Annotated in this window: 56 protein-coding genes and 1 other annotated feature (1 of these 57 running past the window's edge); of the genes, 48 read left to right on the forward strand and 8 right to left on the reverse strand. The window is 39.5% G+C overall.

Annotated elements, in window-relative coordinates; translation table 11 throughout:
• The first annotated feature begins 447 nt into the window (after positions 1 to 447).
• From FC85_RS05680 to FC85_RS05775, 20 genes are all read left to right on the forward strand, one after another.
• Positions 448 to 1,482 (forward strand): branched-chain amino acid aminotransferase, encoded by a 1,035-nt coding sequence (locus FC85_RS05680; protein ID WP_057864647.1) that lies wholly within the window; start codon positions 448 to 450, stop codon positions 1,480 to 1,482.
• Positions 1,483 to 1,500: 18 nt separating this feature from the next.
• Complete coding sequence (hisJ, locus tag FC85_RS05685; protein WP_083484998.1) at positions 1,501 to 2,346, forward strand: histidinol-phosphatase HisJ; 846 nt, start codon at positions 1,501 to 1,503, stop codon at positions 2,344 to 2,346.
• Between the two features lie 64 nt (positions 2,347 to 2,410).
• Positions 2,411 to 2,673 (forward strand) — a binding site (T-box leader).
• Between the two features lie 62 nt (positions 2,674 to 2,735).
• Entirely contained in the window at positions 2,736 to 3,875 is a 1,140-nt protein-coding gene (locus FC85_RS05690) for an ATP phosphoribosyltransferase regulatory subunit (protein WP_057864583.1), read from the forward strand.
• Positions 3,876 to 3,879: 4 nt separating this feature from the next.
• Positions 3,880 to 4,542, forward strand: coding sequence for an ATP phosphoribosyltransferase (gene hisG, locus FC85_RS05695; RefSeq protein ID WP_057864584.1), 663 nt, complete (start codon positions 3,880 to 3,882; stop codon positions 4,540 to 4,542).
• The gene (gene hisB, locus FC85_RS05700; protein ID WP_057864585.1) at positions 4,539 to 5,123 is read left to right on the forward strand and encodes an imidazoleglycerol-phosphate dehydratase HisB; all 585 of its coding nucleotides are present in this window, start codon (positions 4,539 to 4,541) and stop codon (positions 5,121 to 5,123) included. Before hisG ends, hisB begins: the two co-directional genes overlap by 4 nt.
• A complete protein-coding gene (gene hisH, locus FC85_RS05705; RefSeq protein WP_057864586.1) occupies positions 5,123 to 5,749 on the forward strand; it encodes an imidazole glycerol phosphate synthase subunit HisH in 627 nt (208 codons plus the stop codon). Before hisB ends, hisH begins: the two co-directional genes overlap by 1 nt.
• Complete coding sequence (gene hisA, locus FC85_RS05710; protein ID WP_057864587.1) at positions 5,727 to 6,455, forward strand: 1-(5-phosphoribosyl)-5-[(5-phosphoribosylamino)methylideneamino]imidazole-4-carboxamide isomerase; 729 nt, start codon at positions 5,727 to 5,729, stop codon at positions 6,453 to 6,455. Before hisH ends, hisA begins: the two co-directional genes overlap by 23 nt.
• Positions 6,445 to 7,203 (forward strand): imidazole glycerol phosphate synthase subunit HisF, encoded by a 759-nt coding sequence (gene hisF / locus FC85_RS05715; RefSeq protein ID WP_057864588.1) that lies wholly within the window; start codon positions 6,445 to 6,447, stop codon positions 7,201 to 7,203. The genes hisA and hisF overlap by 11 nt, the downstream gene beginning before the upstream one ends.
• Positions 7,200 to 7,511 carry a phosphoribosyl-AMP cyclohydrolase gene (gene hisI, locus FC85_RS05720; protein WP_057864589.1) on the forward strand — a complete coding sequence of 104 codons (312 nt, stop codon included), beginning with the start codon at positions 7,200 to 7,202 and terminating at the stop codon, positions 7,509 to 7,511. Before hisF ends, hisI begins: the two co-directional genes overlap by 4 nt.
• 139 nt (positions 7,512 to 7,650) lie before the next feature.
• A complete protein-coding gene (hisE, locus tag FC85_RS05725; protein WP_057864590.1) occupies positions 7,651 to 7,983 on the forward strand; it encodes a phosphoribosyl-ATP diphosphatase in 333 nt (110 codons plus the stop codon).
• 165 nt (positions 7,984 to 8,148) lie between these two features.
• Positions 8,149 to 9,234, forward strand: coding sequence for a histidinol-phosphate transaminase (gene hisC, locus FC85_RS05730; protein WP_057864591.1), 1,086 nt, complete (start codon positions 8,149 to 8,151; stop codon positions 9,232 to 9,234).
• 133 nt (positions 9,235 to 9,367) lie between these two features.
• The gene (mnmA, locus tag FC85_RS05735) at positions 9,368 to 10,492 is read left to right on the forward strand and encodes a tRNA 2-thiouridine(34) synthase MnmA (RefSeq protein ID WP_057864592.1); all 1,125 of its coding nucleotides are present in this window, start codon (positions 9,368 to 9,370) and stop codon (positions 10,490 to 10,492) included.
• Positions 10,493 to 10,906: 414 nt separating this feature from the next.
• Complete coding sequence (locus FC85_RS05740) at positions 10,907 to 11,560, forward strand: histidine phosphatase family protein (RefSeq protein ID WP_057864593.1); 654 nt, start codon at positions 10,907 to 10,909, stop codon at positions 11,558 to 11,560.
• A 9-nt stretch (positions 11,561 to 11,569) separates the two neighbouring features.
• Positions 11,570 to 12,313, forward strand: coding sequence for a tetratricopeptide repeat protein (locus tag FC85_RS05745; RefSeq protein ID WP_057864594.1), 744 nt, complete (start codon positions 11,570 to 11,572; stop codon positions 12,311 to 12,313).
• Between the two features lie 104 nt (positions 12,314 to 12,417).
• The gene (recD2, locus tag FC85_RS05750) at positions 12,418 to 14,883 is read left to right on the forward strand and encodes an SF1B family DNA helicase RecD2 (protein WP_057864595.1); all 2,466 of its coding nucleotides are present in this window, start codon (positions 12,418 to 12,420) and stop codon (positions 14,881 to 14,883) included.
• Between the two features lie 74 nt (positions 14,884 to 14,957).
• Positions 14,958 to 15,917, forward strand: a complete 960-nt coding sequence (locus FC85_RS05755; RefSeq protein WP_057864596.1) for a ribose-phosphate diphosphokinase — start codon at positions 14,958 to 14,960, stop codon at positions 15,915 to 15,917.
• Between the two features lie 31 nt (positions 15,918 to 15,948).
• The gene (locus FC85_RS05760) at positions 15,949 to 16,938 is read left to right on the forward strand and encodes an aldo/keto reductase (protein ID WP_057864597.1); all 990 of its coding nucleotides are present in this window, start codon (positions 15,949 to 15,951) and stop codon (positions 16,936 to 16,938) included.
• Positions 16,939 to 17,079: 141 nt separating this feature from the next.
• Positions 17,080 to 18,090 carry a ribose utilization transcriptional repressor RbsR gene (rbsR, locus tag FC85_RS05765; protein ID WP_057864598.1) on the forward strand — a complete coding sequence of 337 codons (1,011 nt, stop codon included), beginning with the start codon at positions 17,080 to 17,082 and terminating at the stop codon, positions 18,088 to 18,090.
• A gap of 100 nt (positions 18,091 to 18,190) precedes the next feature.
• On the forward strand, positions 18,191 to 19,108 hold the full coding sequence (gene rbsK / locus FC85_RS05770; protein WP_057864599.1) for a ribokinase: 918 nt from the start codon (positions 18,191 to 18,193) through the stop codon (positions 19,106 to 19,108).
• A 191-nt stretch (positions 19,109 to 19,299) separates the two neighbouring features.
• A complete protein-coding gene (locus tag FC85_RS05775) occupies positions 19,300 to 19,518 on the forward strand; it encodes a hypothetical protein (protein WP_057864600.1) in 219 nt (72 codons plus the stop codon).
• 360 nt (positions 19,519 to 19,878) lie between these two features.
• Here FC85_RS05775 and FC85_RS16185 read toward each other — a convergent pair whose 3' ends face one another.
• The 5 genes from FC85_RS16185 to FC85_RS05795 form a co-directional block, all read right to left on the reverse strand.
• Complete coding sequence (locus tag FC85_RS16185) at positions 19,879 to 20,118, reverse strand: ADP-ribosylglycohydrolase family protein (RefSeq protein WP_263862680.1); 240 nt, start codon at positions 20,116 to 20,118, stop codon at positions 19,879 to 19,881.
• 22 nt (positions 20,119 to 20,140) lie between these two features.
• A complete protein-coding gene (locus FC85_RS05780) occupies positions 20,141 to 20,839 on the reverse strand; it encodes an ADP-ribosylglycohydrolase family protein (RefSeq protein WP_235807829.1) in 699 nt (232 codons plus the stop codon).
• 62 nt (positions 20,840 to 20,901) lie between these two features.
• Positions 20,902 to 21,852 carry a diacylglycerol/lipid kinase family protein gene (locus FC85_RS05785; RefSeq protein WP_057864601.1) on the reverse strand — a complete coding sequence of 317 codons (951 nt, stop codon included), beginning with the start codon at positions 21,850 to 21,852 and terminating at the stop codon, positions 20,902 to 20,904.
• A 171-nt stretch (positions 21,853 to 22,023) separates the two neighbouring features.
• The gene (gene rnjA, locus FC85_RS05790; protein WP_057864602.1) at positions 22,024 to 23,712 is read right to left on the reverse strand and encodes a ribonuclease J1; all 1,689 of its coding nucleotides are present in this window, start codon (positions 23,710 to 23,712) and stop codon (positions 22,024 to 22,026) included.
• The gene (locus FC85_RS05795; RefSeq protein ID WP_057864603.1) at positions 23,709 to 23,930 is read right to left on the reverse strand and encodes a DNA-directed RNA polymerase subunit epsilon; all 222 of its coding nucleotides are present in this window, start codon (positions 23,928 to 23,930) and stop codon (positions 23,709 to 23,711) included. Before FC85_RS05795 ends, rnjA begins: the two co-directional genes overlap by 4 nt.
• A gap of 188 nt (positions 23,931 to 24,118) precedes the next feature.
• On the opposite strand from FC85_RS05795, the gene FC85_RS05800 reads away from it, so the two are divergent.
• Together FC85_RS05800 and FC85_RS05805 are read left to right on the forward strand one after the other, a co-directional pair.
• Positions 24,119 to 24,607 carry a hypothetical protein gene (locus FC85_RS05800; RefSeq protein ID WP_057864604.1) on the forward strand — a complete coding sequence of 163 codons (489 nt, stop codon included), beginning with the start codon at positions 24,119 to 24,121 and terminating at the stop codon, positions 24,605 to 24,607.
• Between the two features lie 786 nt (positions 24,608 to 25,393).
• Positions 25,394 to 25,636 carry a hypothetical protein gene (locus FC85_RS05805; RefSeq protein ID WP_057864605.1) on the forward strand — a complete coding sequence of 81 codons (243 nt, stop codon included), beginning with the start codon at positions 25,394 to 25,396 and terminating at the stop codon, positions 25,634 to 25,636.
• Positions 25,637 to 26,219: 583 nt separating this feature from the next.
• Here the strand turns inward: FC85_RS05805 and def are convergent.
• Positions 26,220 to 26,786 (reverse strand): peptide deformylase, encoded by a 567-nt coding sequence (gene def / locus FC85_RS05810; RefSeq protein WP_057864606.1) that lies wholly within the window; start codon positions 26,784 to 26,786, stop codon positions 26,220 to 26,222.
• Positions 26,787 to 27,643: 857 nt separating this feature from the next.
• Here def and pdhA point away from each other — a divergent pair.
• From pdhA to holA, 16 genes are all read left to right on the forward strand, one after another.
• Positions 27,644 to 28,765, forward strand: a complete 1,122-nt coding sequence (gene pdhA, locus FC85_RS05815) for a pyruvate dehydrogenase (acetyl-transferring) E1 component subunit alpha (protein ID WP_057864607.1) — start codon at positions 27,644 to 27,646, stop codon at positions 28,763 to 28,765.
• Positions 28,766 to 28,767: 2 nt separating this feature from the next.
• The gene (locus tag FC85_RS05820) at positions 28,768 to 29,745 is read left to right on the forward strand and encodes an alpha-ketoacid dehydrogenase subunit beta (protein WP_057864608.1); all 978 of its coding nucleotides are present in this window, start codon (positions 28,768 to 28,770) and stop codon (positions 29,743 to 29,745) included.
• 34 nt (positions 29,746 to 29,779) lie between these two features.
• Positions 29,780 to 31,105, forward strand: coding sequence for a 2-oxo acid dehydrogenase subunit E2 (locus FC85_RS05825; RefSeq protein ID WP_057864609.1), 1,326 nt, complete (start codon positions 29,780 to 29,782; stop codon positions 31,103 to 31,105).
• Positions 31,106 to 31,112: 7 nt separating this feature from the next.
• The gene (gene lpdA / locus FC85_RS05830; protein ID WP_057864610.1) at positions 31,113 to 32,537 is read left to right on the forward strand and encodes a dihydrolipoyl dehydrogenase; all 1,425 of its coding nucleotides are present in this window, start codon (positions 31,113 to 31,115) and stop codon (positions 32,535 to 32,537) included.
• A 687-nt stretch (positions 32,538 to 33,224) separates the two neighbouring features.
• On the forward strand, positions 33,225 to 33,524 hold the full coding sequence (locus FC85_RS05835) for a UPF0223 family protein (RefSeq protein ID WP_057864611.1): 300 nt from the start codon (positions 33,225 to 33,227) through the stop codon (positions 33,522 to 33,524).
• Positions 33,514 to 34,293, forward strand: coding sequence for an inositol monophosphatase family protein (locus tag FC85_RS05840; protein ID WP_057864612.1), 780 nt, complete (start codon positions 33,514 to 33,516; stop codon positions 34,291 to 34,293). Before FC85_RS05835 ends, FC85_RS05840 begins: the two co-directional genes overlap by 11 nt.
• Before the next feature lie 105 nt (positions 34,294 to 34,398).
• Positions 34,399 to 36,246 (forward strand): translational GTPase TypA, encoded by a 1,848-nt coding sequence (gene typA, locus FC85_RS05845; protein WP_057864613.1) that lies wholly within the window; start codon positions 34,399 to 34,401, stop codon positions 36,244 to 36,246.
• Between the two features lie 331 nt (positions 36,247 to 36,577).
• A complete protein-coding gene (locus FC85_RS05850) occupies positions 36,578 to 37,747 on the forward strand; it encodes an FtsW/RodA/SpoVE family cell cycle protein (RefSeq protein ID WP_057864614.1) in 1,170 nt (389 codons plus the stop codon).
• A gap of 23 nt (positions 37,748 to 37,770) precedes the next feature.
• Entirely contained in the window at positions 37,771 to 38,064 is a 294-nt protein-coding gene (locus tag FC85_RS05855; protein ID WP_057864615.1) for a DUF2129 domain-containing protein, read from the forward strand.
• An 11-nt stretch (positions 38,065 to 38,075) separates the two neighbouring features.
• Positions 38,076 to 38,642 (forward strand): 16S rRNA (guanine(966)-N(2))-methyltransferase RsmD, encoded by a 567-nt coding sequence (rsmD, locus tag FC85_RS05860; protein WP_057864616.1) that lies wholly within the window; start codon positions 38,076 to 38,078, stop codon positions 38,640 to 38,642.
• Entirely contained in the window at positions 38,639 to 39,115 is a 477-nt protein-coding gene (gene coaD, locus FC85_RS05865; protein ID WP_057864617.1) for a pantetheine-phosphate adenylyltransferase, read from the forward strand. Before rsmD ends, coaD begins: the two co-directional genes overlap by 4 nt.
• 15 nt (positions 39,116 to 39,130) lie before the next feature.
• Entirely contained in the window at positions 39,131 to 40,177 is a 1,047-nt protein-coding gene (locus tag FC85_RS05870) for a SepM family pheromone-processing serine protease (protein WP_057864618.1), read from the forward strand.
• Positions 40,178 to 40,360: 183 nt separating this feature from the next.
• Positions 40,361 to 41,104 carry a helix-hairpin-helix domain-containing protein gene (locus FC85_RS05875; protein WP_057864619.1) on the forward strand — a complete coding sequence of 248 codons (744 nt, stop codon included), beginning with the start codon at positions 40,361 to 40,363 and terminating at the stop codon, positions 41,102 to 41,104.
• A gap of 49 nt (positions 41,105 to 41,153) precedes the next feature.
• Entirely contained in the window at positions 41,154 to 41,630 is a 477-nt protein-coding gene (locus FC85_RS05880) for a ComE operon protein 2 (RefSeq protein WP_057864620.1), read from the forward strand.
• A 119-nt stretch (positions 41,631 to 41,749) separates the two neighbouring features.
• Entirely contained in the window at positions 41,750 to 43,882 is a 2,133-nt protein-coding gene (locus FC85_RS05885) for a DNA internalization-related competence protein ComEC/Rec2 (protein ID WP_307726103.1), read from the forward strand.
• Positions 43,879 to 44,904 carry a DNA polymerase III subunit delta gene (gene holA, locus FC85_RS05890; protein WP_057864622.1) on the forward strand — a complete coding sequence of 342 codons (1,026 nt, stop codon included), beginning with the start codon at positions 43,879 to 43,881 and terminating at the stop codon, positions 44,902 to 44,904. The genes FC85_RS05885 and holA overlap by 4 nt, the downstream gene beginning before the upstream one ends.
• A gap of 210 nt (positions 44,905 to 45,114) precedes the next feature.
• Here holA and rpsT read toward each other — a convergent pair whose 3' ends face one another.
• Positions 45,115 to 45,369 carry a 30S ribosomal protein S20 gene (rpsT, locus tag FC85_RS05895; RefSeq protein WP_057864623.1) on the reverse strand — a complete coding sequence of 85 codons (255 nt, stop codon included), beginning with the start codon at positions 45,367 to 45,369 and terminating at the stop codon, positions 45,115 to 45,117.
• Between the two features lie 242 nt (positions 45,370 to 45,611).
• Between rpsT and rpsO the strand changes: the two genes are divergently transcribed.
• The 10 genes from rpsO (at position 45,612) to argH (ending at position 57,372) form a co-directional block, all read left to right on the forward strand.
• Positions 45,612 to 45,881, forward strand: a complete 270-nt coding sequence (gene rpsO / locus FC85_RS05900; RefSeq protein WP_057864624.1) for a 30S ribosomal protein S15 — start codon at positions 45,612 to 45,614, stop codon at positions 45,879 to 45,881.
• Positions 45,882 to 46,042: 161 nt separating this feature from the next.
• On the forward strand, positions 46,043 to 47,761 hold the full coding sequence (locus FC85_RS05905) for a ribonuclease J (protein ID WP_057864625.1): 1,719 nt from the start codon (positions 46,043 to 46,045) through the stop codon (positions 47,759 to 47,761).
• A 202-nt stretch (positions 47,762 to 47,963) separates the two neighbouring features.
• Positions 47,964 to 48,890: a hypothetical protein gene (locus FC85_RS05910; protein ID WP_057864626.1), complete on the forward strand. Its 927-nt coding sequence runs from the start codon at positions 47,964 to 47,966 to the stop codon at positions 48,888 to 48,890.
• A 181-nt stretch (positions 48,891 to 49,071) separates the two neighbouring features.
• Positions 49,072 to 50,259 (forward strand): elongation factor Tu, encoded by a 1,188-nt coding sequence (gene tuf, locus FC85_RS05915; RefSeq protein WP_057864627.1) that lies wholly within the window; start codon positions 49,072 to 49,074, stop codon positions 50,257 to 50,259.
• Positions 50,260 to 50,435: 176 nt separating this feature from the next.
• The gene (gene tig, locus FC85_RS05920) at positions 50,436 to 51,773 is read left to right on the forward strand and encodes a trigger factor (protein ID WP_057864628.1); all 1,338 of its coding nucleotides are present in this window, start codon (positions 50,436 to 50,438) and stop codon (positions 51,771 to 51,773) included.
• 233 nt (positions 51,774 to 52,006) lie between these two features.
• Positions 52,007 to 53,254 carry an ATP-dependent Clp protease ATP-binding subunit ClpX gene (gene clpX / locus FC85_RS05925; RefSeq protein ID WP_186825085.1) on the forward strand — a complete coding sequence of 416 codons (1,248 nt, stop codon included), beginning with the start codon at positions 52,007 to 52,009 and terminating at the stop codon, positions 53,252 to 53,254.
• A 305-nt stretch (positions 53,255 to 53,559) separates the two neighbouring features.
• On the forward strand, positions 53,560 to 54,141 hold the full coding sequence (yihA, locus tag FC85_RS05930; RefSeq protein ID WP_057864630.1) for a ribosome biogenesis GTP-binding protein YihA/YsxC: 582 nt from the start codon (positions 53,560 to 53,562) through the stop codon (positions 54,139 to 54,141).
• Between the two features lie 4 nt (positions 54,142 to 54,145).
• Entirely contained in the window at positions 54,146 to 54,436 is a 291-nt protein-coding gene (locus FC85_RS05935; RefSeq protein WP_057864631.1) for a nucleoside triphosphate pyrophosphohydrolase family protein, read from the forward strand.
• Positions 54,437 to 54,693: 257 nt separating this feature from the next.
• Entirely contained in the window at positions 54,694 to 55,989 is a 1,296-nt protein-coding gene (locus FC85_RS05940) for an argininosuccinate synthase (protein WP_057864632.1), read from the forward strand.
• The gene (argH, locus tag FC85_RS05945) at positions 55,990 to 57,372 is read left to right on the forward strand and encodes an argininosuccinate lyase (RefSeq protein ID WP_057864633.1); all 1,383 of its coding nucleotides are present in this window, start codon (positions 55,990 to 55,992) and stop codon (positions 57,370 to 57,372) included.
• 220 nt (positions 57,373 to 57,592) lie between these two features.
• Here the strand turns inward: argH and FC85_RS15890 are convergent, their stop codons facing one another.
• Positions 57,593 to 57,671, reverse strand: the 3' portion of a protein-coding gene (locus tag FC85_RS15890) for an SPJ_0845 family protein (RefSeq protein ID WP_169788441.1). 89 nt of this gene lie beyond the right edge of the window; the window shows 79 of its 168 coding nt (coding positions 90-168); its start codon lies off the right edge, out of view; its stop codon occupies positions 57,593 to 57,595.

Raw genomic sequence — 57,671 nt, forward strand, 5'->3', positions numbered from 1 at the left:
ATGTCTAGTCTGAAAGGTCTAGTTGATTAGTGTTGCACTTGAATTTTAAACTGGGCCAATAATAATATACAAAAAAATCTGTCATTAATAATAGATTAAATCTATTACCAACAACAGATATTGTACAGCCCTTTTTGTCCAGTCTCTCTTAGTATTTATACGATTGTTACCGAGCAAGAACGCGGGATAAAAAACAACGTGAATTGTCTTTTGTCCTGTTTTGGCCACGATTCGTTAAGAAAGGGAATCAGGTAATCAAATGGTATGTCAATCCCTTAGATACCTTAACAGCTGGCTGGCATGATCAGGCTGTTGATTGGTAGTTAGTGTTTCTGAGACGCTTTGTGATAGACATTGACATTCTGCCATTAAAATATTAAACTATTAAAAATTGGTTAGACCATTTAGTATAATTCGATTCATAATCGACTTTGGAGGAATTTAATGATGACAAAAGCTAAACCGGCAACAGAAATTGATTGGAATAACTTAGGATTTAACTATATGGATTTACCTTATCGATTTATTGCTCATTACGAAAATGGTAAATGGAATAAGGGTGATTTGACTCAAGACAGCACCTTACATATTAACGAAGGATCAACTGCGTTACATTATGGTCAGGCGGATTTTGAAGGCTTAAAAGCGTACCGAACTAAAGATGATCACATTCAATTATTTCGGCCAGATATGAACGCCAAACGAATGCATAATAGTTGTGAACGATTACTAATGCCAGCATTTCCGGAGGATCAATTTATCAATGCAGTAAAAGAAGTTGTGAAAGCAAATGCTGACTATGTACCGCCTTATGGGACTGGCGGGACCCTTTACTTGCGACCATTGATGATTGGTGTTGGTGGTAACATCGGCGTGCATCCAGCATCTGAATATATCTTTACGATTTTTGCAATGCCAGTTGGTGCTTACTATAAGGGTGGGTTAAAGCCAACTAACTTCACGACGTCATATTATGATCGGGCTGCGCCTCATGGAACTGGCCAAAGTAAAGTTGGTGGGAATTATGGTGGTAGTTTACTGCCAGGGGATGAAGCCCATAAGGCTGGTTTTTCTGATGTTATTTATCTTGATCCGGCGACCCATACGAAAATCGAAGAAGCCGGCTCGGCTAACTTCTTTGGAATTACGAAAGATGATACGTTTGTTACTCCCAAATCACCTTCAATTTTGCCAAGTATTACGAAATTTTCAGCACTTTGGATTGCTGAGCATCGATTGGGATTGAAAGCAGAGCAAGGTGACGTTTTCATTAATGATCTGGACCGGTTCAAGGAAGCTGGCGCGATGGGAACAGCTGCCGTAATTTCACCAATTGGCGGGATTGAATATCAAGATCAGTTGCACGTCTTTTATAGTGAAACTGAGGTCGCACCGTTGACGCGTAAATTGTATGACGAGTTAACCGGTATTCAATTTGGCGATGTTGAAGCACCTGAAGGCTGGATCCAGCGGGTTGAGTAATCCTAAAGGAGAAGTTGCATGGTGAAACGAGAAGGACATTCACATACTGAATTTTGTCCACATGGTAGTGGTGACGATGTTGAATTGATGATTCAAAAAGCGATTCGACTAGGCTTTGATACGTACAGTATTACTGAACACGCGCCATTACCAGCTGGGTTTTCTGATGATTATCGCGGTAAAAAAACCGGGTTAACCGAAGCAGCCATTTCAATGAGTGATCTTGAACCTTATTTCAAAAAAGCTAATGAAATGAAGACCAAGTACGCGGATCAGATTCAAATTCAAATTGGGTTTGAGGTCGACTATCTTCCTGAATTTACCAACTGGACGAAGGCTTTTTTGGATGAATATGGGCCGCGGACAACTGATAATATTTTGTCGGTTCATTTTTTAAAGGGTCGGGATGGCCACTATTGGTGTGTCGATGACACATTAGCCGATTTTCAGACCGGCCTACTTAGCCAATTCCAAGATTCTCAGAGTCTCTATCGTCTTTATTTTGAACAAGTTAACCGGTCAATTCGGGATGATTTGGGCAAATTTGCGCCCCAACGAATTGGTCATATGACGCTGATTAAGAAATTTCAAGATCATTTTCGGCTAGACTCCGCCTTTTCACCTGAAAACTTAGGCATAGTGAGTGACATTTTACTTGCCATCAAGAGTCAGGGAAGGCAGTTGGATTTAAATGCCGCTGGATTGTATAAGAAGGATTGCAATGAACAATACCCGAGCCTGCAAATTATTGAAATGGCCAGGGTGCTTAAAATTCCGATGATTTATGGTAGTGATGCCCATAGTGTGGCTGATATTGGCCGTGGTTATCATGCATTGGCTGATTTCGTGACTGATTCTTTTTGAAATTACTGTTGACTTCTGAGAATTGCAGTGTATGATAATAAGTTAAATTAAAGATTACTAATAAAATAAAGTTTTGATTAGAAAAAGTAACTGAATTTGAATGAAAAGAGAACTCTGGTGGTGAGAATGAGTGATTCGATTCGGTGAACACACATCTATGAACTAATTGGTTGAACCAAGTAGGCCAATTCGCATGTTTAGCGTTATCAGGGTTGCCCCAAGTCTTACTGAAGTGTTTTCAGATGAGTACTTGGTGGCAGCGTAAGGCTGTTTATCGTGAGGTAGCAGCAAATTGAGGTGGTACCGCGATCAAAACTCGTCCTCGAAGACTGAATTTCAGTTTTCGGGGTTTTATTTTGCTCAAAATTTGTAAATTGGGAAGTGACAATATGCAGAATAAAAATTTACCTAATGGAACCCGTGATGAATTTGGCCCGCAAGCCCAGATTAAAGAAACGATTCAAAACAAGTTATTGTCAGGCTTTAAAAATCGTGGATTTCAAAAATTAACAACGCCGGTCATTGAATATTCGGATGTTTTTAAGCCACTGAATCCTGATGACTATCGACCTTACCAAATGTTGGATGAGCAGGGAGAAACGTTGGTTCTTCGACCGGATCTAACATTACCCGTGGCTCGGGTAATGAGCGCCACAGGTCTTAATTTACCGGTTAAATGGTATTACGGTGGGGATGTTTTTCGTTTGAAGAAGCGCTTATCAGGTAGTTATAACCAACTATCGCAAGCTGGAATTGAAATTGTAGGTTACGAGGGGGTGCGAGCTGAATGGGAATGTTTGTCGGTGGCGTTATCCGAATGCCAAAGACTTGGTATTCCCAATGTGACCTTGCAGCTTAGTGAAGCAGGGTTTGTGGATGCGGTTATCAGTCAATTGGCGATTCCACAGCCAACTAGGGAGAGCCTGAAACAGGCTTTATATGCAAAAGATCTTAGCGACTATAATCGTCTTTGCCAACCATTAGTTGAAACTGAATTTAGCGAGTTTTTACGGGAATGGCCATGGTTGTTTGGCAGCTTTGACCAGGTTATGGAAGTGGTTAAAACGTTACCGGATAATGAAAGTTTAAAACGGATGATTCATGATTTAACGACTACTCAACAATTTGTTAACAACCAATTTCCGAATTATCGGGTGACGGTTGACTTAAGCATTCCTTCACCGCAAGTTTATTACACAGGAATGGTCTTTCGCGGTTTCACGGAGCAATCAGCTGACTATTTGTTTAGTGGGGGCCGTTATGATGACTTATTAACTAATTTTCAGCAAGTGAAGGTACCGGCAGTTGGACTCGCATTTGAAATTGATGCATTGGTCCAGCGAGTCCCGGTTCCCGAAAGCGGACCTCAGACTTTAATCTATTTTGACGATGAACAGTGGCCACAAGCGGAGCAGTTACTCCATAAACTTGGGAATGCAACGCTATGCTTAACTCATAATTTTGAAGCTGCTAAACGGTTGGCAGCTAGTACGAACAGTAAGTTGTTGGACTTAACGAAAAGAAGGTAATCTTATGAAACCAATTAAAATTGCGTTGACTAAGGGTCGAACTGAACAACAGGTTATACCGTTGCTTGAAGCCAGTGGGATTGATTGCAGCGGTCTTCGAAGTAAAGGACGGCGTCTTATTTTTGACGATGACCCACGCTACGAGATTATTCTGGTAAAGGGTCCTGATGTCTTAACTTATCTGAACAGCGGTTCGGTTCAAATTGGGATCGTCGGTAGTGATGTATTGGATGAACAGGGAAATCGTCAGTATGCGATGTTAAATCTAAGTGTTGGTAAATGCCGCTTTGTCCTCGCGTCAACTGAAGACTTTGATCCGCAACAACAACGCCGAAAGATCATTGCCACTAAATATCCCAATATTACCAAAAGATATTTTCAAAGCATTGGTGAGGACGTCGAAATCATTAAAATCGAAGGCTCTGTCGAATTAGCACCATTAATTGGGTTGGCTGATGCGATTGTCGATATTGTCGAAACCGGTAATACGTTGAAAGAAAACAATTTACACGTCTATGCAAAATTGCAGCCGGTGAATACGAAATTGGTTGTTAATCGGCTGGCACTTAGGCAATCGCAAGTCCCGATTAAATCGTTAATTACCAGTTTACAGACGGCAGATAGGCAAATTAAACAATTTGAAATGAATGGAGAGTGGACGAGATGAGAACAGCAACGATTAATCGCAACACCAGTGAAACAAAAATTCAATTAAGTTTAAATCTTGATGACCCTTCTAAAACGCAAATTGACACGGGAATTGGTTTCTTTGATCACATGCTGGCTGCTTTTGCCAAACATGGCCGCTTTGGTCTAATTGTGAAGGCTGATGGTGATTTAGCGGTTGATCCGCATCACACAACCGAAGATGTTGGCATTGCCCTGGGGCTCGCATTAAAACAAGCCTTAGGAAATAAAGCCGGTATTGAACGATTTGGATCAGCCTTGATTCCACTCGATGAAACACTAAGCCGAGTAGTTATTGATTTATCCGGTCGCGCCTATTTGGTTTTTAAAGCCGAGTTTTCTAATGATCACCTTGGCGGCTATGATACGGAAGTAACGGAAGATTTTTTTCAGGCGTTTGCATTTAACGCCGACCTGAATCTTCATGCGGAGGTTTTATATGGGCGCAATACTCATCATAAAATTGAAACGTTATTTAAAGCGTTGGGCCGAGCACTCCGAGCGGCTGTGACTATTAATCCGGAGATTAAGGGGATTCCATCGACCAAGGGGGTTATCTGATGATTATTGTGATTGATTATGATACCGGTAATACACGAAACGTCAAGAAAGCGTTGGATTTTCTTGGTGTTTCAAATCAACTTTCAGCAGATCCTGCCAAGATTCTAGCAGCGGATGGGTTGATTCTTCCCGGCGTAGGTGCCTTTTCAAAAGCGATGGATGCCTTAATCAGTCGCGGCTTGGTTCCGGTGATCCAGCAGGCCGCTAGACAGGGAGTCCCAATTCTTGGCATTTGTCTGGGCATGCAGTTGTTATTTGAGCGAAGTTTTGAGTTTGGTCAAAGACCTGGTCTATCAATTATGAATGGGCAGGTAGTTCCAATTCCTGATCAGTTGGGCGTCAAGGTGCCGCACATGGGATGGGATCAAAATCAAGTGACTCGCCCTGATCCAATAGCCGATCCTTTTGATCAGCAATTTACTTATTTTGTTCACTCCTACTATGTTGAAACTGGTCCAGAAAATATTTTGGCAACTGTCGATTATGGTGTTCGGCTTCCTAGTGTCGTCCGACGAAAGAATGTGATCGGAATTCAATTCCATCCCGAAAAAAGTGGTGACGTTGGTTTGGCTGGGTTAACGAAATTTAAGGAGTTGATTGATCATGCAGATTATTCCCGCAATTGATTTAAAAGAACAACAGAGCGTTCGACTTTATCAGGGTGATTTTAACCGAACAACAATTATTAATGCTTCACCGCTGGCCCAAGCGCTTGCAATTGAAAAAGCTGGATTGACCAGGCTTCATTTGGTTGATTTGGATGGCGCCAAGTCTGGGCGACCGATTAATCGAGATGTGATTGAACAAATTTGCCGTCAAACAAATTTACAAGTCGAGGTTGGCGGTGGCATTCGCTCTCTCTCACAAATTAATGCATATTTAACTTCAGGTGTGAATCGAGTGATTTTGGGATCTGCCGCGTTAAATAATCCTCAGCTGGTTCAACAAGCTATTCACCAGTTTGGTGCCGATCAAATTGTTGTTGGTATTGATGGCAAAGATGGCCTAGTGGCAGTTTCCGGTTGGTTAGAACAGAGTTCCGTTTCAATGGCTGAATTAATGGCATCAATGGTTGCATTTGGTGTCAAGACATTTATTGTGACCGATATTTCGCGTGATGGTACTTTAAATGGGCCAAATATCGATCTGCTTAAAGGACTTCAACAAAAATATTCTCAAAGTACGGTGATTGCTTCAGGTGGCATTCGTAGCATAACTGATTTGGATTGCTTAGCCAGGGCAGACATTAAAGCTGCCATTATTGGCAAGGCAATGGCAACTGGTGACCTGCCATTGGCGAGATTAGCGGAGGTGGCTGAAGATGTTGGCTAAACGAATTATTCCGTGTCTGGATGTTGATCATGGTCGCGTGAAAAAAGGCGTTAATTTCGTTAATCTTCAAGATGTTGGTGATCCTACTGCAATTGCGTCAGCTTATCAAAAACAGGGTGCCGATGAAATAGTTTTTTTGGATATTACTGCGACTAATGAACATCGAAAAGCCATTATTGAAACGATTGAAAAAGTAGCTGGCCAAGTTTTCATGCCATTAACCGTTGGTGGTGGGATTCATACAGTTTCAGATATGATGGCATTATTGAAAGCCGGCGCGGATAAAATTGCGGTAAATTCAGCAGCGGTTGATAACCCGGATTTGATTACGAAAGGCGCTGAAAAATTTGGCCGTCAATGTATCGTATTGGCGATTGATGCAAAATTTAACGCCGATACTAATCAGTATGATGTTTATGTTAACGGCGGCCGTAAAAAGACGACATTAAATGCCATTGAGTGGGCCAAGCAGGGCGTTGGTTTTGGAGCAGGTGAATTGCTGGTGACCAGTATGGATCGGGACGGAACGAAAAGCGGGTATGACCTTAATTTATATCAACAGCTGAGTCGAGCCGTCTCGGTTCCAATTATTGCGTCTGGAGGCTGTGGACAGGTTAGCGATTTCACTAATTTGTTCCAGCAAACAACTGTTGATGGTGCCCTGGCCGCCTCAGTTTTTCATTTTGGCGAACTCAAAATCTCAACGGTTAAAGACCAATTGCGAAAAGATGGGGTGATTATTCGATGAAGCCGGATTTTGCAAAATATCCCGATCGACTTGTCCCGACAATTGTCGTGGATAATCGAACGGATCAAGTCCTGATGATGGCCTATGTTAATGAAGAAAGTTTTCAGTTAAGCATGCAAACCAGGCAGACTTGGTTTTGGTCCCGAAGCCGTCATGAGTTGTGGCATAAAGGTGAAACGAGTGGTAACACGCAAGCAATCGTTTCAGTTCAAATCGATTGCGATGCCGATACGCTGTTGATGAAAGTTATTCCCGCTGGCCCTGCCTGTCATACAGGTCATATGAGCTGCTTTTATCGGACCTTGTGATTGTTAAACAACAGTGATTAAATGACTGCGGCAATGATTGGCGAGATAACGTTTTCGGTGGCTTCAGTTAGCGTAAAGTAACCTGATTCGGGCTGACCGGGAACTGATCCTGCCAAAAAAGAATTTAGGAGGCATAAATATGACAGAGGAAAAACAAGACTTGGATGAATTATATCAATTAATTATGGATCGTAAGCGCAATCCAATTAAGGGTTCTTATACGGACTATCTGTTTACTAAAGGATTAGATAAAATATTAAAGAAGGTTGGTGAGGAATCAACTGAAGTTGTTGTGGCGGCCAAAAATGAATCGGACCCGGCATTTATTTTAGAGGTTGCTGATCTAGCCTATCACGTACTGGTTTTACTAGCAGAACGGGGAATCACTGTTGATCAGATTAAGAAAGAATTAGCTGGTCGCGAAGGCAAAATGAGCAAAACAAAGGAACGCGATGACATTGAAAGATGGTAATTGTCTTAAAAAATATTGATTAATCAGTTAACTGGAAGGAGCACGTGCGGCATCAATGATCATCATTTAATTACTATGTTAAAGAATTGATTTAAACCGGTATCCATTCGATCCGAAGTGATGATAGACTAGTTAAATAAAAAGATATTATTTGGAGGCTTACCTATGGTCAAAGAAACTGTCAAACACTTAAATCCTTATGTTCCTGAGCCAACATTATCTGAGCTTAAGAAGCAACACGGGCTTGCCAAATTGGTTCGATTATCGGCTAACGAAAACGCGTTTGGTACCTCGCCCGAAGTAACAGACGCCTTGGATAAATGGCATTTTGCCAGTGCTAATTTGTATCCGGACAGTAACGCTGAACAACTTCGGTCCAACATTGCCACCCATTTTAACATTAGCCCTGATAGTCTCATTTTTGGAAATGGGTTGGATGAGATCATTGAGTTGTTATGCCGGGTAATTTTGGAGCCTGGTGATGAAGTGATTGATCCAGCTTTGACCTTTTCAGAGTATCGGTTGCATTCAGAAATTGAGGGTGCGACAATTAAACCTGCGCCGCTTGATAAGGCCGGCTTCATTAGTTTAGCAGCTGTTAGCCGTCTGGTAACGGATCGAACTAAGATCATCTGGTTGTGTAATCCCAACAATCCAACCGGAACACTGATTGAACCTGCCGTGATTGAAACCTTTTTAAACAATCTTCCTACTGAAATTACGGTGGTTGTTGATGAAGCTTATATTGATTTTTCTGAAAATGGTCATGCCTCAGTGATGGCATTAACAAAACAGTTTAATAATCTTGTTGTTTTACGAACCTTTTCAAAAGCTTACGGTTTAGCAAATTTCAGAGTGGGGTTTGCGGTTTGTTCCGAGCCGTTAATGGGATACTTACAGGCGGTTCGCCTACCGTATAACTTGAGTACTTTTGCCGAAATTGCCGCAACAGCTGCTTTCCGAGATCAAACATTTGTTGAACAGACTGTCGAAACGGTAATCAATGAACGGAAAAAGTGGGAGCATTTTTTGATGGAAATTGGGTTACCATTTTATGATTCAGCAGCTAATTTCATTTTCTTTCAGGTCAATCGTGGCAATGCAGATGATCTTTATAACGAGCTCCTACAAAATGGCTACTTAGTTCGAAATGGTTTAAAACCGGGATGGTTACGCGTCACAATTGGGAAGCCAGCGGATAATTTGGCAGTTCAAGCCTTAATTGCCGGTTGGTGTCATTCTCTTGATTAGGTAGAATTGGCCCCGCAACTTAGCATATTTTTAGTGGTAATCATTATCAGAATGAGTTAGTATAAAGTTTACTGGAAATTACGACCTTCAACTCGTGGATTCTCCAGAATCTAATTGAAATGATGGTGGTTTTATGCAAGACAACAGTCAAACTCGAGTCGTTGTTGGAATGAGTGGTGGTGTCGATTCTTCAGTCGTCGCTTATCTGCTTAAACAACAAGGCTATGATGTGATTGGCGTTTTCATGAAGAATTGGGATGATACTGATGAGAACGGCGTATGTACTGCAACTGAAGACTATAAAGATGTTGCTAAAGTCGCTAATAAGATCGGCATCCCGTACTATTCTGTTAACTTTGAGAAGGAATACTGGGATCGCGTATTCACATATTTCTTGGATGAGTATAAAAAGGGCAGAACACCCGATCCAGACGTAATTTGTAATAAGGAAATCAAGTTCAAAGCATTTCTTGACTACGCTTTGGAGCTAGGTGCTGATTACATCGCAACCGGTCACTACGCGCAGCTGACACGTGATGAAGATGGTCATAACCATCTATTGCGGGCTGTTGATGGCAATAAAGATCAAACTTACTTTTTGAGTCAGTTATCTGCTGATCAGTTGGATAGAGTAATGTTTCCAATTGGTAATCTGGTTAAGCCGGAGGTTCGCCAGATTGCTCGGAAAGCAGGTTTGGCGACTGCTGACAAAAAGGACTCAGTTGGCATTTGTTTTATCGGCGAGAAGAACTTTAAAAACTTTTTAGGCCATTATCTCCCTGCAACTCCAGGTAAGATGATGACTGTGAATGGCGATGTTAAAGGACAACATGATGGCTTGATGTACTACACAATTGGTCAGCGCCGAGGCCTTGGAATTGGTGGCGATGGCATTGATAATCAACCATGGTTTGTAGTTGGCAAAGATCTTAAGAAGAATATCTTATACGTTGGCAAGGGTTATCATAACCCAATGCTGTACGCCGATTATTTAGATGCTTCCGATATTCATTGGGTTAATAATCTGGACCGCGGTCAAGACTTCCACTGCACGGCTAAGTTTAGATATCGTCAAAAGGATACCGGTGTCACCGTTCATATTAGTGATGATGGCAAGTCTGTCCGAGTCGATTTCGATAATCCGGTTCGGGCAATTACGCCAGGCCAAGCGGTTGTTTTTTATGATGGCGAGGAGTGTTTGGGATCCGCCATCATTGATGCTGCTTACAAGCAAGCCAAGGAGTTACAGTACGTATAAATCAGGGCCTTTTTGAACCGTACTGGAAATCGTTTATTAGCGGTATCACTAAAAGAAAAATCTGCTTAATTAATTTAAAGTGATTAATTTAAAAATTGAATATTAAGTCAAGGGGCTGGACAATGGTTAGTTGTCTCGGCTCCTTTTTTTATGGGGAAAATTGGCAATCGTTAGAAAATCACTTTTCATATAGTAGAAAATTTGTGGCTGGAAAGTGTTTAAATTAAAAGAGAACTTCGTTTAAGTAAGAATCATCAGCTGCAAATATCCGGCAATGGAAATAAAGCTGAGATAAAGAGTGGTCGATAATTTGGGAAAGGGTTAATTAAACTTGGCATCACTTTGAAAATTTTGAAATTCGATCATTTTCCTGTCATAATATATTAAGTGAAAATAGTTTTGGGAGGGACAGAATTGACCAAATTATACTTTATCCGTCATGGAAAGACCGAGTGGAATCTTGAAAGCCGTTATCAAGGCGCTGGCGGTGATTCACCGCTACTTTCCCAAAGCTATGACGAGATGAATCAACTAGCCCAACACATCAAAACGGTTAAATTCAGCCATATTTACGCCAGTCCAATTAAACGAGCTCGACTAACGGCAGTGACGATTGCTCGGCAGCTTAAGAGACGACCACCAATCTCTTTACTGTCCCGCTTGGAAGAGTTCAATCTTGGAAAAATGGAAGGGATGAAGTTTGACGATGTTAAACGACTTTATCCCGAAGAATTTGATAATTTTCGAAATCATCCGGATTTGTATCAATCAAAAGTGATTGGTGGGGAAAGCTATTCGGATGTGATTAATCGGATGACGCCGGCTGTTCTTTCGATCGTTCAGAACAATCCGGATGATAATGTGATGGTTGTTAGCCATGGCGCCGCTCTTAATGCTGAGATGAATCACCTGTTGGGAACGCCATTGGCAGATTTACGTAAACGAGGCGGGTTAGCCAACACCAGCACGACGATTTTAGAAAGCACCGATGGTAAAACATTTAAATTGCTTAAGTGGAATGATACAAGCTATTTGAACCGGAAGTTAGACAAAACTGATTTAGTTTAGGTGACGATCATGAAAAAAAATAATTCAGATAAAATAAAAAAGCTACAAGAAAAAAATCAGCAAAATCAACGTGATTATACAAAGAAACGGGAGCAAGAAGAGCAGCAGGCCCATCAAGTGATTCATCAGTTGATCCAAAAAATTGATCGTCAACCGAATAACTTTCATAATTATTATGATTTAGCAACGTTTTTAGTGGAAGCTAAGGATTATCAGCAAGCTGAAGAGTTATTAATGAAAGCCTTGGGAATTTTTGACAACGATTCCGATGATGTCAAGGATACTTTAAAGTTTGGCTTAGGCAACGTCTATTATGCCGCTGAAGAATATGATAAGGCGATTAAAACATTTCAACAGATTAATGATGATAAGCTTCAAAGTGAGGCTTATATTATGCTAGCCCAAAGTTATATGGCTAAGGGTGATAATAAGCGTGCGATGGTATTTGCACTCTCTGCTCAGAGTACCAAACATGATGACCCAACCGTTAATCAAATGATTGGTGATAATTTGTTGGCGCTTGGAAATTTTAAACAGGCTGGTGAGTTTTATGATATTGTGTTAAACCATGAGCCTAAAGACGGAAAAGCTAATTTTAATCGTGGCCTGGTCGCCATGGTTGACGATGAGCCATTTGAACGCTATTTTCAGACAGCCAAAGAAAGCGACCCGGACTATTTTCAGAAAGGGCAACAAAAATTGAAAGATATTGAAAAATTTATTCAGTTAAATAAAAAAGAAAACCACCACTAACAAGTTCGATGGTGGGCAAGATATAATCATCTCCAAAATAGATAAGAATGGTGATCTTAAAGATTATCATTTGTGAGTTGCCAGAAAAAGCAAGGGGGATCGCGATGGATCAGTCTATGGAATTGTTGGAGTCTGAGCAAAATGAAGCTCAATATGTTGATGGTCGATTAAAAGCAATCTTTTTTTCCAGTCCCGACAGTTTTTATAAAGTTATTTTAGTTGAAATTTCAAAAACAAATATTAATTGGCCAGAAGAAGAAATTGTCGTCACTGGTAATTTTGGTGATTTGATTGAAGAAAACAGTTACCATTTTACCGGCAAATTAATTAATCATCCTCGTTATGGTAAGCAATTTCAAGCAGCTAATTACACCAGCTTAATCGCAACGACTAAAGATGGGGTTGTAAAGTATCTTTCGGGAGATCAGTTTCCAGGAATTGGGAGAAAAACTGCGGAACGCATTGTCGACGTTTTGGGCGAAGATGCTTTGGACAAGATTAGTTCCGATGGTCGAGTTCTTGATCGGGTTCCGATTAGTAAAAAACAAAAAGATGCGATTGTTGATAATCTTCAGGTTGATGATAGTCTGGAAAAAGTAATCGTTGGGTTAAACAGCTATGGCTTTTCCAGTCAGATTGCTTCAGCAATTTATCAGCGATACCATGAAGATGCCTTAAAAATTATTTCTGAAAATCCTTATCAATTGGTTGAAGATATTGACGGGATCAGCTTTCGTAAAGCAGATTCAATTGCGCTGAGATTAGGTGTTGTTCCAGACTCTGATGAGCGAGTTCGGGCTGCCTTGCTGTATGCCATTGATGAGTTATGTATCCAAAATGGGGATACGTATACAACTACTGAGCCATTGATTGCCACAGCGACAACTGTTTTGGAAGGGAATGCTGCTCCCCGAATCTCCGGGGAGAAACTTGCCGGCGGCTTGATTGAATTGGCAAAGGAAAATAAGGTGATTGGTCAGGGTAATCGAATCTATTTGGCACGGTTGTATGAAGCAGAAGTTCAGATTGCCGAACATCTAAATCGGATTATTAAGAATGCTGATGACAATTGGCTTTCAGATGATAAAATTGATCAGCAAATTCGACTTGTTGAAAAGCAATTTAATATTATCTATGATGATTCTCAAGTTGCGGCCATTCAGCAGGCAATTAAATCTCAAGTTTTTATCTTAACCGGTGGCCCGGGAACTGGGAAGACAACCATTATTAATGGAATCGTTAATAGCTTTGCCAGGCTCCATGATTATTCACTTGACGTTAACGCCTATAAAAGTAAACCTTTCCCCATTGTTTTGGCTGCGCCCACAGGACGGGCTGCTAAACATATGTCGGAGTCAACTGGATTGCCAGCCAGTACGATTCACCGGCTGTTGGGATTGAACGGTCGTGAATCAAATAATGCCTCACCAACTAAAGATATTGATGGTAAGTTGTTAATTATTGATGAGATGTCGATGGTTGATACGTATCTATTTAAAACGCTTGTCAGAGCAATTCCCAATCATATGCAAATTGTTCTGGTGGGTGATCAAGATCAGTTGCCTTCAGTCGGGCCCGGACAGGTTTTTCATGATTTGTTGAAGTCTCAGCAAATTCCGGCCATGCAATTAGACACAATTTACCGTCAAGAAAAAGGATCCACCATCATCCAGTTAGCTCATGAAATTCATAATGGTCGACTCCCGGTTGCGTTTGCCAAGAACCAAGCAGATCGATCCTTTATTCCTTGTAGCGAGTATCAAGTGCCATCGGTGATCGAACAAGTCACTCAACGGGCCCGTCAAAAGGGGTTTGATCTGATGGATGTTCAAGTTCTGGCACCGATGTATCGGGGGAAAGCTGGGGTGAATAACCTCAACGATGTGGTTCAAAACGTTTGGCAGGATCAGCCAGCTAAAAAATTTGTGACTATCCGCGATCATATGTACCGAATTGGTGATAAAGTTCTTCAATTGGTGAATAATCCCGAGCAAAATGTGTTTAACGGTGATATTGGTATCATCGTTGGAATGGAGACTGTTAAGGGGCAAAAAACGCCGACTAAAATCACAATTGATTTTGATGAAACTGAAGTAACTTATGAAAAAAACGAATGGATTCAATTCACTTTGGCCTACTGTACGTCAATCCATAAGGCTCAGGGTAGCGAATTCAAAATGGTTATCCTACCAATTGTGCGGCAATATTCGCGAATGCTTCAACGTAATTTGTTGTACACAGCGGTCACTCGTGCAAGTGACTTCTTAATTATGCTGGGTGAACAGGTTGCCTTTGAGCAATGTGTAAAAAGTGTTTCTGTTAACCGAAAGACGAGTTTGGTTGAACGACTGACAGAAACAATTAGAACTCAGGCAAGCCCAGATGTTGCTGATGATAACTCAGCTGAAACCGGCGAACAGTCAGTAGATCACGAGGTTTCGAAGGCTAAAGCTGTGCCCAATAAAGTTTCCGAAAAGCAACCTGATTATTTGACCGTTGCAGCTATTAATTCGGATTTAATTGATCCAATGATTGGCATGGGTGATACCAGCCCTAAAGATTTTATGTAGGTCAACCATTTCCTATAAAATCACGGTATAATTATGGTAATATTTAGTTAAACAAACAATCCTTGGAGGGAATCATGGCCGAATTAAAATCGCATCCTAAACTTAAACTTTTTTCGCTTAATTCGAACCGTTATTTGGCAGAAGCAATTAGTAAAGCAGTGGGCGTACCGCTTAGCAAAGCAACTGTCGAAAAATTCAGTGACGATGAAATTAAAATTAGTGTTGATGAAAGTATTCGTGGTGATGAAGTCTATATTATCCAATCGATTTCTGAACCAGTGAATTCGAATCTAATGGAATTATTAATCATGGTCGATGCTGTTCGTCGGGCAAGTGCCAAGTCAATTAATGTTGTTATTCCTTATTATGGGTACTCCAGAGCAGATCGTAAGGCCCGCTCCCGTGAACCAATTACTGCAAAATTGGTTGCATCGTTCTTGGAGATGGATGGCGTTGATCGAGTGGTAACCCTTGATTTACATGCTGACCAAATTCAAGGTTTCTTCGATATTCCGGTTGATCACTTGAGAGCGAATACTTTGCTGGCTAATTACTTTATCAAGACGCATGATGGAGATAATTTGGTGGTTGTTTCTCCAGATCATACCGGGGTTTCGCGGGCTCGAAAGTTCGCTGAACTACTCGATGCACCGATTGCAATCATTGATAATCGATCGCCTGAAGATGCCACTACCGTCCCTGAATCAGTTATTGGTAATGTGAAGGGGAAACGGGCTATTATTGTTGATGACATGATCGACACTGCCTTTAAGTTGACGATTGCGGCTGAAACTTTAAAGAAGGCTGGGGCAACCGAGGTATTTGCCATTGCAACTCACGCAGTGTTCTCCGGAGATGCGCAAAAGCGACTACAGGATTCGGCAATTAAGAAAGTGATTGTCACTGACTCAATCAGCATTTCAAAAGAGGATCGATTTGATAAGCTTGAGGTCGTATCAGTTGGTGATTTGTTCGGTCAAGCAATCACGTTGATTCATAATCAGCAATCAGTAGGTAAATTATTTGGTAGATAAAATTTAACGTAAAGGAATGGTGATTTAATTTATGTATAAGGCAAATGACGATCGGTATGAAAACGCAGTTGTAAGAAGAGCGGGAAATTCTGGACTTCAATTACCTGCATTATCATTTGGCATGTGGCACAGTTTTGGCGATGACGCTAATTACGGTGACAGTGAGAAAGTCATTTTGAAGGCCTTTGATCTCGGACTCTTTAGCTTTGATTTGGCTTACAATTACGGTCCCGGTTCAGGTGCTGCCGAAAGAATGTTTGGTGAAGTTTATCGAGCAAACTTGAAGCCTTATCGTGATGAATTGGTGATCACCACTAAAGCAGGCTATAATCTTTGGCCTGGGCCATACGGTAACTTTTCATCAAAGAAGACGTTGGTTAATGCTTTGGATGGCAGTTTAAAACGGATGGGCCTTGACTATGTTGATATTTATTACAGTCATCGGTTTGACCCTAATACAAGTCTTGAAGAAACTGCCAATGCGCTTGATGGCATTGTCCGATCCGGTAAAGCATTGTATATTGGAATTTCAAATTATAATGCACAACAAACCAAAGAAATTTCTAAATATTTCAAAGAACTGCACACCCCATTTGTTGTCAATCAGGCATCTTATAACATGCTCAATCGTGGGGTTGAAGACGATGGGTTGATCAAGACGCTGCACGATGACAATAAAGCTCTGATTGCATATGGACCACTGGCTGAAGGTTTATTAACCGATAAATACCTTGGTGGTATGAGTGAGGATGTTAAGGTTCATTGGAGTAACGAGTATGTCATCAAGCATGGTAAGGACGAATTGGTAAAGAAACTAAATCAGTTGAATGATTTAGCAAAGAATCGAAACCAGACGTTGGCACAAATGGCGCTTGCATGGTTATTACATGATAAGACTGTCGCCAGTGTTGTGACCGGGGCTTCAAAAGTGGCTCATCTAGAAGATAATTTGGGTGCCTTGAAGAACATGACTTTTACCAGTGATGAATTAACTGAAATTGATAAAATTGTGAAAAAATAGAATTCTTTTAGCGTTAACCGACTTTAACCGTTTGGATAACGCTTTCAAAAAAATGGCATTAAATTGGTTTTTAACCAGTTTAGTGCTTTTTCTTTGGTATAATTAGTTGGAGTGAAACTATGCCTTGAATGGAGAAAAACGATGACAAAAAAAGTAACAATTACCGATTTAGCTAAACGAGCCAATGTTTCGGTAACAACCGTTTCACAAATTCTGAACGGCAAAGATGACCGATTTAGTAGCAAAACCGTTAAGAAAGTGCGTCAACTACAGAAAGAAATGGGATATGCACCTGATTTTAATGCCCAGAGTTTAATTCGTCGAAGCGGTCGAACAATTGGTGTCTTGGTTCCCAACATTAACAATCCATTCTTTAGCCGATTTTTACGCGGGATCGAATCGGAGGCCATGGCACATGACTATATTCCGCTTATTTTTGGCTCTAACAACAACCAAAAGCTTGAGAGCCACTATTTATTTGAATCAATTAGAAGAGCCGCAGACGGGATGATAATTGCCTCTGCGATCTCTGATTTGAGTTACATCGATAATATTCTGACACAAAATGGTATTCCGTATCTATTGATTGATCAAGCTCCTGTTGTAAAGGGAGATAAGGTTGATGTAAATAATCGTCTGGGTGGCGCATTATTGGCAAACTATCTGATTAAAAAAGGTCATCAACGAGTTGTTGTGGTTGCTGATGAGAATCCAACCTTGAATATGGAAGAGCGGTTAAATGGGTTTTTGGAAACTTATCGGAAAGCAGGCATTCCGGTTAATGATGATCAAATTGTTAAAACAACATTGACTAAGGACGGTGGCTATCAAGCAACCAACCAAGCTTTGCTGCAGAAGCCAACTGCGATCTTTGCCATTAACGATGAAATTGCAATTGGTTTATACCGTGGTATCCATGAAGCTGGTCTTACAATTCCGGATGACATATCAATTGTTGGTTATGATGATATTGATTTGGCGGAATATATTACGCCTAAGTTAACCACTGTTCACCAACCGGCATTTGAAATGGGGACGACCGCTGCTCAGTTAATTATTAAACGAATTGAAAATCAATCCGAGCCAATCCAAAGGGTCTCATTACCGGTAAAATTAGTTGAACGTCAAAGTGTTGAAAGAAAGATAGATTAGATAATTTTGACCGGCTATCTTGTAAAACCCTTTCATTTTTGCTAAACTCTTAGTGAAAGGTTTTAATAAAGGACACTTAGGGATTTCAGAGGAGTTTATCATGACAAATAAAGTTGTTGTACTTGGAAGTTTAAATGTTGATACGACCTTGCATATTGCGCAGATGCCTAAACCAGGTGAAACCATTAGCGCTCAAAGTAAAACGAACTCTGCAGGTGGTAAGGGTGCCAATCAAGCGGTAGCTGCAGCGCGGTCAAATGCTGTGACGAGTTTTATCGGTCAAGTTGGCAATGATAGTGCTGGTAAGTTTATGGTTAAGGCGCTTGAGGACGACGGGATTAATACTGATCATATTAAAGTTGACCACGAAAACGGAACTGGCTCAGCCGTTATTTTATTGGATGAGCAGGGTCAAAATAGTATTATGGTATATGGCGGTGCCAATCAGGCCATGAAACCTGACATGGTGGCAGACTGTGAGGATTTGATTAAGCATGCGGATATTTTAATATCAGAATTTGAAACACCTCAACAAGTAACATATGAGGCTTTTAAAATGGCCAAACATTATGGCGTGACAACTATTTTAAATCCGGCACCGGCATCAACAATTATTGATGGGTTGCTTGAAGTAACTGATTTAATTGTTCCTAATGAAACTGAAAGTGCAACGCTAACGGGTATCGAAGTAACTGATACAGCCTCGATGGATAAAAATGCTGATAAATTTACTAAAATGGGTATCAAAAATTTAATCATCACTGTTGGTGATCGGGGTGCTTACTACCATACACCAAATGACAGTGGTTTTGTTCCAGCATTTAAAGTTCATGCCAAAGATACAACTGCAGCTGGGGATACATTTATTGGTGCATTGAGTTCACAGCTTAAAAAAGATTTGTCAAACATTGAAGAGGCGCTTGTATACGCTCAAAGAGCATCATCCATTACTGTTCAACGGTTAGGAGCGCTTCCTTCTATTCCGACAGCTAAAGAAATTGCTGATCAATCCAAATAATAGTTATTGTTATGATTAGTTATTTTTGTTAACTTTAGTTATTTTCTAGTAAAGTGTTGATTTACTAAATTTTATCTGGTAGTATATCCAGTCGTTAGCAGGAATGTTCAACTGGTTATTAACATTTCTGCGTCAGCGTGTTATATTCTATTAAATGATTTTTCTATTAACGTTCAAAGGAGTTTATAGCTATGAGTAATAAGTTAGAAATTCTTAGAGAATACCAGCAGGCATCCTCAAAGCTAGATCAATTAAAGTCTCAGGAAGCACAAATCATTCATTCCGACCCTAAGGAAACCAAGGATACAGTGGTTATTAGGCCACAATTTGGTAACGAGATGCATCATCTTAATGAAGAATGTATGCAGCTTAATATGATCTTGGAAGCAATGGATGCTTCTGAAGATTAATCTACGCATTAGTTTAGAATCAAAAAGTTATCTACTTAAGTAAAGAAAGAGAGGAGCTAGACAAAAGTAATTTTGTCCAGTCCCATTTTTGTAATCACGACTATTACCAAACAAAAACGTGAGACAAAAGGCAACTTCCTGCCGTACAACCGAATTATCCCACTAATCCACCCGGGATATTGGCATAATCCAATTGTACTCTGGAAGTTAACCGTCCTTTGTCTGACTCTGGCTTTCGTTATCATCATGATAGTGGTGTGACGATTATGTAATCGAGAAGATCTGTTGCATAATTTATCAATTAACAAGAATGCGTCAATCCGACAAAAAAGACATGTTGGATTGACGCATTCTTGTTTTTTAAAAATAACTTGAAAGTAGCGCTGATGATACTGCTACCTTGATCTGATTCCGCCCTTTCAGAGCTTTTAGCCATTCATTGGGGAAGGTCACTGGGGCGTATAAAAGTGATGCCAGCATAGAAGTGATTGAGCCAATTGTATCGGCATCATTACCTAGATTAACTGCTCGCTTAACTGCAACAAAATATTGCTCCGAATTCATTAAACACCAAAAGACGGCATTCAAAGTATCAACCACGTATGGTGAACTTTTAATTTTGTTACTTTGGTTGTCGTAAGAAGCTGGGATCCTCTAATTGGTCAAAAAAGGGGATTTCAGCTTCAAATTCAGGCTTGGTGCGGTAATAGTCCAAAGCTTCTTTAACAGCCCTTAGCATGGCGTATTTGTTTGGATTCTGGATGACGCGAATGATCACATTCGTTAGGATCCCGGAAGCAACTAGACTACGTGGATGTCGATGCGTGGTAGCAGTGTATTGGTGGATTAAATCAACTACTTGGTCATTAAATTGATAACTTCGATAATCAGTTAGGATAAAGAAAGCGAGCGGCATCATTCGCATTAGGGCGCCATTACCATTATCCATTTCTGAGTTACCACCACACAGGCTTGGTGACACACCCGCGTCAAATCGTTCAATTGCCATCTGGGTTGTTTTCCCGATATCAAAAGGTTTACCAAATGGGGTGTAGTCACCAAAATGATACCATTGTGAATATCTCGTCATTAAATCATGTAAGTTAAATCCCAAGGTTAAGCTAACAAGAGAAGCAATCGATAAAGATGTATCATCAGACCAAGTTCCGGCTGGGACGTTAAAGGTTTGATAACCAATCATGGTATTAATTGGATTCTCCAATAATTTCGATCTTTTTTCAAATTGAAAAGGGACACCAAGTGCATCACCCAAAGCAACAGCAGTTAGGGATTGAAATAGTAGGTAGCTCGTAGAATACATGAAATTTACCTCGATTTAATATCTTTAAAGTTGGTGGTAATTTGACCAAACCATGCTGCTATTTATTTGATCCAGAAAGGGTATTTGGCCGTTCCAAATTCGAGATCAAATGTTTTGTTTCCTAATTCTTCGCCATCAGTTTGCCCATAACGCGAATCTTCTGTTTTCAAGAATAGCTTTTTCTCAGTATAGTGATGGACAAAGCGTAAATGCAAATGTCTCTTTAAAAATAACATAACTATAAATAAAATCAATTGGAAAATGTTTGGTTTTTCAACCACAATCAAATCCAAAGTATCATCTAAAACAGAGGCATCTGGTGCAATCTTGATGCCACCGCCAAAATATGGGAGGTTCGTGGTGGTTACTAAGTAAGCTTTTTGGTATGTGGTGGGTTGCTGATCAGGAACGCTTACCGTGAGTCGGAAACCTTTAAAATGAATTAATGTGTTAAAAACGGCTGCCATGTATGAAAATTTGCCAAGAGTTGCGCTGTCCTTAAGCAGTGAATGGTTGGCATGGTGAACAACTGCGGCATCCAATCCAATACCAAAATTGTTTGTGAAATAGCCATCTGTTTGATTATCGTGATTGATAAAGCGGCCAATTGTGATGATTGTCGCTGAATGACAGCTGAGAATTTGAGTGAGTGCAGATTCCCAGTGCAAGGGGATTTTTAACGCTCTTGCAAAATCATTCCCTGATCCAACGGGCAAAAAAGCAATTGGAATTTTAGGCTGCTGTGGATGATCTGCATAATAACGCATGCAGCCAACCATTGTTTCGTGAAGAGTGCCATCGCCACCGGTGGCCACAATGACTGCATTCGGGTTTGAAACCGCATTTATCAGATTTAAAGCCCGTCTGGCCAAAGTAACCGCATGACCATCATGTTCGGTAATTAATGTGCGATAAGCAATGTGTTGTTTATCTAGTTCAGTTTCAATGTCTGGCCATAGTTTTTGAACGTTATGGGCACCTGCTTGTGGATTTACGATAAAAAAATATTCCATTTAAAAAGAATCTCCCGTAAAAGTGTCTAAATCTGACGTTATTTGAACGGTTGTAATGTGAAACGTGTGGTTTGATAAAATATGTAATAAAAGAGCTTGAGTACCGAATAATGGAACATCCGATTCTCAAGCTTTTTTGGTTGGTAACAGGAAAGTAGTCATTTTAAATGGTTACTTCTCATTACCATTCATGATTAGCATTGGTAAAATCATTGGATGACGTTCAGTCTTGGTGTACAAGAACTCTTGTAAATCATCAATAATTGCGTTGCGAATAGAAGATTCCGTTGCTTTCTTACCGTGCATCGCTTTTCTGATCGTCTTGAATACTCGTCGTCGGCCTTCATCAAGTAACTCGCCAGATTCACGCATGTAAACAAAACCACGTGAGAGGATATCAGGTCCTGATTGAATTTCTTGATTATGCAAATTGATTGTGGCAACCACTACCACGATACCTTCCTCTGAAAGTAGTTGTCGGTCCCGTAAAACAATGCTACCCACATCACCGATGCCACTACCATCAATATAAACATCGCCAGCTGTAAAGTGACCAGCCATTCGGGCGGTATCTTTGGATAGTGCCAAGACATCACCATTTTGCATAATAAAACTGTGGTCCAATGGGACACCACATTGTTCAGCAAGTTCCGTATGGATCTTTAACATTCGATACTCACCGTGAATGGGCATAAAAAACTTGGGTTTCATGAGTCGCAGCATTAACTTTTGCTCTTCTTGACCACCATGGCCCGAAGTGTGGATGTTATTAACTCGACCATGAATGACATTTGCGCCAGCTTCTTCAAGTTTGTTGATAACACTGTTAACACTAGTTGTATTTCCGGGAATTGGATTACTTGAAAAGATAACTGTATCTCCCGGTTGAATTGAAATCTGACGATGCGTGCCATTAGCGATTCTAGAAAGAGCCGCCATTGGTTCACCTTGAGATCCGGTACATAGGATTAAAGTTTTACTGGCTGGTAGCGACTGAAGTTCATGAGCATCAACGAAGGCATCGTCCGGGATGTCTAGATAGCCCAACTCACGGCCGTTAACAATTGCCGCATCCATACTCCGACCAAATACAGCGATCTTACGACCACGCGCCAAGGCATTGTCACAAGCTGTTTTAATTCTCGAAATATTAGAAGCGAAGGTTGCAAATATGATTCGATCATTGACATTATCGAAAATATGAGAAATTGATTTACCGACCCATTTTTCAGATTTGGTCCAGATTGGTTTTTCAGCATTGGTGCTATCTGACATTAAGCAGAGAACACCTTCTGCACCTAATCGCGCCATTTCCTGAAGATCAGGCGGCTGATTGGTAACTGGTGTGAGGTCAAACTTATAATCACCAGTTTCAACGATAACCCCAACCGGTGTATGAACTGCAACACCTAAGGTATCGGGGATTGAGTGGGTTGTCCTAAAAAAGGAAACCTTGGTTTTTCGGAACTTGATCACGGTTTTATCACTAATAACATGAAGCTCAACTGAATTGAGCAGACCGTGTTCTTCCAATTTATTTTTAATGAGTGCCATCGCTAATGGTCCAGCATAAATTGGGACATTTAAGACTTTCATCAAATATGGCACACCACCGATATGGTCTTCGTGACCATGAGTGATGACCAATGCCTTAATTTTGTCCTTATTATCAACTAGATACTGATAGTCTGGGATAACATAATCAACGCCGAGCAAGTCGTCTTCTGGGAACTTAATGCCAGCATCGATTAAAATTATTTCATCTTGAAACTGAATACCATAGGTATTTTTACCAATTTCACCTAAACCACCAACGCCATAGATAGCAGCCTCGTTATTTTTGACGTTTAATTTCTTCATTTATTATTGAACTCCGTTAATTTATAATCTGGATTTTCTTGTTCGTATTCCAGATGTTTTCCTTGCAAGGGTTCGATGAATTCAATACTGTAATCAGTATTATCATCAACTAAGCCACGAGCTTCGACCTCTGTAGCGGCCTCAAGGTACAGAGATTGGGTTGTTTCTCGACGTGGATTGCGCGTCTTGTCGGGTTGATATAAAACCTTAAAAATCATAAAAAAACTCCTTTAAAAATATACTTTTTTAGAAACACGAGGGTTCCTTTCCGGACTAGTGGTTGTGAAAACACAACTAATAACGATATCTTACCATAATATAAAAAATAAGTATATAAACTTGATACGAAATACGAATCCACTCTCATGGTAGAATTAACTTAACGAAAAGAAATGGAGATTGACTTATGGAATTAATGATTCAAATTGTCATTGGTTTAATTGCTGCATTTGCCGTATACAATCTAATTCATTATCTATTTGTGACCCGCCCAAGCAGGAAACGATTATTGTTGGCACAACGAGTTTCAAATGAGGCAGTGGATGCATCAATTAAGCAACTGATTGACACTAATAAAATTGCAACATTGGGTAATGATGATTTAAAGTCTGAGCTTATAGCGGATGTCTGGGGACGGGGCGTTATGGCTTTTGAATACCACATTCCAGTTAGCAAAGTGCAAACTTCAATTCCTAATTTAAAACAACTATTGAGTCAGACGCTGGCCGATTATGGCAATACACATCATATGCATGCCAGAATCAAGGAGAACGATTCACCGGTCTTTGTTGTAACCGACATGTGGCAACTGGATGATCGCCTTCATTTTGATGTGGCATATTTAATTAATTTAACGACGATCGAGTATGTTGATGACTTAAGCAGGCTGAAGTAATGCCGCTGACTATCGATTTGGGGACGAGTATGTTTTTTGGGGGGACTCACAGTTATTACTGAACAAACAATGTAGGATAAAAAAGTAGTTTTCAAACAAGAGCTGCTTTTTGTCCTACATTTTTGAATGGTTATTATAAATCATATAGTGATGAGAGATAATGATTATCTGTTAACTAACTGAGTAATTAAAGTAATTAAAGTTTGGATTGTCTCTTGCGATAGTCGAGAGCCGGTTATTTTCCGGCTTTATATAGTTGCTACCCCCAAAATAAGTTGTTGGCTCAATCGACTCTCCCAAGTTAACAGATTCGAATCAAGTCTTTTGACTTTTTGCATTATTAGCGTAACTTTCGACATACCTGCGAATGTTCAGCATGACTTAAATAGTAAATAAATATGGTTCATTCAGTTATCGTTGACATAAAATTTATCTTAATTAGTTTGCAATGTATTTTTGACAGTTTTTCAAAACGAGCATCAATTGCGGGAATTAAGGCTGATTTATTGGGCATCAGTTGTTGAGATGAGCATAGTGGCCGTTCGGATTTCTGAAATTGTCCAAACCAATGAAGTTTTATGATTAACCAGTTTGATAGTCTACCCAATCATCTTAAACGGGAGAATCACAAATAACGCAATTTAAACAAGAATATCGTTACCTATTAGATAATCCATTTTTAAGTATTTGATGATTGTCGTAATATGTTTAAATCTTTTAGCGCCAGTTATGGACATGGGGCTGCCGTTCATGATTATTCAATAGGTGCACGTTGGTAGCCAAACGTTGGGAATTCCGAATGGGGCTGCTGATTGGAAATTTGGTCATGGCTTGTTACCTGAAATCAGAAATCCGATAAAAGTATTAGTCCCTTCTTCTATTGGGTTGCGTCTTTCAATTGTCGCCATAAGCGGTATTTTAACGTTTTTGATTAATCAATTAGTTCGTCAAATTATCGACGGTCCACTTGCGTTTGTTACGGGCTTGTCACTTGCTTTTATTAGTACGCCGATTGGTAGTTATTTGTAACAAACAGTACCAGCAAAAAGGACGAGGTTCGGCAGCGTTGCCGGCTGCAAATATGACCTTAATTCCATTGAGAATTGTTTTATTTACGATAATTTTCAGGCTTTTCCAAATGAAATCTGAATCAAACAGGATAAAGCAGCTTTGAGTATTATTGAAAATGGTAGTGACGCATTCCGTTTCAATTGTGTGGAAATTAAATTATTTACTTACAAAAAGTGTGTAGCGGGGTGTTTTTTAATCCTGCAAAACTGATTGGGAAAACTCAAGTCGGGGTTGCAGACAAGGATCACTAATTATTAGAATAAAAGCGAGGAGAGCTGACTTCCTTCTCGCTTATACATACAGTAATAGTCGTGATTACAAAAATGGAGCTGAGACAAAATTGATTTTGTCTCAGCTCCTATTTTTGTAATCACGACTATTGCCGAGTGGAAACATGAGATAAAAGGCAACTTCCTGTCGTATAACCGATTCATCCCACCATCTACTCGAAGTATATTCGGACAATTTGGTTTTACTATGAAAGTTAAGCGCCCTTTTCAAGCTCTTTAACGCCAGTTGTCAATGACAACAAATCATGAATCTAGTAAACAAAAATTTCGTCATCTTCGCGCTCAAATGGATTATTTTTGTTGATATGATCATAAAATAAAGTGCCATGTAAATGATCAATTTCATGTTGGCAAACGATAGCGGGATAATTTTTTAACCGAACTTTATGTTCCTTACCACTAATATCTTGATATTTTAATGTGATTCGTGCGGCACGATGAACATAACCTTGAATATCCTTATCAACTGAGAGGCAGCCTTCACCTTCTGTTAGTGCGCCTCGTTGAACAGAGTTGGAGACAATTAAAGGATTAATAATGACATCTTTAAAAAGTGGTTTATCTTTTTGATTTTCATCTTCACTGGGAACAAGAACGGAAGCCATCATTTCTGAAACACCAACCTGTGGTGCAGCTAAACCAACGCCAGCTCGCAGCTTGTATTTTTCACATAATTCTGGATTTTGACTGACTTCAAGGTATTCCATTAAGTCATGAGCTAATTGTCGATCTTCGTTACTGAGTGGAAAGGCGACTTTCTTCGCTTGTTGTCGAAGAACCGGATCACCATCTCGAACAATATCTTTCATTAAAAACAATTCAAGTACCTCCGAATAAATTTAGAAATTTCTGCTAAGGACTATTTTATCCTAATTTTCGAAAAAAAACTATGTTCGCTGTGTAAACTTGGCGATTGTAGGTTGCTTGTTAATGAGAATCACAGAAAGTATTTTCAACAACTTCTCATCAATTCGTCATAAAAGTCATGTGAAAAAATGATCGATCTTACCTAGCTTTGAATCACTTTTGAAAAATTTGCTGATGGCTTAGATTTCCAAGATGGGTCAGACAAAAATTTGATGAACTGTTTCTTAGTATTCTAAAGATTTCTAAACTGACCAAAGGGGGACTTGATTTTATTTAACGGATTAGTCTCAATGATCTTGGTTGAGGTTGGGTTAATTAGCGATCTTACCGGGCATGCTTGGAAAAAGCTGATGGGCAATGATACCGTGAATTGAAAAAGTTTTATTTAAAGTGTTACCTATTAAGTATAGTGTTTTTTGGGACTAAATCTTTAATAGTTTTTGTTTCCATTAGGATGTTGATAAAGTAGCTAGATTTTTTGTTCTTTTGAATAAGGACGTCAGGAACAAAAAAACTTAGGAATGATATTTTTACGTTAAAAGGGAGTTGACATTTTTCTTGCAAACCAGCGTGTTTTACAAACGAATCGGTTCTGGATTAATGATTGATTAAGAAATTCACAAACACTACTCTCCCACGCGGTTTCACTCTCATTTTCTATCGATTTCATGAACAATAGAAAAACTTGGTTTCACAACAATGTAAGGGCTTGCAAACGTCGGAGAAAAATGCTAAATTTGAGTTGTGGTTTAGAAGAGATCTATTTGTACATCACAAGTCTAGCTTCAAGGAAAGGAAAGTGTTATCTATGGCAGCAAACAGTAAGCATGTTGTTGATTTTGGACACATCAAATCGACGATGAGCGATCCATACAAGAAACCGGTTCAATTAATTGATGAAAACGGGAAAATTGTAAACAAAGAATTGTTTGACCGTTTCAGCGATGACGATTTAGTTAATTTGATGGAAAAGATGGTTTGGGAACGTGCATTGCACGAACAAACAATGAACTTTTCACGTCAAGGCCGTTTAGGTTTCTATGCTCCTACTTACGGTGAGGAAGCTTCCGAAATGGGAATTGCTCACGCAATGAAGAAACAGGATTATCTATTCCCTGCATATCGTGATTTACCACAATTAATCCAACACGGTGCAACCGTTAAAGAGGGTTATCTGTGGTCCAAAGGTCACTATCAATGCTATGACTATGTAAGACGTGGTGTACGTGCATGGATCCCACAAATTATTATTGGTGCTCAATATGTTCAAATGGCTGGTGCCGCTCTTGGTATCAAGAAGAACGGTGAAAAAGATACGGTTGCCTATGCATTTACTGGTGATGGTGGGACGTCACAGGGTGACTTCTATGAAGGAATCAACTTTGCAAGTTCATTCCAAGCACCTGCTGTATTCTTTGTTCAAAATAATGGCTGGGCAATTTCAGTACCACGTAAGACACAAACTGCTGCTGAAACGTTAGCTCAAAAGGGTGTTGCTTCTGGTGTTCCGGGTGTTCAAGTTGATGGAATGGATATTTTAGCAACATACTTGGTTGCAAAGGATGCTCGTGACTTCGCAGTTGCAGGTAATGGACCAGTCTTAGTTGAAACTTTGACATATCGTTTCGGTGCCCACAGTTCTGCGGGTGATGATCCAAGCCGTTACCGAACTAAGGAAGAAGAAAAGCCATGGTTCGACAAAGATCCACTTATTCGATTACGAAAAGTGCTCACTGACAAGAAACTTTGGGATCAAGACAAAGAAGACAAGTTAGTGGCTCAATATAAAGATGAATTTAAGCAAGCAATGAAAGATGCTGAAGCTGCTCCTAAGCAGAAGGTTAGTGACTTCTTGAAGCACACATTTGAAGTACCAACCCCAGATGTAGCAGCCGACATTGAGAAATTTCAAGCAAAGGAGTCGAAGTAATCATGGCTAAATTAACGTATATTAAGGCAATCACTGATGGATTAGATCAAGTGTTACAAGAAGACCCTAAGACGCTGATTTTCGGTGAAGATGTTGGTAAAAATGGTGGTGTGTTCCGAACCACTCAAGGCCTTCAAGATAAATTCGGAACCGACCGTGTATTCGATACACCATTAGCTGAATCAGGAATTTTAGGATTATCAATTGGATTAGCTTTAACCGGTTGGCGTCCAATTCCAGAAATTCAATTTATGGGATTCACAATGGAAGCTGTTGACTCAATTGGCGGCCAAATGTCACGTAACCGTTTCAGAATGTCAGGCGACGTTTCGATGCCAATTACAATTAGAACACCATTTGGTGGTGGTACGCATACTGCTGAACTTCACGGTGATTCACTTGAGAACATGTTTGTTGGTATTCCAGGATTGCGAGTGGTTACACCTGCTAATCCATACGATGCTAAAGGCATGGTTATCTCAGCCGTTGAAAATAATGACCCGGTTCTGTTCATGGAAAACTTGAAACTCTATCGTTCAATGAAAGATGAAGTTCCAGAAGGTCACTATACAGTACCGCTAGATAAAGCAAAGGTAGCTCGTGAGGGATCTGACATCACAATTGTTGCTTACAGTGCTGAAGTAAATGAAGCACTCAAAGTAGCTGATAAATTAGAAAAAGAGAACATTTCAGTTGAAGTGATTGATTTACGATCATTATCACCAATTGATACTGCTACAATTTTTGCTTCAATTGATAAGACTCATAAAGTAGTTATCGCCCAAGAAGCTCAAAAGATGGCCGGTGTTGGTGCTCAAGTTGCATCAGCAATTGCTGAAAACGACATTATGTCATTGGATGCACCAATTGGCCGAGTTGCCGCACCTGACAGTATCTTCCCATTTGCAATGGCTGAAAATGATTGGCTACCAAATGCTGATGATATTGAAGCAAAGGTTCGCGAAATTTTAAACTACTAAAATTCTAATTGGTATAGAAAGGAAGTTAGACCCCATGGCTTATGAATTTAAACTCCCAGAGCTTGGAGAAGGAATGGCCGAAGGTGAAGTTGCATCATGGTTGGTAAAACCAGGCGACAAAATTAAGGAAGACGATCCTGTTGTTGAAATTCAAAACGACAAGTCCGTTCAAGAATTACCTTCTCCAGTGGCCGGAACTGTTAAATCAATTGAAAAACAAGAAGGAGAGACTGCCGAAGTCGGTGATGTGTTAGTTGTCATTGATGATGGTTCTCCAGATACCGGCGGTACTGCACCAGCTGCTGCTCCGGCAAAAGAAGAAGCAGCGCCTGAACCGGCAAAAGAGGCAGCACCTGCACCAGCTGCTGCACCGGTTGCTGCTGCACCAACTGGCGGAACACCAGCTGCTGCCAATCCGGATAAATTAGTTAAGGCGATGCCATCTGTTCGTCAATATGCTCGTGATGAAGGTGTCGATATCACCGCAGTTCCTGCAACTGGTAATCATGGTCAGGTAACTAAAGCTGATGTTGATAACTTTAACCCTGCTGCTGCGCCCGCTGCAACACCAGCTGCACCAGCCGCCGGTCCAGCACCAGCAGCTGCAAAAGCAACTGGCGGCCCAATTAAGCCATACAAGTCAAGTCAGCCAGAACTTGAAACTCGTGAACCAATGTCGATGATGAGAAAGATCATTGCCAAGTCAATGCGAAGCTCTAAAGATATTGCACCTCACGTTACGTCATTTGATGACGTTGAAGTGACTGCTTTAATGGCTAACCGAAAGAGATACAAGGAAATTGCCAAAGACCGTGACATTCATTTGACATTCCTGCCATATATTGTTAAAGCTTTGGTTGCTGTTATGAAACAATACCCTGAGTTTAATGCATCAATTGATGACAGCACGCAAGAAATTGTTTACAAGCATTATTACAATATTGGGATTGCTACCAATACTGATGATGGCTTGTATGTACCAAATATCAAGAATGCTGATGCAAAGGGTATGTTTGAGATTGCCAAGGAAATCACTGAAAATACTCAAGCAGCTTATGATAACAAGTTATCTGCAGATAAGATGAGTGGTGGTTCAATTACCATTAGTAATGTCGGCTCAATTGGTGGTGGCTGGTTCACACCAGTTATCAACCAACCTGAAGTTGCTATTCTTGGTGTTGGTAAAATTGCTAAGGAACCATATGTTGATCCTGAAGATGGCGAAATTAAAGTTGGCAATATGTTGAAGCTTTCGTTAAGTTATGATCACAGATTGATTGATGGTGCGCTTGCTCAAAACGCCTTGAATTTGATGAACAAGTTGCTTCATGATCCAGATATGCTTTTGATGGAGGGATGATCGAATAATGGCTGATGTTGAAAAGAAAGAAACAGTTATCATCGGAGCTGGCCCTGGTGGGTACGTTGCCGCAATCCGAGCATCCGAATTAGGACAAAAGGTAACCTTGATTGAAAAATCAGATACCCTTGGTGGTGTTTGCTTAAACGTTGGTTGTGTTCCTTCCAAGGCACTAATTCAAGCCGGACATCGTTTTCAAGAAGCAAATGATGCGTCGACATACGGAATTACCACGCAACCTGCAACGATTGATTTCAAAAAGACGCAAGATTGGAAACAGAAAAAAGTTGTTGATCGAATGACAAGTGGTGTCAAGATGCTTTTAAATAAGCATAAGGTTGAAATTATCCAAGGCGAAGCTGTTTTGGATAGTGATACGCAATTACGGGTAATGCCGGTTGGACCACAACAATTTATGTCAACAAACACCGGGACAACAATTCAATTTGATAATTTGATTATTGCCTCTGGCTCTCATCCAATTGAAATTCCTGGATTTAAGTTCGAAGGTCGAGTGGTTGACTCAACCGGCGGCTTGAACCTACCGGAAATTCCAAAAGAGTTTGTTGTTATTGGTGGTGGCTATGTTGGGACTGAATTAGCCGGCGCATATGCAAACTTGGGTTCCCATGTCACGATTATTGAAGGTTTACCATCAATCCTTGCTGGGTTCAGTAAAGATATGGTTTCAGTTGTTTTGAAGAGCTTGAAAAAGAAGGGCGTTGATGTTGTCACCAGCGCAACTGCTAAGAAAGCGGTTCAAGACGATCAATCAGTCAGTGTTACCTATGAAGTTGATGGTAAGGAAACAACGGTTAAGGCTGATTACTGCATGGTAACGGTTGGCCGTCGTCCAAATACAGATGATCTTGGTTTGGAATACACCAAGGTTAAACTAGACGATCATGGCATTGTTCAAACTGATGAACAAGGTCGGACCGATTCACCGCATATCTTTGCAATTGGTGACATTGCTTCAGGACCTGCTCTAGCTCATAAGGCATTCTTCCAAGGAAAAGTTGCTGCTGGTGCAATTGCCGGCAAGAACACTGCTAATGATTATATTGGCGTTCCAGGAGTTTGCTTCACTGACCCAGAGATGGCCGTTGTTGGGATGACTCAGGCACAAGCAAAGGATAAAGGCGTTGAAGTTGCAACTGCCAAATTCCCATTTGCAGGAAATGCTCGAGCAGTTTCACTGGATGAAGCTGAAGGGTTTGTTCGTTTAATTTACACTAAGGATGATAAGACAATTCTTGGCGGCGAAGTTGTTGGCCCAGGTGCCAGTGATTTAATTGCTGAACTTAGTTTGGCAGTTAACGGCCGAATGAACGTTGAAGATATTGCCTTAACAATTCATCCACATCCAACCTTGAGCGAGCCAATTCAAGAAGCCGCTGATGTTGCACTTGGCTTCCCAACTCATATTTAGATAACAATACGTTGGCTACTGATTTATCAATAGCTTGCTGGTTAAATAAGTTAAAATTAGACTTGGTTAGAAAACTGATTTTATTCAGTTTCACTAACTGGGTCTTTTTTGTGTCATGTTGAGGATGATGTCCAAAGGATAGCAATTCATAGAAATATCGAGGCTGAGACAAAAGTAATTTTGTCCGGTCCCGTTTTGTGTAATCACGATTGTTACCAGGCAAAAACGCGGGATAAAAGGCAACTTCCAGTCGTGTAATCGGATTATCCAAATATTCAAATTCAGAATATCTCGCTGAAACTTGTTACTTAGCTAAAACGTGGACCAGCAAGCAGCCCCCGGCCATATAAGCCCCCTGACTTAATATTCCAAAACCGGGAATATCAAGTCAGGGGGCTTATATTCTGGGAGCTAACCGCTTGCTGGCCCACTCTGGTTTTTGAGAACTACAATGATTGCTGCGTTTATTTACCAGATTTGAGTGCTTGTTGTTTTCTGACTTTGTTTTATCAGACTTACAAGATATAAACGGATATCTAAAAACTCTTTTGAGGTGTCGCGGCTTTATTTATTGAACACGACAATTTTTATTTCACAAAGTCAGAATCTATTCTATAATTAAGCCATGAATGAATTTATCGAGCTATGAGATGATGGTTATTTACTTAACTGATTGGAGTTGGTTAAATGAGTCAAGAATATGAGTACCCATTAATAGACGGGTTGAATGTTGATGAAATTGTGATTTTGACTGATTTTTATCAGAGTATTGAAGAAGCATATGAAAATTCTTCTGGAATTCCGCGGCCAAAATTTATGACGGCTTATAACGCTTTTAAACGAATCATTCCTTCGAAGATGGAACAAAGACAGCTGGAGCGTGAGTTTAAAGAGCAGTCTGGTTACGATGCTTTTCAAGTTATCAAGACTGCTGACCGGAATGATAATAAAATAATTAAGGTGTATGGGGCAAAAAATGGAAATTGATGAAATAAAAGAGATTGATAAGACGGTTAAGAGTTGGTTGCGGGAATCTCGTGACAATGTTTTACGGAAAATTGATACGCGATTGACAGTAAATACTAAGACTAGTCGTAAGGATCTAGTGACCAACATTGATAAGCAAAACGAACAGTTTTTAGTTTCAAAGATTCGAGATTTTGATCCTGAATCTCGTATTCTTGGTGAGGAAGGTTTTGGGGACAAGGTTGTGTCCACTGAAGGTCAGGTTTGGATTGTTGACCCAATTGACGGCACAATGAATTTTGTGAAGCAGCGCAATCATTTTGCAATTATGATTGCGCTTTACGTCGATGGTGAAGGTGTTCTCGGCTATATTTTAGACGTGATCGGAAATCGACTGTTATCTGGCGGGCCGGCACTTGGTGTGTTTGACAATGGTCACCCGTTGGCAGAGGTGGTTGATACGCCACTTTCTAATGGGCTGATTGGGCTTAGCGGACCGTTGGTGCTGCATAACACGTTTAATATGGTTGATATTGCTCAAAAGTCGCTGGGAATGAGGATTTATGGCAGTGCAGGAATCGACATTATTTCGGTGCTCAGAGGAGAATTGGTGGGGTATATTTCTTATCTGAAACCGTGGGATTTTGGGGCCGGCAGAATTCTATGCGATGTTGCTGGACTTGAAATGACAACTATTGACGGAAAGCAGTTAGGTGTGTTATCATCAGAACCGGTATTGTTAGCAACACGAAATGCACATCGAGACATTCTTACAATTGTAAGTCAATAGTCATACTGTGACGGTTGTCACAGTTTTTTTATGCAAATAGATATGAAAATACATTAAGATGTGTTATCTTCGGTAAGAACTTATTAATGAAGGGAAGCAAACGACTTGGATACAAAATTAAAAACACGTAACGACATTCGCAATATTGCAATTATCGCCCACGTTGACCACGGTAAGACAACTTTGGTTAATGAATTATTGAAACAATCAGACACTTTGGCCGCACATACTCAAATTGAGGATCGGGCCCTTGACTCGAACGCAATTGAAAGAGAACGAGGTATCACCATTCTTTCAAAGAATACGGCTGTTAAATATGGGGACAAACAAATTAACATTTTGGATACCCCAGGACATGCGGACTTCGGTGGTGAAGTTGAGCGAATCATGCGAATGGTCGATGGTGTTTTACTGGTCGTTGATGCTTTTGAAGGGACAATGCCTCAAACCCGATTTGTTTTGAAAAAGGCTTTGGAACAACATTTAACCCCAATCGTGGTTATTAATAAGGTTGACCGTGAAGGTGCTCGTCCTGAAGAAGTTGTTGATGAAGTGCTGGACTTGTTTATTGAATTAGGTGCTGATGAGGAACAATTGGACTTCCCAGTTGTTTATGCTTCAGCAATGAACGGGACTTCAAGCTATGATTCTGATATTAGCACCCAAGCGCATACAATGAAGCCAATCTTTGATACGATTATTAAGGATATTCCAGCGCCAATTGATAACTCTGAAGAACCACTTCAATTCCAAGTTGCCTTACTTGATTACAACGATTTTGTTGGTCGTATCGGAATTGGCCGAATTTTCCGTGGTCGGATTAAAGTTGGCGACAACGTTACGGTTATGAAATTAGATGGATCGAAGAAGAACTTCCGAGTTACTAAGTTAATGGGATTCATCGGTCTTAAGAAAGTTGATATTAATGAAGCAAAGGCCGGTGATTTGATCGCAGTTTCCGGTATGGAAGAAATTAATGTTGGTGAAACAGTGGTTGATCCTCATACGCCTGAAGCTTTGCCAATTTTACGAATTGATGCGCCAACGCTGCAAATGACTTTTGGAACCAATACATCACCATTTGCCGGCACGGATGGTAAGTTTGTGACTGCTCGCCAGTTGGGTGATCGTCTGAAGCGTGAACTTCATACTGATGTTTCATTACGAGTTGAAGATACTGATCAACCAGGTGCTTGGACTGTCTCTGGTCGTGGGGAATTGCATTTGTCAATTTTAATTGAGACATTGCGCCGTGAAGGATTTGAATTACAAGCATCACGTCCGGAAGTTATTTATCGTGAAATTGATGGTCAAATGAGCGAACCATTTGAATCTGTTCAGATTGACACACCTGACGAATATACAGGTTCAATTATCGATACGCTTTCACAACGAAAAGCAGAAATGCAAAATATGGAAACGACTGATAATGGTCAAACTCGTTTAACCTTCTTAGCACCTTCACGTGGATTGATCGGATATTCAACTGAATTCTTATCATTAACGCGTGGCTATGGGATTATGAACCATACTTTCGAGAAGTATCTCCCGGTTATCAAAGGCTGGAATCCTGGTCGGACAAAGGGAACTTTGGTTTCAATGAATGATGGTAAGGCCACCACCTATGCCATGATGGGAATTGAAAGTCGTGGTACCTTATTGATTGATCCAGGTACCGAAGTTTATGAAGGAATGATCGTTGGCGAAAATAACCGTGAAAATGACATTACGGTTAATATTACAAAGGGTAAGAACTTAACCAACGTTCGTGCTGCTGGTTCTGATGATATGGCACGAATTAAGACACCTACTCATTTATCACTTGAAGAGTCACTTGAATTTTTGAACACGGATGAGTTGTGTGAAGTAACACCTCATTTCATTCGTCTTCGTAAAAAGATTCTTAACACTAATTCACGTGAAAAGGATGCCAAGCGAAAGAAGCATAACTAAAATATGACTGACTTGTTAGTTAGTACTGACGTTAGTTATCTTTCCTTGATTATTGGTAAACTCTTTTTTCAATAACTGATGACTGGTTAAATAAATAAAAAACATTAACAAGGGAGCTAACTACATTTGTGGTTGGCTTTTTTGCTGTTATGTTAATAATTTATCGATAAAGGTGAGCTTTAGAAACAAAGATTTTGTCAAATGGTATAGCTAACCAGACTTCTTTTTAAGACTCGATTAATTCTTTAAGGCGTACAAGGACGATAACTTACTTTATGCTATAATGTAAACCAATGCATTTACATATTGCGCATAAATTGGAGTGGAATCAATGAACCGCTTAAGAAATATTGATTATTTAATTTTTATTCCTTATCTCATTATGAGTACTATTGGAGTAATTATGGTCTATTCGGCCAGTGCCAACATTGGTGTTCAAAATGGTGGTAGTCCGTTTGGATATTTAATTAAACAGCTAATTTTTACTGGAATTGGTTTTGTGATCGTTTGTATGATGACGGCTTTAAATATCAATAAGTTACGTAACAAAACGCTTTTATTGGGATTTGAAATTGCCTTGTTTGTTATTTTGTGCTATTTATTATTAGTTGGCGAAACAATCAATGGGGCCGCTGGTTGGATTCGACTGGGACCTCTTAGCATTCAGCCCGCAGAATTTGTGAAGTTCTTTCTGATTATTCGATTAGCTAATGTTATCGACCAAAAGCAGGATATTATTTCATTATCTTCACAAAATTGGTGGCATGAGCTTTGGCCCACTATGGTGAGAACAACAATTTTACTTTTACTAATATTCATGCAACCAGATGCTGGTGGAGCTGCGATCAATTTTGCGATTGCTTTCATCATTTTGATGACCAGTGGTATTTCGTGGAAAAAGGGATTGGCAGGTATTTTTGGCTGTATTGCACTGATTGCTGCAATCATCAAGTTTGTTTTGGTGCCATTATCAAAAGTAAGTGATTCTTACCAGCTACAGCGAATAATCGCGTTTACCAATCCATTTGGTCATGCAACTGGTGCTGGCCAACAATTGGTTAATTCATATTATGCGATTAGTAACGGTGGTTTGTTTGGGGTAGGGCTCGGAAACAGTATTCAAAAAACGGGTTATTTACCAGAACCGAATACTGATTTTATAATGGCAATTTTGACGGAAGAATTAGGAGCCGTTGCAGCAGTTTGTGTTTTGGCGATGCTGGCTCTGATTGTCACCCGAATTGTTTTAATTGGTGTTCGGAGCAATGATACGTATCAAAGCTTGATCTGCTATGGTACTGCAACTTATTTAACCATCCAAGCATTGTTCAATATGGGCGGTGTCTTAGGCATCTTGCCAATTACCGGTGTGACTTTTCCATTTATTAGCTATGGGGGATCTAGCATTTTAACGCTTTCCCTTTGCTTGGGTCTGGTATTAAACATTAGTGGTCGGCAAAAGCAAGCGCGACACGAATTGAAAATGGCTGCTGTAAGATAGAAGTTAAAGGAGATGAAGGGCCATTGGCATTTGAAATTCAACCAACTGAAGGATTGATTGTTTATTTACATTCCTTGAAACATTCTCGAAATCTAAGATCATTTGGTCGGCTATACTATGTTTCCAAGAGAATGCGGTATGCGCTGTTATATGTCAGTTTGAACCAAGAGGACGAGGTAATTAAAAAGTTAACTGCTCAAAATTACGTTAAACAGGTTGTGCCCTCCCATCTGAACGAGCTTTTAAGTAAGGTAGCTGATAATGACTCTAATGGTCAAGATGATGATGATCGATTTGATGAAGATTTTGAAAATTAACGAGGTAAATGATGCGAATTGTATCTGGTGAATATGGTGGTATTCGATTAAGTCCGGTAAAGAGTGACAAAACACGACCAACAACTGATAAAGTAAAAGAGTCTTTATTTAGTATGACAGGACCATACTTTAATGGTGGCGTCTTTCTCGATTTATTTGCAGGATCTGGCGCGGTTGGAATTGAAGCAGTTTCCCGAGGAATGAGCAAGGCCGTATTAGTTGATCGTCAATTTCAAGCCATCAAGGCAATTAAAGAAAATATTGATAAAATTCATGCTCAAGACCAGTTTGAAGTTATTAAAGGAAGTGCTGATGCGGTTTTAAAACAGTTAGCTGATCGTCAGATGACCTTCGATATGGTATTTTTAGACCCCCCATATAAGAAACAACGGATTATTGATACGTTATCGTTATTAACAGAATTAAAGTTACTATCTGATCAAGCCGTAGTGATCTGTGAAACGGACAACCAAACTGATCTGCCGACTGAAGATGGACGGTTCAAAGCCATAAAAAGAAAGAATTATGGATTAACTAATCTGGTTATTTATAACTATCAAATGGAGAATATGCAATGACAAGTGGATTATATGCGGGAAGTTTTGACCCCATTACTTTGGGGCATGTTGATGTTATTAGACGTGCAAGTCGAATTTTTGATCGTGTAATTGTCACAATTAGCATTAATACAAGTAAACACGCGCTCTTTTCAATCGAGGAGCGGACTCGTTTTGCAAAAGAAGCGTTGCAGGCTTTTAAAAATGTGACCGTTGTTTCTTCGCATGAATTAACCGTTAATTTCGCCGAACAAATGGGGGCCGACGTTTTAATTCGTGGGGTACGTGGCAGTTCGGACATTGACTCTGAACTTGCAATTGCCGGATTAAACGAGCAATTGGATGCCAAAGTTCAAACCATTTTTATCCCAACAGCGGCAAATTATCGTGACTTTTCATCCAGCATGATTAAAGAAATCGCAAAATTTCATGGTGATGTGAGTCATTTTGTCCCTGAACAGGTTGCGATAGCGTTACAATCTAAATTTCAATAATAAAGTTGGTGGATTATGCGAAAAACTGGATATAAAAAATATGTACTCCTGGGAATTGCGCTTGTTGTTTTCCTAGCGGGGCTTTTTTGGCCATTGCCTAATTATATTGAAGGACCTGGCGATGCCTCTGATTTAAGTAAAATTGTTGCAATTAAGAATCACCCTGACAAGCATAAGGGAATGTTTATGCTGACCTCGGTTAGTATTATGCAGGCAAGACCGGTTACATATCTATATGCTAAATTAAGTCCATATTATTCTGTTGAGTCAGACGAGAATATTACGGCTGGTCAGGACATGAAAGAATATGATAAGGTTCAACATTTTTATATGGAAAGCTCGATTGGCGAAGCAATTTATACAGCATACAAGCATGCTCACCAATCAGTTAAGCGGACGTATAACGGCATATACGTGCTTGATATTCAGAAGAAGTCCAAGTTTTATCATCGGTTAAAAGTTGGTGACGTGGTTGTTAGGATTAATGATCATAAATTTAATAGTTCGAATGGGTTTGTCAATTATGTTAAGAAACAAAAGCTGGGGCAACGGGTCACCGTTGAGTATCGACGAAATGGCAAGGATCATCAAGTAACTGCACCGTTAATTAAGATTGCCAAGCATCGAGCGGGTATTGGTATAACGCTAACGGATGATGTCAAAGTGACAACCGGGGTTCCAATTAAGGTGAATCCCGGACAGGTGGGTGGACCTTCGGGTGGTCTGATGTTCTCACTTCAGATTTACAGTCAGCTGACTAATTCCAATTTACGTCATGGTCAAAAAGTTGCTGGAACTGGAACGGTTGATGCTCAAGGCAACGTTGGTGAAATCGGGGGAATTGATAAGAAAATCATTGCCGCTAAAAAGAATGGCGCAAAAATTTTCCTTGCCCCTTACATTAAACCTACAAAATCGATTTTGAAGTTGGAACCCGGTCATCAGACCAATTACCAATTAGCCAAAGCCACTGCCAAAAAATATGCACCTTCAATGAAAGTTATTCCTGTTAAGAGCTTTTCTCAGACTGTTTCTTCACTGCAGCAATTCCAGACAAAGTAAAGGTTAATTTGAAGCAATCAAAGTTAATTGTTAGTCGTCCAAACTAAGTGGTAGTTAAGATGTTTTACTTAAGCCAGTAATCGGATCATCAATTTAAAACACGAAATTAGCGAAAAGGGTTAAAACTATCCAAAGAGTTTTAACCTTTTTTTGCGTACCTATACTTTAGAAGGGAGGAACAGTATGAATAGGATTCGGGAATATATTGATGAGCATCTTAATCAGGTTCTTATTGGCTTAATATCAGTAATTGTTATTTTCATCATTATTATTGGAGTGATGACTTTTCATCGACAGTCAGCGGCGACACTAGATGATCAGAATGGTTTTGCTAATTCAATCTCGTCTAGCGAATCGTCTTCGACTTCGGTTGCCTCAACTGAGGAAGGCTCCCGCTCACCTGAGCCAAGTAGTAGTACGGCCAATCAGCAAATGTATGTTGATGTGAAAGGAGCCGTTAAAAATCCTGGCGTTTATCAAATCAATGCTAATATGCGGGTCGTTGACGCGATTAATCTAGCTGGCGGTTATAATCATTCGGCTGATCGTAAGCACATTAACCTGGCCCAAAAGTTATCTGATCAGCAGGTAGTTTACGTTCCAATTAGGGGAGAAGTGAAAGGCAATCCTGTTACTTCAACCAATCCCGGCCCACAGGCTTCGGCAGCTTCAGCGACGTCGGAAAGTCAAACCGGTGATTCCCAAGACGTTACGACTGCATCTTCTGGAAACGAGCAGCAGATCAATTTAAACACAGCTGACAAAACAAAACTGCAGGAGTTAAATGGTATTGGTGAGAAAAAGGCAGATCAAATTATTGCCTATCGACAAGCCCATGGACAATTTAAACGAATTGAAGAATTAAAGGATGTCCCTGGGTTTGGTGACAAAACATTTGATAACCTAAAGTCATCAATTTGTGTGTAGCTGAATTGACGATTTTGAGATATGATTTACATCATGGAAGGTGAAATATATGGATAAGCGAATCAAATGGGATCAGTACTTTATGCTCCAAGCGGTCTTATTAGCGTCGAGAAGCACATGTGAGCGATTATCAGTGGGGGCCGTTATTGTTAGGGATAAGCGAATTATCGCTGGTGGTTACAATGGGTCGGTTGCTGGTGATGATCACTGTATTGATGTTGGCTGTTATTTGGTCGATGGTCATTGCGTCCGAACAATTCATGCTGAAATGAACGCAATTCTGCAGTGCGCAAAATTTGGTGAAAGCACTGATAATGCAGAGATTTATGTCACTGATTTTCCATGTCTGCAATGTACCAAGATGCTATTACAAGCCGGTATTCGTAAAATTAATTACTTGCGAAATTATCATAACGATGATTATGCTCAAAAGCTCATCAAATTAAAGAATATTGAACTCAATAAAATCACATTAACTCAGACGGACATGCAGCAGGTTCCGTTTGATTCCTATTTATCTGATTAATCATTAAAAATTGGCTGATTTTTCCAGCATTAACGATATTGCTCCTAAGTGGCATTATTTATAGTAATCGCATCATATTTGGTATACTGTTGTCAATTTTGATCCTAAGGGTCTTCCTCTTGGATTATCATCGGATTTTGATTGTTTGTGGTTTGACAATGATCGGTTTCTTTATGGCTGTTGGAATAACTGAAAATCAATTAACGACCGCCACCGTTAAAGGATCCCGGACTGAAGTGGTCAAAGTTTATCCAGATGTGTTAAATATAAATGGTGATCGGTTTAATTTGGTTGCAATTTCGTCAGCAACTCATCGCAAGGCTGTTTACTATGGTCAATTTAAGTCGAGCGATCAAAAGCAGCAGTTATTGGCCTCAACAAAGCCGGTGTTGGTCAAAATGATTGGTGATTTTGGTTCTTTTTCCGTGGCAACCAATGTTAATCAATTTGACGTCGGTCATTATTATCATCACCAAAAGATCGCCCAAGTATTTACAGCTAGCAACATTGTTTCAATCATTCCGAAAACACAGTTATCGATGGTTGACCGAATTCACGTTGTTCGAAGTTTGTTCAATAGGTATTGCCAAAAGCTGCCTAATGTTTTGCGAATGTATGCAATGGGATTAATTAGTGGTACCAGGCAAAACGATTTCTTTAATGAAATGACTGGGGTTAAGCAACTTGGCCTGTTACATGCATTTAGTATTTCAGGGATGCATGTAACTTATTTCTTGATCATTATTAATCAATTAATGAACTTAGTTGGATTGGGGAAGTTTAAGCAGGCATTCATTGAATTAATTTGTCTCGTGGGCTATTCTGTGTTCGCGGGTGCGTCGGCAGGCGTGTTGCGGGCAGTCATGATGGCGGCCATTGGTATCATCAACAAATTGTTTAAATGTCACTTGACGCAACTTGATTTATGGAGTTTGACGCTAATCATCAATTTGTTTCTGTATCCGGAGGCAATGTTATTGATGGGGGTTCAGTTGAGCTATGCGCTATCATTTGGATTGATCGTATCAACTAACTTATCATACGTGAAACAGACAGTTCTGTTGAATCTGTTAACGGTGCCAATCTTACTTTTTCATATCTATGAGTGGCACTTCTTAAGTGTCGTTGTCAATCTTATTGTGCTACCGTTATTTGGAAAGGCTATTTTTCCGTTGGTATTTGTTGGTCTTGGATTGGGGTTGCTCAATCCTGATTTTGCCGCACCAGTTGAGTTTGTTTTAAAGCTGTTCAACGATGCCCTGAATCTTATCGGAGCCCTTCCTGGGATGATTGTTTTTGGAAAACCGTGTTTGTTGGTAGTTTTGATTATGCTCCTGTTAACACTTTTACTTATTCTCAAAACTGGTCGAGTGAAAGCAATAACGGCCCTGATTTCTGTTTATCTGGCTGCGTTTTGGTGGATTCATTTTCCAATTAAGGGTGAAGTGACAATGTTTGATGTTGGCCAAGGAGACAGCTTTTTAATCCGCAAACCCTTTAATCGTTCAGTTACATTGATTGATACGGGCGGGCGGGTTCAGTTTGGTCAAGAAGACTGGCAAAGAGGAACGTTAAATTATCAAGCCACACGAATCGCCATTAATTATCTCAAAAGTATTGGTATTTCACGAATTGATAATCTCTGTGTGAGTCATCAGGACGCTGACCATTGTGGAGATTTGCCGGCATACATTTCAGAAATGAAAATCAAGCGGATTATCATTCCATTGGGGATGGATAAAAACACCAGTTTTATGGCCAGAATTTCTGATCGAGATGCCAGCACCAAAGTAATTCCGGTCAATGATGAAATGAAGGTCCGAGAATTACCATTTTTGATCTTACATCCTTACAGTTCTGGGAGAGGTGAAAATCATGATTCGATGGTTTTAAGTTGTCAACTTGGCGGTTTAAGGTGGCTATTTACTGGAGATCTTGATCGACAGGGAGAACTGGACACACTTAATCGGCATCCTGGTCTGTCGACGGATGTTTTAAAAGTTGGCCATCATGGTAGTCGGACAGCATCTGACCCACGGTTTATTTCTCAGCTTCACCCCAAAATTGCTTTGATTTCTGCCGGGAGAAATAATCGCTATCATCATCCAAATCAAGAAACACTGGTAACCCTTGCGCAAGCACATATTAGTGTTGCCAATACTCAAACAATGGGTATGGTAAGATATATATACTGTGGTAATAAAGGTCACTTCGAGTCAGTTCAAGGTGGTAATGAAGGGAAAATGAAATGAATTTCGAACAACTAACAAAGCAGTTAACATCGGGTAATCCTGATCGAGTTTACTTAATTCTGGGCGATCAAGCCTACTTAGCTGATCAAATTAGAAACGCTTTTGTTCAGTTAATTCCAGATGGTGAAAGAGCCATGAATATTGGTAGCTATGATATGGAGGACGTTTCCATTTCAACTGCACTTGAAGACGCTATTTCTGTGCCGTTTTTTGGTGAAAAAAGGCTGGTTATTGTGAACCGACCTTATTTTTTGACCGGAATGCGAGTTAAAACCAAGGTTGAGCATCATATGGATGACTTGCTGGCTTATTTAAATCATCCAGAGGATTCAACAATCATGGTATTCTTTGCGCCATACGAGAAGCTCGATGCTCGAAAAAAAGTTACTAAGGCTTTGAAAAGGGTGGCAACGATTGTTGAAATTGGCCGGTTGCGTGAAAATGAAATTAAACAATTGATTCGTCAACGAGTGAGTGAAAAGGAATTTAAAATTGATGAGGATGCCCTAGAACGAATGGTGCAATTGACCGGTGGAAAACTGACTGCTATGATGAATGATCTGCCAAAGCTATTATTATATAAAAATGATACTAAGGTTATTGATGTAGCTGCCGTTAACGGCCTGGTCAGTCGGTCGCTGGAACAAAATGTGTTTGACTTGGTCAACAGTGTTTTGAAGAAAAAGCCTAAAGAATCTATGGATATCTATCAACAGCTGATTTTAGAAAATAGTCAACCAATTCAAATTAATGCTGTCTTGATTCAACAGTTTCGATTATTGCTACAGGTTATGATTCTTCAAAAACACGGTTATTCTCAAGGAAGTTTAGCATCAACCTTAAAAGTTCATCCATACCGTGTTAAATTGGCATTGCAAACGATTCGTAAATTTAATTATGTTCAATTACGAGAAGCTTTTGTTGGGCTTGTAGATACTGAACGGGAAATGAAGTCGACTAGTCGTTCACCAGAATTATTATTTGAACTTTTTATCTTAAAGTTCATGAAAAAGCAAGGGTAACTGCTATTGAAATCCTACAGGACTATTCAAACGTGATACCAGTGGATAGGGAAAATATGTTTTTCTAGAAGAAACTTAATCTCACAAAAAAATGATTGCTGATCTTTTAACCGATTATTTATCGGCAAAGGTCAGCAATCATTTTTAGTTGGAAATTGTCATATAAGGGTATAAAAAAAGTTGTTAGAAGAACTAACAACTGGAAGAACTTTAATTGGCTAATCTTTTAGTTAATCGTGACTTGTCACGGGCAGCTTTATTAGCTTTGATTAATCCCTTTGACTTTGCGCGATCAATTGCACTGATTGCGTTAATGTATAAATCCTTTGCGTCGTCTGAACCAGCAACTTGTGCCTTTTCGAACTTCTTAACAGCAGTTCGATAAGTACTTAGTTGGGCAGCGTTACGGCGTTGAGCTTTTTCATTAGTTTTAACACGTTCGATAGCAGATTTAATGACTGGCATTTGATTCACCTCCGAGTAATTTTCTAAGTAAAAATAATAAATTTCAACAAGCATCATTATACAAAACTGATGACCTGATTGCAAGCAAAACTGGTAAGGATCTGCGAGGAATCACTTGTATTAGTTGCTGAAATCCGTTATACTATTTTTTGTGTGTTGATAGACCTTCAACTTAGTTTGTCGGATACCACTTGCCGCTAACTCAGTTGTTGGATTAATTTAGAAAAGGTGGTTATTTAATTATGGCAGTTACACAAGCACAAAAAGATGAACTTATTAAGAAGTTTGGTCGTCACGAAGGCGACACTGGATCAACCGAAGTTCAAATTGCAATTTTGACAGCTGATATTAATGAAATTAACGAGCATATGCGAACTCATCGTAAAGATTATCATTCACAACGTGGCTTGATGAAGAAGATTGGTCATCGTCGTAACTTGATTGCATATTTACGTAATAAAGATGTTGCACGTTACCGTGATCTTATCTCTGAATTAGGATTACGTCGTTAAAATTTTTAAGAACTGGAGAAATCCGGTTCTTTTTTTATACATTTGACCACCCGAAAAGTAATATTTGTTTAAAAGTTCGGGTATTCATTAAAAATATGGTAAACTAATAACAGCTGAATCCGAACGTTTAAAAAGATCTAAATTATTTTTTGAGGTGAAACATGAAAAACGAAATAAAGGTAATGCCCATTGGTGGTGTCCGTGAGAATGGTAAAGACATGTACGCGGTTGACATCAACGGAGGAATCTATATTTTAGATTGCGGTCTAAAATACCCTGAAAATGAACTATTGGGAATTGATGTTGTAATTCCTGATTTCAGTTATTTGAAAGAAAATAAGGATCGAATTGTTGGTGTTTTCCTAACCCACGGTCACGCTGATTCAATTGGGGCGATATCGTACTTCTTAAGTGAATTTGATGTCCCGGTATTTGGTTCTGAAATGACGATTGAACTTGCCAAGTTGAATGTTGCTGACTCTGAAAAACCAAAGAGTTTTGATGACTTCCACGTGGTTAGCGATCGTAGTGAAATTGATTTTGATGATATTAAAGTAACATTTTTTAAAACAACCCATTCGATTCCCGGATCATTGGGAGTCGCCATTCATACAGCTGATGGTGCGATTGTTTATACGGGTGATTTTAAGTTTGATCAAACAGCAGCACCCATGTATCAAACTAATTATTCTGCCTTAACTCAGTTAGGTGATGAGGGCGTCTTAGCCCTTTTAAGTGATTCAGGGAATGCTGAAAATCCGAATCCAAGTGCTTCTGAAAAGAAGATTGGTGAATATATTTATGATACATTTAACTATCATGATAGCCGGATCATTGTTGCCAGTGTCGCATCTAATATTTTAAGGATGCAGCAGGTTTTTAATGCCGCTGCCAGATGTGGTAGACGGGTTTATTTGACGGGGCACGACCTTGAGCGGATTGTTAAGACGGCGATGCGGCTAAACACCCTTAAATTACCAAAAGACGATTTATTGATCGATTCGATTGATGAGCTTAATAAAATGGCGCCAGATAAAGTCGTTATTATTCAGACTGGTAAAATGGGTGAGCCAATTAAAGCAATCCAAAGAATGGCCAACAAAGAGCAGAGCGATATTAATATTGAGCCTAATGACTTAGTCTTTATTACGACGACACCTTCAACGGCGATGGAGACTCAAGTTGCCAAGACCCGCGATATGGTTTATCGTGCAGACGGTGAAGTTAAGATGATTTCTGACGAAATGAATTCGTCTGGTGACGCTAGTCAAGCAGATCTCCAACTCTTAATAAATTTATTGCGGCCTAAATTTATCATTCCTGTTCAGGGTGAATATCGATTGATGGAGTCTCATGCCCAATTAGCTAAACAAATTGGATACACTGACAAGGAAATTGCGTTACCGGATAAGGGTGACATTATTTCGATTAATAAAGATGAAATGTGGTTGAGTGGGAGTGTGTCACTTGCGGATACCATGATTGATGGAATCGGAATTGGTGATATTGGTAATATTGTTCTTCGTGATCGAAAAGTGCTTTCAGAAGATGGTATTTTTGTTGCGGTTGTTACAATTGACCGTAAGAAAAAACGAATTGTTTCAAAGCCTAAATTAACATCTCGTGGGTTTGTTTATGTAAAAGCTAATAAAGATTTGATGCAAGAAGCTGCCGGAATTATTGAAAAAACGGTTACTAATAATCTTGAACATAAAGAGTTTGATTGGAGTAATCTTAAACAGGATGTTCGGGATAGCTTAAGTGACTATTTGTATAAGCAAACTAAGCGACGTCCAGTCATTTTGCCGGTTATTATGGAAGTTAACCAACATCATCGACGTTCGGCTAAGAAACATCAGAAAGATTCAGCAAATAAATAAGGATAGCGTCATCGAAATCAGTTAAAGCGCAACTGTTGCTTATAAGTTAGTTAAAAATAATGGTATGCTGGTTTCTTTCTGACGATATTGAAAGGCTGGGGCAAAGTTAATCTTTTGCCTTAGCCTTTTCGCATTATTGGCAACTGCTTAATATGGTTTGTGAGCTGTTAAAATAGTAATGAGTGGGATCAAGGGGGCCATGATGAACTTCAAAAGAAACGATCAAATTATATTGATGAGTGCACGAGAAGACTTTGATGATCATCGCTTCAAGCAGGTTATTAATAAAACCGAAAAATTGTTAGAAAAATATCCGGATTCAATTTCAGCTAATTTTTTAAGGGCCAAGGCATTGTACTGGGTTGGCAGATATGCTGAAGCTCAAAAAATTATGATTGAATTTCAAGAAGAACTATTATCAAACCAACGTAATTATCAGGCGATGTTGGCAATTTCATTAAAAAACAATGCGTTTATTTTTGCTAGGGAAATTGCAGCTAAGGCAGCTTTAAAAGATCAAAACTTGTGGCTCAAACAAATTGATAAAGTTGAACAGGCATATCGATTGAAGAACCCAATTACCCTAAATGCCAAAACTAGAAAATTGGCTCATATCGGTGTCCTCCCGGCTTATAATCAAGTTCATACAATTAATGATTCTTTGTACCTGCCTTTGAAGGAATATTTGATTGCATCAAAAGCGATGCTGGCAGATCCATTTACTTGGCAAGTCTCAAAAACTCAAATTTTAGTTCAGTTAATGAAACTGAGGATTGGCGGGACAGTTCAGTTAAGTTGGTTGGATCAACAAATTTATAAAATTGATCTGACACAATTAAGAACGATCGATCGCTACCCATCATTAACAACGATGCTTGATATTATTGATCGTAAATATGCCGCAACAGATCCAATTAAGTTACAACTTTTGGAACGAGAAATTATTACTCAAAGTAATTATATTTATCCGTTCTTCGATAAGATAATTTTAGATCCGCATTATTGGGTTAGGGCGGTTGTAACGGAATTGTTTGGCGAACGGCTTCAAGCAAACAGTTCGTCTGAACGGGATATGTTGGCATGGATTGATCAGATTCATGAGCAGGAAAGCAAAATGAAAATGATTTGAATAAATTATTTTGCGAAAAAAGGAAGAATCTGTTTACAAACGATTTAAGTACCGATATAATACTTAAGGATTCTTCGAAAATTGACTGCTTTGTCTTTTCCAGAAGATGTAGTATAATAACAATTAGAAATGCATTGATGCGAATTGATGTAATTCTTGAAAACAACAGGAGGTTTCATTAATGGCAAAAGAACATTATGAAAGAACAAAACCCCATGTAAACATTGGTACTATTGGCCATATTGATCATGGGAAAACTACTTTGACTGCTGCGATCACTAAGGTATTAGCTTCAAAAGGTCTTGCTAAGGCTGAAGACTATGCTGATATTGATGCAGCTCCAGAGGAACGTGAACGTGGTATTACCATCAACACTGCGCACGTTGAATACGAAACTGAAAAGCGTCATTACGCACATATTGATGCCCCAGGACATGCTGATTACATTAAGAACATGATTACCGGTGCCGCTCAAATGGATGGTGCGATTTTAGTTGTTGCCGCAACTGATGGTCCAATGCCACAAACTCGTGAACATATTTTACTTGCTCACCAAGTTGGTGTTGATTATATTGTTGTATTCTTAAACAAGACTGATTTAGTTGATGATGACGAATTAATTGACTTGGTTGAAATGGAAGTAAGAGAATTACTTTCAGAGTACGATTATCCTGGTGATGATATTCCTGTTGTCCGTGGATCAGCTCTTAAAGCTCTTGAAGGTGACAAGGAACAAGAACAAGTTATCCTTGACTTAATGGATATCGTTGATGAATATATTCCAACTCCAGAACGTGACGATAGTAAACCATTCTTAATGCCTGTTGAAGATGTATTTACGATCACTGGTCGTGGTACTGTTGCTTCAGGTCGTATCGATCGTGGTACTATCAAAGTCGGCGACGAAGTTGAAATCGTTGGTTTGAATGATGAAGCATTGAAGTCAACGGTTACTGGTTTGGAAATGTTCCGTAAGACTCTTGATGAAGGTCAAGCCGGCGATAACGTTGGTGTTCTTCTTCGAGGTATCGACCGTGACCAAGTTGTTCGTGGCCAAGTACTTGCTGCACCTGGTTCAATTCAAACCCATAAGAAGTTTGAAGGTCAAGTTTATATCTTGACTAAAGAAGAAGGTGGCCGTCATACGCCATTCTTCTCAAACTATCGTCCACAATTCTACTTCCATACTACCGATGTTACGGGTGTTATTGAACTAGAAAAGGGCGTTGAAATGGTTATGCCTGGTGATAACGTTACATTTAACGTTGATTTAACTAAGCCAGTTGCCATTGAAAAAGGTACTAAGTTTACCATCCGTGAAGGTGGCCATACTGTTGGTGCCGGTATTGTTAGTGACGTTAAGGACTAGTCTTTTTACGCCAGTAATAAGCCAAGCTGTGAGGATTTATTCCCCATGGCTTTTTTTGTTGATTCAGCATATAATGTTGAAATATATTTTACATTTTGTGAATAATACGTTAAAATAACAATGTTATGCAATTATGAATTGTATTAAAATAATCTTTTCGTCTCGGAGGAAAAAGAATGTCTGCAAAATGGGAAAAGAAAGGTACCAACGATGGTGAATTAACTTTCGAAATTGATACCGATTCAATTAGTAAGGGATTAGATCAAGCTTTTAAAAAGAATAAAAAGAATATTCGAGTACCAGGATTCCGTAAAGGAAAAGTTCCCCGTGCAATTTTTAACAAAATGTACGGCGAAGAAGCGCTTTATGAAGATGCTTTGAACATCCTGTTACCAGATGAATATTCAAAGGCAGTTAAGGATGCTGATATTGAACCAGTTGATCAACCAAAAATTGACGTTGAATCTATGGAAAAGGGTAAGCCATGGGTCATTAAAGCTAATGTAACAGTTAAGCCGGAAGTTAAACTTGGCAATTACAAGGGATTAAGTGTGCCAAAGCAAAACACTCGTGTTTACCAAAAAGATGTTGACGCTGAACTTGAAAAGAAGCGTGAAAGCCAAGCTGAACTTGTACTTAAAGAAGGTAAAGCTGCTGAAAAGGGTGACACAGTTGTTATCGACTTTGAAGGAAAAGTTGACGGTAAGCCATTTGAGGGCGGCAAGGCTGAGAACCATTCCCTAGAATTAGGTTCAAACTCGTTTATTCCAGGATTTGAGGATCAATTAATTGGTCACAAGGCTGGTGACGATGTCGAAGTTAAAGTTACCTTCCCTAAGGATTACCAAGCTAAGGAATTAGCTGGTAAGGATGCTGTCTTTGAAACTAAGATTCATGAAGTTAAGACAAAGGAATTACCTAAGTTAGATAATGACTTTGCAAAGGATGTTGACGAAGATGTTGACAGTCTTGATGAATTGAAAGAAAAGATCAAGGATGATCTTAAAGATAAGAAGAAGAGCGATGCCCGCGATGCAATTGAGGATGCTGCCATTAGTCAAGCTGTTGACAATTCCGAAGTTAAGGACATTCCTCAACCAATGCTGGATGAAGATATCCAACGTCAAATGGATCAATATCTTGCTGGCATGCAACAACAAGGAATCAACCAACAGATGTACTTCCAGTTAACTGGTACTAAACCAGAAGACTTGAAGAAACAGTTCTCTGACGGGGCTGATCGTCGAGTTAAAACGAACTTGGTTCTTGAAGCAATTGTTGATGCAGAAAAGATTCAACCAAGTGAAGACGATGTTAAGGCTGAAGTTAAGGATCTTGCTGGCCAATATGGCATGAAGGAAGACGCTGTTCGTAAAGCTTTAACTGATGATATGCTAAAACATGATATTGCCATTAAGAAAGCAATTGACTTAATTGTTGATGCTTCAAAGCAAGATGCTAAAGCAAAAGAAAACGATTCAGATAAAGAAAAAGAAGATAGTTCAGAAAAATAGTTCTTTTCCTTTGAAAGATCCGTTATTTTGACGGGTCTTTTTTTTCGGGCGAAAGCCTTCTAATTGCATTTTTAATGTTATATGATAAAGTACGTATAGTTGATTAAACCATGTTAGAAGATACTTTTGACATAGTTAAACAAGTTAGTTTTATGTAAGAAAAAATTTGAGACAAGCGTTGTCTCTGTTTGAAGCATACATTAACTTCCAACTCTTATGGAGGAGTGAATAAATTGTTTGAAGATAACGAATCAAGCGGGCCCATTACTTGTTCGTTTTGTGGGAAAACCCAAGACCAAGTGAAGAAGATCGTAGCCGGCCCAGGCGTATACATTTGTAACGAATGTATTGATCTATGCAAAGAAATTATTGATGAAGAACTTGCACCTGAAAAGACTTCTCAAGACTTGTTGAAGGTTTTAACACCAGCTCAAATTTTAGATAAGTTGAATGCCTTTGTTATTGGCCAAGATAATGCAAAACGGACACTTTCTGTTGCTGTTTATAACCATTATAAGCGAGTTAATGAAATGATTAGCGAACCTAATGATGAGTTAGAGCTTCAAAAGAGTAACATTTGTATCATTGGTCCAACTGGTTCAGGGAAAACATACCTGGCCCAGACTTTAGCTCGAATTCTTAATGTGCCATTTGCGATTGCAGATGCAACAACCTTAACTGAAGCTGGTTATGTTGGTGAAGATGTTGAGAATATTCTTTTAAAGCTTTTGCAAAACGCTGATTATGACGTTGAAAAGGCTGAAAAGGGAATTATCTATATTGATGAAATTGATAAAATTGCCAAAAAGTCCGAAAACGTTTCAATTACTCGAGATGTTTCTGGTGAGGGTGTTCAACAAGCACTGCTAAAGATTCTTGAAGGCACGATTGCTAATGTGCCACCTCAGGGTGGACGAAAGCATCCCCAACAAGAATTCATTCAAATTGACACAACCAACATTCTCTTTATTGTTGGTGGTGCGTTTGATGGTATTGAGGGTATTGTTAAGAGTCGCTTAGGTGACAAGACGATTGGGTTCGGGACTAATTCTGATGAAGCACCTGATTTAAATGATAATAATATCATGCAGGATGTTATCCCTGAAGATCTGCTGAAGTTTGGGTTAATTCCAGAATTCATCGGTCGACTTCCAATCTTAACTGCTTTGGATAAGTTGGATGAACATGATTTGGTTCGGATTTTAACTGAGCCTAAGAATGCGCTTGTTAAGCAGTATCAAAAGTTGATTGAACTTGATGGCGCCAAGCTTGAATTCCAACCAGAAGCATTGCAAAAGATGGCTCAATTGGCGATTGCTCGAGACACTGGTGCTCGTGGCCTACGCTCAATTATTGAGGGTGTGATGCGAGATATTATGTTTGATCTGCCAAGCCGCAATGATGTTTCAAAAGTGATTATTACGCCGGAAACGGTGACTGATCATAAAGAACCGGAATTGATTTTAAAAAAGGCATCGTAATTTTTTGAAGTCTGATGTAGGCTATAGTTAGTTTGCATCAGACTTCTTTTTTTGTCTAAAATAGGGGTTTAATTAAAAATAAAGTAATAATAATTACGGTAATTAGGAAACAAGTTGGAAGATGTTTAGTTTCCAAGGCAGAGCCAGACTATCGGAAGATAAGATGATTTAAAACAACTTTTGTAACTCTTTATCTTCTTGTTATTCTAATTAAGGGTTGAGAAATCATTTTTCAATGATAAGTTAAAAATGATCAATTTAGGTAGCAGTTAAGTGTGTAAAAAATAATTCAAAGAGGTGATCTGATGGATGTTCATAATGTTGATTTAACGATTAGTGCTGTTGCTGAAAAACAATATCCTAATACTCAGTTTCCAGAAATTGCATTTGTCGGCCGGTCTAATGTTGGCAAATCTTCTTTAACGAATGTTTTGATTAACCGGCGGGGGTATGCGCGAACGTCAAGCCAGCCCGGAAAGACTCAAACGTTGAACTTTTATAACATTGAGGACAAATTGTATTTTGTTGATGTTCCTGGTTACGGTTATGCCAAGGCTTCCAAAGCCAGCAGACAAAAATGGGGGCAAATGATTGAAACCTATTTGACTAAGCGTCAGCAATTGCAGGGGGTTATCGCGTTAATTGATGGTCGTCATGCGCCCACAGATGATGATGTTTCGATGCACGAGTGGTTGAAGTATTATAAAATCCCAACATTAACGGTGGCCACAAAGATGGACAAAATTTCTCGTGGCAAATGGAATAAGCAAGAATCATTAATTAAACAATCTTTAAGTCTGGATGCCAATGAGCAGTTAGTTCTGTTTTCATCCCTCACTAAGCAGGGGAAGAATGAAGTCTGGCAATGGATTGAAGGGAGAATGTAGCGGAATGGATTTTGATGATTACCAGAAGGCAGCAAATCGGACGTTAATGGGCAAAGAGCAGGTATTAACAAATTGTGCGCTTGGCCTAACCGGTGAGGCTGGCGAAGTGGCAGATCTAATTCGTAAATATACTTTCCAAAGTGATAAATTAGATCATGATCAGTTGGTAAAAGAAATGGGCGATGTCCTTTGGTATCTATCACAGATTGCTGAATGGGCAGATATTCCATTTGATGAAGTTGCAACGGATAACATTGCACGTTTAAAGCAGCGGTATCCGTCAGCGTTAAAGTAATAATATAAAGTAATAATATTGGTTTGATTAATATTAACGGGGTCGAGACAAAAGTAATTTTGTCCGGCTCCATTTTTTATCCTCATTCAGAAAATGAGACACACAAATTATTCAATTAATTATTAATATCAGCCCATAAATGTATATTAAACATATTTTTTTGAAATATCATGAATAAAAAGCAAAAAAGGTTGTAATTTATGAATATTGGTGTTAATCTCTTAAGTATTGAAATTAAAAAAACGAGGTAAAAAAATATGACAGAAAATAATAAAGTAATTTTAGCTTATTCCGGTGGTCTGGATACATCTGTTGCAATTGCATGGTTAAATGATAAGGGCTACGACGTCGTTGCTTGCTGTATTAATGTTGGTGAAGGAAAAGATCTTGAATTTATTAAGCAAAAGGCTTTGAATGTTGGTGCCGTTAAAGCATATGTCATTGATGCCCTGGATGACTTCGCTGACAATTATGCGGCAGTTGCATTAAAAGCCAACGCAATGTACGAAGGATCATATCCGCTGATTTCAGCGCTTTCACGACCATTAATTTCTAAAGCACTCGTGGATGTTGCCCATCAAGAGCACGCAATGGCTGTAGCTCACGGTTGTACCGGGAAGGGAAACGATCAGGTAAGATTTGAAGTTGCCATTCATGGACTTGACCCACAACTTCAAGTTTTAAGCCCAGTTCGTGATTGGCATTGGTCACGGGAACAAGAAATTGAATATGCAAAGGAACACAATATTCCAATTCCAATTGATTTAGATTCACCATATTCAATTGACGCTAATATTTGGGGCCGGGCTAACGAAGCCGGCATTTTAGAAGATCCTTGGCAAAGTGCCCCGGAAGATGCCTTTGCGATTACTAATCCGATTGATAAAACGCCCGATCAACCTAAAGAAATTGAAATTACGTTTGAAAAGGGTATTCCAACTGAATTAAATGGTAAGCAGATGAAGTTTGCCGATATTATTCAGGAATTAAATGAAGTGGCTGGCGAGCATGGTGTTGGGCGAATTGATCATATTGAGAATCGGCTTGTAGGGATCAAGAGTCGGGAAGTTTATGAGGCACCTGCGGCAACTGTCCTACTAAAAGCTCACAAAGAACTTGAAGATTTGACATTTGAACGTGATTTGGCTCACTTTAAGCCGGTTGTTGAGAAGCAACTTAGTGAACTTGTTTATAATGCGCTTTGGTTCTCACCATTAATGGATTCACTTCAGGCCTTTATTGATAAATCTCAAGAAGTTGTTAGTGGTATTATTAAATTGCAAGTATTCAAAGGTAACGTGATGATTTTGGGACGAAAATCCAACTCGTCACTCTATGACAAAGATTTGGCAACTTATACGGCTTCCGACTCCTTTGATCAGGAAGCTGCAAAAGGATTCATCAAACTTTGGGGATTGCCAACTCAGGTTTATTCACAGGTTCAGCTTAAAAACAAGCAATCACAATTTGTTAAAGCAGTTACCAAGTCACAATCAAAGGCTAAGGTAACCGTTCAGGAAAACTATTCAGCACATACGGGAGCTAAAAAATAGATGAGTACAAAGAAACTATGGGGTGGTCGATTTCAAGCTCAAGCCTCAAAATGGGTAGATGAATTTGGTGCGTCAATTTCATTTGATCAATTAATGGCTGATGAGGATATTGAAGGATCGTTGGCGCATGTTAAAATGCTTGAGCATACAAAGATATTGAGTGCCGACGACGTTGCCAAAATTGTGAAGGGCTTGGAAGGCATCCAGGCTGACTTACATGCTGGGAAGTTAACGTTTACAGTTGAAAATGAAGATATTCATATGAATATTGAAAGTATTTTAACTGATCGGATTGGACCGGTTGCCGGTAAATTGCACACGGCTCGATCTCGAAACGATCAAGTAGCCACCGATTTTCATTTGTACTTAAAGAAGCGACTGCCAAAAGTGATTGATGAGATTTCGACACTACAGGAAACGCTCGTTGAAATGGCCGAAGAAAATGTTGAAACCATTATGCCTGGGTACACGCATTTACAACATGCACAACCTATTTCATATGGGCATTATTTGATGGCTTATTATCAAATGTTAAAGCGGGATAAAGAACGCTTTACGTTTAACATGCAGCATACCGATATTATGCCGCTTGGTGCCGCTGCATTGGCGGGGACAACATTTCCAATTGATCGGAACTATACGGCCAAGGAATTGGGATTTGGTCAAGTTTACGCAAATTCACTGGACGCTGTTTCTGATCGGGATTTTGCATTGGAGTTCTTAAGTAACAGTTCGATTTTAATGCTTCATCTTTCTCGCTTTTGTGAGGAAATCAGTCTTTGGGTAAGTCACGAATTTAAGTATCTTGACCTTAGTGACGCTTATACTACTGGTAGCTCAATTATGCCGCAAAAGAAGAACCCTGACATGGCGGAGTTGATTCGTGGCAAGAGTGGTCGCGTATATGGACACCTGATTGGATTATTGACGACCATGAAATCATTACCGTTAGCTTACAATAAGGATCTTCAAGAGGATAAGGAAGGCGTGTTTGACACGGTTAAGACTTTGCTGCCATCTCTTAAGGTTTTCAATGGTATGCTTAAGACCGCTAAACCCAATGTTGAACGGATGAAACAGGCAACCGAAAATGATTTTTCCAATGCGACCGAACTCGCCGATTACTTAGCAGCCAAAGGGGTTCCATTCAGGCAGGCACACGGTATTGTTGGTCAACTGGTTCTTAAAGGAATTCAAACTCACCAAAACTTACAGGATATGTCGTTAACTGAGCTCCAAGCGGCTTCTCCGAAAATCGAAAAGGATGTTTATCATGATCTCAAATCGGAAGTTGCCGTTGAACGTCGGCATTCACTGGGCGGGACCGGTTTCGATCAGGTTAGATTACAAATCAAAAATGCTAAGAATGAACTTGGAGAATAATTAATCGATGTTTCGACAATCAATATTGGTCACAAAAGTAGAGTGAGACAAAAGGCGAGTAACTTCCAGAGTACAATTGGATAATTCGGTTGTACGGCCGGAAGTTGCCTTTTGTCTCACGTTTTCGCTTGGTAATAATCGTGATTACAAAAAGAGGGGCTGGACAAAATCACTTTTGTCTCAGCCCCTCTTTTTGAAGAGAAATATCTCTGAACTATTTTTAATTACTTTTACTTTTCTTGGGTCGTTCCTCGTTTTTACGTTTTTTATTTTGATCTTTTTTATCATGCTTTAGAAAT

Origin of the sequence: Lentilactobacillus diolivorans DSM 14421 (assembly GCF_001434255.1) — a bacterium.
Classification (GTDB): domain Bacteria; phylum Bacillota; class Bacilli; order Lactobacillales; family Lactobacillaceae; genus Lentilactobacillus; species Lentilactobacillus diolivorans.

Coding starts and splice junctions, on each gene's coding strand:
- FC85_RS05680 (WP_057864647.1), top strand. CDS start 448: ATGACAAAAGCTAAACCGGCAACAGAAATTGATTGGAATAACTTAGGA.
- hisJ (WP_083484998.1), top strand. CDS start 1,501: ATGGTGAAACGAGAAGGACATTCACATACTGAATTTTGTCCACATGGT.
- FC85_RS05690 (WP_057864583.1), top strand. CDS start 2,736: ATGCAGAATAAAAATTTACCTAATGGAACCCGTGATGAATTTGGCCCG.
- hisG (WP_057864584.1), top strand. CDS start 3,880: ATGAAACCAATTAAAATTGCGTTGACTAAGGGTCGAACTGAACAACAG.
- hisB (WP_057864585.1), top strand. CDS start 4,539: ATGAGAACAGCAACGATTAATCGCAACACCAGTGAAACAAAAATTCAA.
- hisH (WP_057864586.1), top strand. CDS start 5,123: ATGATTATTGTGATTGATTATGATACCGGTAATACACGAAACGTCAAG.
- hisA (WP_057864587.1), top strand. CDS start 5,727: ATGCAGATTATTCCCGCAATTGATTTAAAAGAACAACAGAGCGTTCGA.
- hisF (WP_057864588.1), top strand. CDS start 6,445: ATGTTGGCTAAACGAATTATTCCGTGTCTGGATGTTGATCATGGTCGC.
- hisI (WP_057864589.1), top strand. CDS start 7,200: ATGAAGCCGGATTTTGCAAAATATCCCGATCGACTTGTCCCGACAATT.
- hisE (WP_057864590.1), top strand. CDS start 7,651: ATGACAGAGGAAAAACAAGACTTGGATGAATTATATCAATTAATTATG.
- hisC (WP_057864591.1), top strand. CDS start 8,149: ATGGTCAAAGAAACTGTCAAACACTTAAATCCTTATGTTCCTGAGCCA.
- mnmA (WP_057864592.1), top strand. CDS start 9,368: ATGCAAGACAACAGTCAAACTCGAGTCGTTGTTGGAATGAGTGGTGGT.
- FC85_RS05745 (WP_057864594.1), top strand. CDS start 11,570: ATGAAAAAAAATAATTCAGATAAAATAAAAAAGCTACAAGAAAAAAAT.
- recD2 (WP_057864595.1), top strand. CDS start 12,418: ATGGATCAGTCTATGGAATTGTTGGAGTCTGAGCAAAATGAAGCTCAA.
- FC85_RS05755 (WP_057864596.1), top strand. CDS start 14,958: ATGGCCGAATTAAAATCGCATCCTAAACTTAAACTTTTTTCGCTTAAT.
- FC85_RS05760 (WP_057864597.1), top strand. CDS start 15,949: ATGTATAAGGCAAATGACGATCGGTATGAAAACGCAGTTGTAAGAAGA.
- rbsR (WP_057864598.1), top strand. CDS start 17,080: ATGACAAAAAAAGTAACAATTACCGATTTAGCTAAACGAGCCAATGTT.
- rbsK (WP_057864599.1), top strand. CDS start 18,191: ATGACAAATAAAGTTGTTGTACTTGGAAGTTTAAATGTTGATACGACC.
- FC85_RS05775 (WP_057864600.1), top strand. CDS start 19,300: ATGAGTAATAAGTTAGAAATTCTTAGAGAATACCAGCAGGCATCCTCA.
- FC85_RS05780 (WP_235807829.1), bottom strand. CDS start 20,839: ATGTATTCTACGAGCTACCTACTATTTCAATCCCTAACTGCTGTTGCT.
- FC85_RS05785 (WP_057864601.1), bottom strand. CDS start 21,852: ATGGAATATTTTTTTATCGTAAATCCACAAGCAGGTGCCCATAACGTT.
- rnjA (WP_057864602.1), bottom strand. CDS start 23,712: ATGAAGAAATTAAACGTCAAAAATAACGAGGCTGCTATCTATGGCGTT.
- FC85_RS05795 (WP_057864603.1), bottom strand. CDS start 23,930: ATGATTTTTAAGGTTTTATATCAACCCGACAAGACGCGCAATCCACGT.
- FC85_RS05800 (WP_057864604.1), top strand. CDS start 24,119: ATGGAATTAATGATTCAAATTGTCATTGGTTTAATTGCTGCATTTGCC.
- pdhA (WP_057864607.1), top strand. CDS start 27,644: ATGGCAGCAAACAGTAAGCATGTTGTTGATTTTGGACACATCAAATCG.
- FC85_RS05820 (WP_057864608.1), top strand. CDS start 28,768: ATGGCTAAATTAACGTATATTAAGGCAATCACTGATGGATTAGATCAA.
- FC85_RS05825 (WP_057864609.1), top strand. CDS start 29,780: ATGGCTTATGAATTTAAACTCCCAGAGCTTGGAGAAGGAATGGCCGAA.
- lpdA (WP_057864610.1), top strand. CDS start 31,113: ATGGCTGATGTTGAAAAGAAAGAAACAGTTATCATCGGAGCTGGCCCT.
- FC85_RS05835 (WP_057864611.1), top strand. CDS start 33,225: ATGAGTCAAGAATATGAGTACCCATTAATAGACGGGTTGAATGTTGAT.
- FC85_RS05840 (WP_057864612.1), top strand. CDS start 33,514: ATGGAAATTGATGAAATAAAAGAGATTGATAAGACGGTTAAGAGTTGG.
- FC85_RS05850 (WP_057864614.1), top strand. CDS start 36,578: ATGAACCGCTTAAGAAATATTGATTATTTAATTTTTATTCCTTATCTC.
- rsmD (WP_057864616.1), top strand. CDS start 38,076: ATGCGAATTGTATCTGGTGAATATGGTGGTATTCGATTAAGTCCGGTA.
- coaD (WP_057864617.1), top strand. CDS start 38,639: ATGACAAGTGGATTATATGCGGGAAGTTTTGACCCCATTACTTTGGGG.
- FC85_RS05870 (WP_057864618.1), top strand. CDS start 39,131: ATGCGAAAAACTGGATATAAAAAATATGTACTCCTGGGAATTGCGCTT.
- FC85_RS05875 (WP_057864619.1), top strand. CDS start 40,361: ATGAATAGGATTCGGGAATATATTGATGAGCATCTTAATCAGGTTCTT.
- FC85_RS05880 (WP_057864620.1), top strand. CDS start 41,154: ATGGATAAGCGAATCAAATGGGATCAGTACTTTATGCTCCAAGCGGTC.
- holA (WP_057864622.1), top strand. CDS start 43,879: ATGAATTTCGAACAACTAACAAAGCAGTTAACATCGGGTAATCCTGAT.
- rpsT (WP_057864623.1), bottom strand. CDS start 45,369: ATGCCAGTCATTAAATCTGCTATCGAACGTGTTAAAACTAATGAAAAA.
- rpsO (WP_057864624.1), top strand. CDS start 45,612: ATGGCAGTTACACAAGCACAAAAAGATGAACTTATTAAGAAGTTTGGT.
- FC85_RS05905 (WP_057864625.1), top strand. CDS start 46,043: ATGAAAAACGAAATAAAGGTAATGCCCATTGGTGGTGTCCGTGAGAAT.
- FC85_RS05910 (WP_057864626.1), top strand. CDS start 47,964: ATGAACTTCAAAAGAAACGATCAAATTATATTGATGAGTGCACGAGAA.
- tuf (WP_057864627.1), top strand. CDS start 49,072: ATGGCAAAAGAACATTATGAAAGAACAAAACCCCATGTAAACATTGGT.
- tig (WP_057864628.1), top strand. CDS start 50,436: ATGTCTGCAAAATGGGAAAAGAAAGGTACCAACGATGGTGAATTAACT.
- yihA (WP_057864630.1), top strand. CDS start 53,560: ATGGATGTTCATAATGTTGATTTAACGATTAGTGCTGTTGCTGAAAAA.
- FC85_RS05935 (WP_057864631.1), top strand. CDS start 54,146: ATGGATTTTGATGATTACCAGAAGGCAGCAAATCGGACGTTAATGGGC.
- FC85_RS05940 (WP_057864632.1), top strand. CDS start 54,694: ATGACAGAAAATAATAAAGTAATTTTAGCTTATTCCGGTGGTCTGGAT.
- argH (WP_057864633.1), top strand. CDS start 55,990: ATGAGTACAAAGAAACTATGGGGTGGTCGATTTCAAGCTCAAGCCTCA.